This window comes from Streptomyces sp. NPDC051561, assembly GCF_044454195.1.
Taxonomy (GTDB): Bacteria; Actinomycetota; Actinomycetes; order Streptomycetales; family Streptomycetaceae; genus Streptomyces.
Genome location: NZ_JBITDM010000002.1, coordinates 230,687 through 285,597 on the forward strand (window position 1 = coordinate 230,687; position 54,911 = coordinate 285,597).

Genomic DNA, 54,911 nt, shown 5'->3' on the forward strand with positions numbered 1-54,911 from the left:
GCCGCGCCGGGCGCGTTCCCTCCGTACCGCACGAAGGACTTCCTCGGGTCCTTCTGGATCGACCCGCGCAAGCACCCGGACTTCGCCCGGTACTTCAGCAGCCGCGTCATGATCTTCGTGGCGGACTCCTGTGTGACCAGCTATCAGGTGTACTTCCTGATGGACCGGCTCGGCTTCGGCCGCGGCGAGGTCGCGGCGAAGATGTTCACCGGGACGCTGATCATGGTCGGCGCGACGGTGGCGGGGTCACTGCTCGGCGGGGCGCTCTCCGACCGCAGTGGGAAGCGCAAGCCGTTCGTGCTGGCTTCGGCGGTACTGGTGGCCGTGGCGCTCGGGACCATGGCGTTCACCGCGTCGTACGGGACGTTCCTGCTGGCCATGGCGGTGTTCGGGTTCGGCGAGGGGCTGTATCTGTCGGTGGACATGGCGCTGGCCGCCAAGGTGCTGCCCGATCCGGAGAGTTCGGCCCAGGGGATGGGCGTGCTCAATATCGCGATCGCCTTCCCGCAGTCGCTGGTGCCGATGGTGGCGCCGTTCATCCTCGCGATCGGCGCGGGCTCGGCCGACGGCGGCCAGAACTACGGGGCGCTGTTCCTGTTCGGCGGGCTCTGCGCGGCGGGCGGCGCGATCGCCTCCCGGTTCATCAGGTCCACGGCGTAACCGGTCCCGCAGCCCTCAACTTCCCTCCCCCTCACCCCTCTTCACCTCCCAGGAGCGTCGACCATGCACCCCTACCAGGACCCCAGCCTCACCGCCGACCAGCGCGTCGACGACCTGCTCCCCCGCATGACGCTGGAGGAGAAGGCCGGCCAGATGTTCCACGACATGCTGATGATGAACGCGGACGGCACGCTGGTCACCGAGACCGACGGCTCGATGCTGCCGTACACCACCCCGGAGATGATCGAGGGCAAGCACCTCACCCACTTCAACCTCCTGGGCACCTACGGAGCGCGCGAGATGGCGAGGTGGGCCAACGCGGTCCAGGAGATGGCCGCCAGCACCCGCCTCGGCATCCCGGTCTCCCTCTCCACCGACCCGCGCCACTCCTTCACCGACAACGTCGGCGCCTCCTTCAACGCCGGCGCCTTCTCCGCCTGGCCGGAGCCGCTCGGTCTCGCCGCGATCAACGACCCGGCACTGGTCGAGGAGTTCGCGGACATCGCCCGCCGCGAGTACCTCTCGGTCGGCTTCCGGGTCGCCCTGCACCCCCAGATCGACCTGGCCACCGAGCCCCGCTGGTCCCGCCAGAACGGCACCTTCGGCTCGGACGCCAAGGTGACGGCCGAGCTGGTCCAGGCGTACGTGCGCGGCCTCCAGGGCGAGCGGCTCGGCCCGGACTCGGTCGCCACCATGGTCAAGCACTTCCCCGGCGGCGGCCCGCAGAAGGACGGCGAGGACCCGCACTTCGCGCACGGCAAGGAGCAGGTGTACCCGGGCGGGATGCGCGAGCACCACCTGGAGCCGTTCAAGGCGGCCATCGCGGCCGGTGCGTCGCAGATGATGCCGTACTACGGGCAGCCGGTCGGCACCGACTGGGAAGAGGTCGGTTTCGGCTTCAACAAGGGTGTCGTGCAGGGGCTGTTGAGGGATCAGCTGGGCTTCGAGGGCATCGTCTGCACCGACTGGGGCCTGCTCAGCGAGTCGCAGATCTTCGGTGAGCCGCACCCGGCCCGCGCCTGGGGCGTCGAGCACCTGTCCCGCCCGGAGCTGGCGGCCAGATCGATCGAGGCGGGCTGCGACCAGTTCGGCGGCGAGGCCTGCCCCGAGGTGATCGTGGAGCTGGTGCGCGAAGGGAAGATCTCCGAGGAGCGGATCGACCTCTCGGTGCGCCGCATCCTTACGGAGAAGTTCGTGCTCGGTCTCTTCGAGCGGCGTTACGTCGATGTGGACCTGGCCGCCGAGACGGTCGGCCGCGCCGACTTCAAGGCCGCCGGAGCGGCCGCCCAGCGCCGCTCGCTGACCGTCCTGTCCAACCGTGCGTCGGCACTCCCCCTCTCCGGGCGGCCGAAGCTCTACGTCGAGAACGTGGACGCCGCCGTCGCCGCCGAGTACGGCGAGGTCGTCGCCACCCCGGCCGGGGCGGACTTCGCGGTGATCCGGCTGCGGACGCCCTACGAGGAGCGCGCCAACAGGTTCGAGTCGTTCTTCCACTCCGGCACGCTGGCCTTCGAGGGTGACGAACTGGCACGCATCGTAGCCCTGTTGGAGTCGGTGCCCACCCTGGTCGGCATCAACCTGGAGCGGGCCGCGGTGATCCCCGAGATCGCCGAGCACGCCGCCGCCGTGATCGCCGACTTCGGCGCGAGCGACGCGGCCCTCCTGGACGTGGCCTTCGGACGGGCCAGGGCCGAGGGGCGGCTGCCCTTCGAGCTGCCGCGCTCGATGGCCGCCGTCGAGGCCGCCCGCCCGGACGTGCCGAACGACACCGAGAACCCGGTCTTCGCCTACGGCCACGGCCTGGAGATCTGACCGGACGCTTCTCCCACCAGACCGCGCGGGGTTCCTGAACAGTCCCGCGCCGGGCCCGTCGCCACAGGCGGGCCCAGGTCCGGGGCCCGCCTGTGGGGGGCCGGGTCCCGGGCCCTTTCTTGTGCGCGTACGCCCTCCACGCCGCCGCTCGCGCGCTGTCCCCTTTCCGCGCGGGCCGGACCTCCACCCCGTACCCCTGCCTGGAAGGGACCGCCATCCCATGCGTTCCGCACGTCGCACTCTCCTCGCACTGACCACCGCGGGCCTCGTCGTCACCGGCCTCGGCGCCACCGGCGCACCGAAGGAAGCGGCGCCCGCCGCGACCTCCTCCGCCAAGCACCCCGGGAAGCCCGGGAAGCCCGGCAGCCCCACCGGGCCCGCCAAGCCGCTCGCCGGAATGCGCGTCCTGATCTCCAACGACGACGGCATGCAGGCCGCCAAGCCCTCGAACTCCGACGGCCTCGGCCTCTACGAGCTGCGCCGCGCCATGTGTGACGCGGGCGCGGACGTCGTCGTGATGGCCCCCTGGCAGGTCCAGTCCGGGAAGGGCACCGCCGTCACCAACGGCGGCGTACTGACCGCGCAGCAGCGCACCACGCTGCCCGCGGGTTACGAGAAGGACTGCGCCGGGACCCCGTCCGGCTCCCCCGTCTTCGGGGTGTGCCTGGCCGAAGGACCGTGCGGCAAGGACACCCCGTCGGCCACCCCGGCCGACACCGTGAAGCTGGCGCTGCGCGGTGGGCTGAAGGCCAAGGCGGGCTGGACCGAGGACCCGGACGTGGTGCTGACCGGCATCAACTCCGGGCCCAACGTCGCCGCCAGCGTGAACGACTCCGGCACGGTGGGTGCCGCCGTGGCCGCCATCGACCAGGAGGTCCCGGCGGTGGCGTTCAGCGCGGAGGGGGACGCCGGCAACACCGCCTTCCCGGTGGCGACGTACCGCAAGGAGGCGGAGTTCGGGGCGAGGTTCCTCGCCGGGATGCGCCACCACCGGCTGCTCACCGGCAAGTTCGCGGTCAAGGTCGACTACCCGGACACCACCAACGGCGAGCCGACCAGGGCCCCGGTCTGGACCCGCGTCGGCAACGGTGCGGCCGTCTTCCACGACTACGCGCAGAAGAACAACGGCGACTCCTTCGACATCACCCTCGGCCTCTGCGTGGGCAAGCCGCAGACCGGCGGCGAGTGCGACGAGTCCCGCGCGGACGCCGACCAGACCTGGCTGCTCGACCGGAACCACATCACCGTCGCGCCGATCACCTGGGACCGGACGTACGGCACCTCCGTCGACGGCCGGCGTGAGCTGCGCGAGCTGGAGAACTACGTGAAGCACGGCGCCCCGCGCGCCTGACGACCCCCTCGGTGCGGGGCCGGCGGCCCCGGTCCCGTACCCAGGACCCCGCACAGGAGAGAACATTCACAGGTTCCCCACGGATGGATGTACAACCATGCCTCGGGTGAACTACGCGTCACTGTGGCAACACAGCGGGACACCTTGCCTACGCAACGTCTACTTCCTTGTGCTCAGGGCGAGTTGCAGCGCCCGGACTTACGAAGAGTCATTGCGGAATGTCGGATTCAGCAAGATTCGGCGAAGAAGCCCGACTTGCCCGGTGAGTACCGGTTGCGTACCCGGTCCGTTGTTCGCAGCGCGTAGCCGTGGGCTGGTCAGTGCGCTTACGCTGCTCATCTGACCGCGAGATCTTACGAACGCACTCCAGGGGCGGGGCGATGGAGCAGACACACACCAGCCACAACGGACTCGCGGCCACGCCCGGTGCACAGCGCCGGGTACTGGTCGTCGAGGACGACTCAACGATCGTGGACAACATCGCGGCCCGGCTTCGGGCCGAGGGTTTCCAGGTGCAGACGGCCGGTGACGGCCCTGCGGCCGTCGACACGGCCGAGGCCTGGCAGCCGGACCTCATGGTCCTCGACATCATGCTCCCGGGCTTCGACGGCCTCGAAGTCTGCCGCCGGGTGCAGGCACAGCGGCCGGTCCCGGTCCTGATGCTCACCGCACGTGACGACGAGACCGACATGCTGGTCGGGCTCGGGGTCGGCGCGGACGACTACATGACCAAGCCGTTCTCCATGCGTGAGCTGGCGGCCCGGGTGCACGTGCTGCTGCGCCGGGTCGAGCGGGCCACCATCGCCGCCGCCACTCCGCGCAGCGGCATCCTGAGGCTCGGCGAGCTGGAGATCGACCACGCGCAGCGCCGGGTGCGGGTGCACGGCGAGGACGTACACCTCACTCCCACCGAGTTCGACCTGCTCGTCTGTCTGGCGAACACGCCGCGGGCGGTGCTCTCCCGGGAGCAGCTGCTGGCGGAGGTCTGGGACTGGGCGGACGCCTCGGGCACCCGGACCGTCGACAGCCACATCAAGGCACTGCGCCGGAAGATCGGTGCGGAGCGGATCCGTACCGTGCACGGTGTGGGTTACGCGCTGGAGACCCCGGCGCCGTGAGCAGTGCGGCCGGTACGAAGCGGGCCGCTGTGCGGCGCTCGGCGGCGGGGCGGCGGGAGTCGTCGCGCCCGGCCCGTCGGTGCCCGGACTGCGGGCAGCGGGTAAGCCGGCCGTTGGGTGAGCGGATCCGCACGCACCCGCTGCTGAGCCGGGGAATCCTCGGCAAGGGGCTCTTCGCGCTGCGTCCCCTCATCGCGCTGCGGCCCTTCACCATCCGGGCCAAGCTGGTCGCGCTCGTGGTGGTGTCCGTGGCGCTGACCACGGGGCTGGTGATGGTGGCGCTGGCCACCAAGACCGAGCTGCGCTTCATCACGGTCTTCTCGATCATCGCGTCGATGCTGATCACCCAGTTCGTGGCGCACAACCTCACCAAACCACTGGACGAGATGCGTGACGTCGCGGCCGGGATGGCGCAGGGCGACTACACCGGGCGGGTCGGCGGCGAGGGCCGCAGGGACGAGCTCGGGGGGCTGGCCACCACGCTCAACCGCATGGCGGAGGAGCTCCAGGCCGTCGACCAGAACCGCAAGGAACTGGTCGCCAACGTCTCGCACGAACTGCGTACGCCGATCGCGGCGCTGCGTGCCGTACTGGAGAACGTGGTGGACGGCGTCGTCGCCGCCGACCCGGAGACCATGCGGACCGCACTCAAGCAGACCGAGCGGCTCGGCGGTCTGGTGGAGACCCTGTTGGATCTGGCCAGACTGGACAACGGCGTCGTCCCGCTGCGGGCGCACCGTTTCGAGGTGTGGCCGTATCTGTCGGGCGTGCTGAAGGAGGCCAATCTGGCCGCCGCGCAGCGCGGGCTGGTCTCCGGGTCCGGACACCACACGCGCAAGGACGTACATCTGCACCTGGATGTCTCCCCGCCCGAGCTGACCGCGCACGCGGACCAGGCACGGCTGCACCAGGTGGTCGCCAACCTGATCGACAACGCGGTGAAGCACAGTCCTCCGCACGGGCGGGTGACGGTGCGGGCCCGGCGCGGTGAGCTGCCGGAAGGCCTGGAGCTTGAAGTCCTGGACGAGGGGCCCGGCATACCCAAGTCGGAGTGGCACCGGGTTTTTGAACGCTTCAATCAGGGGAAGGCGCCCGCCAAGCCCTCGTCGGGAAGTGACGGCGGTACGGGCCTGGGCCTGGCCATCGCGCGCTGGGCGGTCGATCTCCACGGTGGCCACATCGGTGTGGCCGAATCAGAACGTGGTTGCCGAATCCAGGTCAGCCTTCCGGGGAACGTCCGCCCGCGCGGTTGACGTAGGGTTCGAACCAGAAACGGACGTTCTGCGTCCGTCCTGCCAGGATGCGGGAGCAAAGGTCGCATCCTCGGCCGGATGCACCCGGCTCGGCACCCCGTTCACACCCGGCTGACGCCCGGTCACAACGGAACCACGCTTGTTTCCCGCCAAAACGCGCGCCGAAACCAGCTCTCCGATGTGACTTACGCGACGGATGGCCCGCCCGGTCTGCATCTCGCGGCCGGGGAGGCGTAGCCTTTATTTCCGCTGTCCACCACCTTGCGAAGCGGAAGAGGGCGGTTAACGCCGTGTCGTCTCAGTCCCCCAGTAGCTCAAGCCTCTCGTCCACCGATCCGGACGGGCAGGGGAAGAACCCTGCCGCGGCCTTCGGTCCCAATGAGTGGCTCGTCGACGAGATCTACCAGCAGTACCTCCAGGACCCCAGTTCCGTCGACCGCGCCTGGTGGGACTTCTTCGCCGACTACAAGCCGGGAGCCACCGGCGGTACGGCCGAGAAGCCCGCACCCGCCGCACAGGCCCCGGCGGCGCAGGCAGCCCCCGCGCAGGCCGCCCCCGCGGCTCCGGCCGCACCGGCTCAGGCAGCTCCGGCCGCCCCCGCGGCCCCGGCCGCTCCGGCCCCGGCGCAGCCCGCCGCGCAGGCTCCGGCCGCTCCGGCCGCTCCGGCCGCCAAGCCCGCAGCCGCCGCACCCGCGCCGAAGGCCGCCGCCCCGGCTGCCAAGCCGGCCGCCGCGAAGCAGCCCGAGCCCGCGACCGAGGCCCCCGCAGGCCCCGAGTTCGTGACGCTCCGCGGCCCCTCCGCCGCCGTCGCGAAGAACATGAACGCCTCCCTCGAAGTGCCCACGGCCACCTCCGTGCGCGCCGTCCCGGTGAAGCTGCTCTTCGACAACCGCATCGTCATCAACAACCACCTGAAGCGCGCCCGGGGCGGGAAGATCTCCTTCACCCACCTCATCGGCTTCGCCATGGTGCAGGCCATCAAGGCCATGCCGTCGATGAACTACTCCTTCGCGGTGAAGGACGGCAAGCCGACCCTGGTCAAGCCGGAGCACATCAACTTCGGTCTCGCGATCGACCTGGTGAAGCCCAACGGCGACCGCCAGCTCGTGGTGGCCGGCATCAAGAAGGCCGAGACGCTCGACTTCTTCGAGTTCTGGCAGGCGTACGAGGACATCGTCCGCCGGGCCCGCGACGGCAAGCTCGGCATGGACGACTTCACCGGCGTCACGGTCTCGCTGACCAACCCCGGTGGCCTCGGCACCGTCCACTCGGTCCCGCGTCTGATGCCCGGCCAGGCCGTCATCATGGGCGTCGGCTCCATGGACTACCCCGCCGAGTTCCAGGGCACCTCGCAGGACACCCTCAACAAGCTCGGTATCTCGAAGGTGATGACCCTCACCTCGACGTACGACCACCGGGTCATCCAGGGCGCCGCGTCCGGCGAGTTCCTCCGTAACGTCGCGAACCTGCTGCTCGGTGAGAGCGACTTCTACGACGAGATCTTCAAGGCGCTGCGCATCCCCTACGAGCCGGTCCGCTGGCTCAAGGACATCGACGCCTCGCACGACGACGACGTCACCAAGGCCGCCCGCGTCTTCGAGCTGATCCACTCCTACCGGGTGCGCGGCCACGTCATGGCCGACACCGACCCGCTGGAGTACAAGCAGCGCAAGCACCCCGACCTCGACATCAACGAGCACGGGCTGACGCTGTGGGACCTGGAGCGCGAGTTCGCCGTCGGCGGTTTCGCGGGCAAGACCCTGATGAAGCTGCGCGATGTGCTCGGCGTGCTGCGCGACTCGTACTGCCGCACCACCGGCGTCGAGTTCATGCACATCCAGGACCCCAAGCAGCGCAGGTGGCTCCAGGACCGCATCGAGCGCCAGCACTCCAAGCCGGAGCGCGAGGAGCAGCTGCGCATCCTGCGCCGGCTGAACTCGGCCGAGGCGTTCGAGACGTTCCTGCAGACCAAGTACGTCGGCCAGAAGCGCTTCTCGCTGGAGGGCGGCGAGTCGGTCATCCCGCTGCTCGACGCCGTCATCGACAGCGCCGCCGAGTCGCGTCTGGACGAGGTCGTCATCGGCATGGCCCACCGCGGCCGCCTGAACGTCCTCGCCAACATCGTGGGCAAGTCGTACGCCCAGATCTTCCGCGAGTTCGAGGGCAACCTCGACCCGAAGTCGATGCACGGCTCCGGCGACGTCAAGTACCACCTGGGCGCCGAGGGCACCTTCACCGGTCTCGACGGCGAGCAGATCAAGGTCTCGCTGGCCGCGAACCCCTCGCACCTCGAAGCGGTCGACCCGGTCCTCGAAGGCATCGCCCGCGCCCGCCAGGACATCATCAACAAGGGCGGCACGGACTTCACCGTCCTGCCGGTCGCCCTGCACGGTGACGCGGCCTTCGCCGGCCAGGGTGTCGTCGCCGAGACGTTCAACATGTCCCAGCTGCGCGGCTACCGCACCGGCGGCACCGTCCACGTGGTCATCAACAACCAGGTCGGCTTCACCGCCGCCCCGGAGGCCTCGCGTTCCTCGATGTACGCCACCGACGTGGCCCGCATGATCGAGGCGCCGATCTTCCACGTGAACGGCGACGACCCGGAGGCCGTGGTCCGCGTCGCGCGGCTCGCCTTCGAGTTCCGCCAGACGTTCAACAAGGACGTCGTGATCGACCTCATCTGCTACCGCCGCCGCGGTCACAACGAGGGCGACAACCCGCAGTTCACCAACCCGCAGATGGTGACCCTGATCGACAAGAAGCGCTCGGTGCGCAAGCTCTACACCGAGTCCCTGATCGGTCGCGGCGACATCACCCTGGAAGAGGCGGAGCAGGCGCTCCAGGACTTCCAGGGCCAGCTGGAGAAGGTGTTCGCGGAGGTCCGCGAGGCCACCTCGGCCCCCGCCGCCGCCCCGTACAGCGACCCCCAGGCCGAGTTCCCGGTGGCAGTGACCACCGCGATCTCGCAGGAGGCCGTGAAGCGGATCGCCGAGTCGCAGGTCAACATCCCGGACCACATCCACGTCCACCCCCGTCTGATGCCGCAGATGCAGCGCCGTGCGGCCTCCGTCTCCGACGGCACCATCGACTGGGGCATGGGCGAGACGCTCGCCATCGGCTCCCTGCTGATGGAGGGCACCCCGGTCCGCCTGGCGGGCCAGGACTCGCGCCGCGGCACCTTCGGTCAGCGTCACGCGGTCCTCGTCGACCAGGAGACGGGCGAGGACTACACCCCGCTCCAGTACCTCTCGGACGACCAGGCCCGCTACAACGTCTACGACTCGCTGCTCTCCGAGTACGCGGCGATGGGCTTCGAGTACGGCTACTCGCTGGCCCGCCCGGAGTCGCTGGTCATCTGGGAAGCCCAGTTCGGTGACTTCGTCAACGGCGCGCAGACCGTCATGGACGAGTTCATCTCCTCCGCCGAGCAGAAGTGGGGTCAGACGTCCGGCGTCACCCTGCTCCTCCCGCACGGTTACGAGGGCCAGGGCCCGGACCACTCGTCCGCCCGCCCGGAGCGCTTCCTCCAGATGTGCGCCCAGAACAACATGACGGTCGCCATGCCGACCCTCCCGTCGAACTACTTCCACCTGCTGCGCTGGCAGGTCCACAACCCGCACCACAAGCCGCTCATCGTCTTCACCCCGAAGTCGATGCTGCGTCTGAAGGCGGCGGCGTCCAAGGCGGAGGAGTTCACCACCGGCGGCTTCCGACCGGTCATCGGCGACGCCAAGGTGGACGCTGCGGCCGTCCGCAAGGTCGTCTTCTGCGCCGGCAAGGTCTACTACGACCTGGAGGCCGAGCGCGAGAAGCGCGGCGCCACGGACACCGCGATCATCCGCCTGGAACGCCTGTACCCCCTCCCGGGTGCCGAGCTCCAGGCCGAGATCGCCAAGTACCCCAACGCCGAGAAGTACCTGTGGGCCCAGGAGGAGCCGGCGAACCAGGGCGCCTGGCCCTTCATCGCCCTCAACCTGATCGACCACCTCGACCTGGCCGTCGGCGCGGACATCCCGCACGGCGAGCGGCTGCGGCGCATCTCGCGTCCGCACTCGTCCTCCCCGGCGGTGGGTTCGGCCAAGCGCCACCAGGCCGAGCAGCAGGCACTGTGCAACGAGGTCTTCGACGCCTGAGTCGTGCGTCGCAGGCCGCGTGCGCCGAGGTGTGCGCGTACGTAGCTGAAGGGCCCGGCCCCGCGAGGTGGAACCTCGCGGGGCCGGGCCCTTCCGGTACGGCGTCAGAACCCGAGCACCACCACGACGACCAGCGCGAGGAGCAGCGAGTCGATCCGGTCGAGCAGGCCGCCCGCGCCGGCCAGCCAGTTGCCGGAGTCCTTCACCTCGGCGCCTCGCTTGACCATGGACTCCACCAGGTCACCGGCCGGGCCGCCGACCGCCACCGCGAGGGCCGTCGGCCAGGTCAGGGCGGACAGGGCGGCGAGGACGGCGACGCCCGCCGCGGCTCCCGCCAGGGTTCCGCTCCAGCGTTTGGCCGGGGACAGCGGCGACAGCCGTGGTCCGCCCAGGTGCCGGCCCGCGAAGAAGGCGGCGATGTCCGCCACGGAGACCGCCACGAACAGGGCGAGGGCGGTTGCCCCGAGGGGGATCAGTACGGCCAGCGAGCTCAGCCAGAGCAGGCCGAGCAGACCGGTCGCGAGCCGGCGCAGGCCGTCCTTGGTGTCGGCGGCCAGGAGCGGGACGGCCGCCACGGCGAGCGCTCCGACAATGCCGGCCCGGAGCTCCTGACCGGGCGCCAGCCAGGCGGTCAGTACGGTGCCCGCCACGGCCGCGGCCAGCACCGCGGTGTCCGTACGCGGCAGCTTCGTCAGGGCGCCGAACTCGATGGCGGCGACCACACCCACCACGAGGGCCAGCAAGGCGATTCCCGGCGGGCCCCACCAGAACGCCGCGGTGACCAGCGGCACGGCGACCGCCCAGACGCACCACCGGAGGAGCAGTTCGCGGCGCCGGGACGCGGCAACGGCCACTCCCCCGACGGCCAGCGCCCCACCGAGAACGGGGGCGAGGGCAGCGACGGTGGTGGTCATCGGGCGGATTCGAGGGACGGGCTCGGGGACAGGTGCGCGGCGTCCGACGGGTGCGCGGCGTCGAGCGGTGAGGCCGGGTGCAGCGCCCGCAGTGCCGCTGCGAAGGCGGTGACGATCCGTTGCTGTTCCGGTTCGTCCCGGACGGCGATGCGTACGGTGCGCCCTTCGTACTGGGGCGAGAGCGGCGAGAGGTCGCGCAGATACACGTCGTGGCGCCGGCATTCCCGTACCAGCCGGGCGGCGCTCGGTCCGTCGTGCGGCAGCGTCACATTGAGGAAGTTGGCCACTCCTTCCTCGACCACGAGGCCCTCGTTCGCCCCGGTCAGGGCGGCGGCCAGCCGGCGGCGGAGGTCGTGGGTCCGTGACCACTGTTCGCGGTAGTGGTCCGGGTCGCGGAGGGCGGCGACGGCGGCCAGTTGGGCGGGGAGGCTGACGTTCCACGGGGGTGTCCAGTGGCGCAGGCGCTGCGCGAGGGCGGGTTCGGCGACCAGGTAGGCGGCGCGCATCCCGGAGAGCGCGTACATCTTGGACAGTGAGGTGCAGACCAGGACCCGCGGGTTCACGGCGGCCAGTGGGGCGAGCGACTCGTTCTGCTCGACATAGCCGAGGTAGGCCTCGTCGATCCACCAGCGGGTCCGGGCGGGGGCCGCGGCGATGAGCGTGCGCAGGGCGGCGGCGGGGAGGTGGCGCCCGGTGGGGTTGTTCGGGTTGACCACCACCACCAGGTCGTAGTGCCCCGGTGCGACGGCCTCGGCGAGCCGTTCCTGGTCGATGCGCCAGCCGTCCTTGGCGTACAGCCGGAACCGGTCGACCGTGCAGCCGATCACCTTCTCGGTGAGGTGGGCGTACTCGCCGTACCCCGGGTCCATCAGCAGCACCCTGCTTTCCGGGGTGAGGAGCTGACCGAAGGCCCGGAAGATCAGGTCCGAGGAGCCGGCGCCGGTGACGACCGCGTCCTCGGGCAGGGCCCGCGCCGCCGCGATCTCCGCCCGCAGCCCCTGGGCGTCGGCGGGCGGGGAGGTGCGGGCGGCCCAGTCCGGGTCTTGCGTCAGTGCCGCACGGACACCGGGGGCCGGTGGGAACCAGGCGTCCAGGACGTCGGCCGAGACGACTTCGTGGCGGCGGTGCAGGGTGCGGAAGTCCGGGCCGATGGCGGAGAAGGAGGCGCCGCCGTGCTCGCAGCCGTCGGCCCGGGGGGCGAACTCCATGTCCAGTTGCCAGTCCACGGCGGCGCCCATCCGCCGCACGGCTGTGGGGTACCGGCCCGTCGCGACCCGGGTGAGGTCGGCGACCTCACCCGCCAGCACCTCGAAGGTGAGCGCCCCGCTGCGGACGGTGCGGCCCAGGGGGCGCAGCCCGACGGCCCGGTACATGCCGAGCAGTTCGGTGCGGCCCATCGCCACCACGTGGCGGCCGCCCCGGGAGGCCACCCAGCGCAGCGCCGCGTACATCAGCAGCGGAGCGGCCGAGGTGGTCCGCCAGCGTGGCTCAACGGTGAGGATGCGCACCTCGAACACCCCGCCCTCGGACAGCAGCGGCAGTTCGTCGCGGGTGAGGTACTTGTCCAGTCCGTACCGCCCCGCCCAGGGCGGTGTCAGGCTGACGAAGCCGATGCGCACCGGGCCCCGGGCCGCGACCAGGTAGACGTTCTCGCCGTCCAGGGCGTCGTGCAGGCGCTGGGTGGGGTGGGGCGCGTGCTGCCCGAGTTCGGTCGCGTACACCCGGTGTCTCAACTCGTGGATCCAGTCCAGGTCTTCGGGAGTGGCGGCACGCAGTTGCAGGGCCCGGCTCATGAATGGGTGCTTCTTTCTGGCTGGGATTCTCGTCCTGTGCACATCTTTGGGGCACGCCTGGCGCGGCACATGAGTGTGCGTACTCAGATCACCTGCGGCTCGAAGTCCCAGTAGGGGCGGCGGCCCGCCAGCATGTGCTGGACCTGTTGGTGTTCCTCGGAGAAGCCGGCCGTGAGGTGGGTGACCGCGTCCGCGAGGATGTGGTCCGCCTCGGCGGTGCGGCCCAGGGAGCGGAGGTCCTGGGAGAGGCCGGAGGCCATGTTGAGGGTGAGGACGTGGTGCGGGCCGACGGCCGCGCGGGCCCGCTGGAGGGCGTCGCGGCCGAGGGTGGCCGCGCCTTCGGTGTCGCCCACTGCCGCCCGTGCGGACGCGGTGTTCATGGCGATGCCGACGGACCAGACGTGGTCGGCGCCGAGGGCGGTCTCCATGGTGGTGCGGGCCCGTTCGGAGCGGGTGAGGGCGGCGGCGTGCTCCTGCTGGTCGCGTTGGACCAGGGCGCAGTTGTCCTCGGCGCCGGCCGTGTAGGGGTGTGCGGGGCCCAGTTGGGCGGCGTACCGCTGGAGGGTGTCCTCGGCGATCGCCCGGGCGCCGGGGAGGTCGCCGGTGTCGCGCAGCAGCATCGCGTAGTCGGCGCTGACCAGCAGCGCTTCGGGGTGGGCGGGGCCGCGGCGGTGGATGATGCGGTCGCGGACCTTGCGCATCAGGGCGCAGGCGTAGTTGAGGTTGCCGTCGCGGCGCATGCACAGGGCGAGGTTGTGTTCGGCGATGAGGGTTTCGCCGTGGTTCTTGTCGAGGACCTGGGCGTGCAGGCGGCAGTGCGAGCGCGTCGTTGTGGACCACCCGGGCGCAGCCGAACACCCGTGCCAGCAACCGCTCCTGGAACGGGGTCGGTTCGAGCTGGAAGGCATACCGTATCTGCATGACACCGGAGCCTGGACACCCGCACCCCACTCGAAGGTATATCCCTGACCGATCACCCGATCCGGTGAACTCACGTAACCTTGCGCACCCTTCCACCTCGCACCACCGGTGCGGCTCCGCCGGATGCCGAAACGGATGCCGCGACGCTTCGCATCGCTGCCCTGGCCCCGCACGTATCCGGTGCGCTCCGCGCCCCGGTCATCTGATTCGCTTCACCACCGGCGTGAAGGACTCGGCTGAGGAAGGCGTGATTCGGGCTGGCAGGCCGCGAGCGTGAGGGCTTCGAGGCGGGAGGTGCGGGTGCCGCCGAGCGGGGTGCCGGTCAGCCACCGGTCGATGCGGATGAGGTTGAGTGCGGTGGTGGCGAAGACGCGACCGAGGCGGGTGGCGGGCAAGTAGCGGTAGCGGGTACGGCACAGGCCGGTGACACGGAAGGTCGGGGAAATCGTGCCTCCGGCCCCGGCGAGCTCGGCCGGCCACTGTCCGGCCTCAGGCATCGCGGACTCCGCCGCCCATGATGACCCCCCGTGTTCGCCCCAACTGCCGTGCGCGCTCGTTCTCTTGGGTTGCGACGAGGTTACCGGCCGTCACGGTTGCCGGGCAGCCCGTGGAAGTCACCGGGTCAGGGCCGGATCCGGAACCTTCCGCTCGGCAATCCCGCGCGAAACACGACACCCAGGTCCGCTTTATCCTTTCCCCATGTACTTCACCGACCGTGGCATCGAAGAGCTGGAGAAGCGGCGCGGCACCGAGGAGGTCACCTTCGAGTGGCTTGCCGAGCAGCTGCGTACGTTCGTGGACCTGAACCCGGACTTCGAGGTCCCCATCGAGCGGCTGGCGACGTGGCTGGCGCGGCTGGACGACGAGGACGAGGACGAGTAGGGAGCCGGAGGACGACGACGGCGAGCAGCGGGGCCCCTGCGACAGGGAGACCCCGGGGCAGCCGTGCGGGAGGTCCTACCCCCGCGCCCTGATCCTGTCGTACGTCAGTCCCGCCGCCCCCTGCGCCATCAGCAGCCCGCCCGCGACCGCCCAGCCCGCGCCGCCGCGCCGCATCCCCCAGAGCAACAGCGGTGCGCCGCAGGCCAGTTGGGCCGCTCCGACCAGGCGTGCGCGAGGTCCCCGCACCCACTCGCCCAGCGGGCTGTGATCGACCCGGTCGAGCTCCGCGCGCAGGGCGTCCCGCCAGCCGGCCCACTCCACGCTCTCCGCCCCCGGGCCCACCCTGGCCGCCTCCCGCAGCCGGTCGGCGCTCTCGCCGGGGGTCAGGCCCGGCGGCAGGGCGAGGCCGGCCCGGTGCAGTACGGCGACCAGGCCGAGCAGCCTGGCCCTGGCGTCGGCGTCGCTGTCGGGCCTGGCCAGTGCCTCCAGGGATTCCATGTCGTGCACGGGGTCCAGGCCGAGCCGCACCGCGAAGCTGCGCATCGCCTCGTCCTCGCCGAGGGGCGTGCCGTCCGACAGCCACTCGTACCCCACGCTCCGCCGGAATCCGGCGGCCAGTGAGTAGCCGGCCCGGTCCGGGTCCCACCACAGGGCGAGCACCGGCCAGTTGGTGCTGACGGCGAGCGCGGTGGCCCAGCCCGCGAGGACCCGGTCGACCGGTTCGGGCGCGCTGTCGGTCGCCAGCCACGGCTTGCCCTCCGGGACCAGCACGCTCCAGCCGTGCCCCGCCGGGGCGAGCAGCATCCGCTCGCGCAGCAGATGGGCCGCTGGGCGTACGTCGGCGACGGGAGCCCGGCAGAGGAGCAGGGCCCCGGTGGCCCCGACGGCGGGTACGGAGGGAGAGACCGGCTGTGACATAACGACCACGCTAGGCCAAATCCCCCACCCCCACCTCTCGCGCTCCTCCGTTCCTTACCTTGACTTCACCTAACCGCGATATATCGTGTTGAGCAGAAGACGCGATATGTTGCGTCCACGGGGAAGACTGACTGGGGAAGGAATCACCATGTCCGAGTGGTCCGTCACCGAACCGCAGAAACTCAACTTCGACGCGCCCGTGACCTCGCTGAGCGTGCGCGTCGTCAATGGCACCGTCAATGTCGTCGGCACGGACGGACCGCTGGACGGGCCGTCCGCCCGCCTCGAAGTGACCGAGCTGGACGGACCGCCGCTGGTCGTCACGCACGAGGACGGCAAGCTCACGGTCACCTACGAGGACCTGCCCTGGAAGGGCTTCCTCAAGCAGTTCGACAAGCTCTTCGACCAGCGCAGCTGGCAGCGCAGGGCCACCGTCACGGTGGCCGTCCCGGCCGGCGCGCGGGTCGATGTGGGAGTGGTCGGCGCGAGCGCGGTGGTCTCCGGCGTCCGTGCGGCGACCAAGGTGCGGAGCGTCACCGGCGAGGTCGCCCTGACCGGACTGACCGGCGCGGTGAGCGCGGACACGGCCTCCGGCAACGTCGAGGCCCAGTCCCTCACCGGCGATCTGCGCTTCAAGTCGGTGACGGGAGATCTGACGGTGGTCGACTGCGCCGGTTCGTCCGTGCGGGCGGAGTCGGTCGGCGGCGCGATGGTCATCGACGTGGACACCAAGAACGGCCCCACCGACATCGCCCTGACCACCGTCTCCGGCGAGATCGCGATCCGGCTGCCGCACCCGGCGGACGCCAAGGTCGAGGCGAACACCACCAGCGGCACGGTCTCCAACGCCTTCGAGGACCTCCGGGTGTCCGGCGGAGGCGGCTCCTCCTCGCACGGCGGTCCGAGCGCCTGGGGCTGGGCCCAGAAGAAGATCACCGGCACGCTCGGCACGGGTGCGGGCAAGCTGCGCGCGACGACGGTCTCCGGATCCATCGCCCTGCTGCGCCGCCCGCCCCACGACGACGTACCGGCGGACGCGCCGGCCGCTCCCCCGTCCGACACGCCTCCCTCGGGCGCCCCCTCGGACACCCCGCCCTCCGACGACGCTCCTTCGACCGGAAAGGTCCTCTGACATGGCTCCCGTCTTCGCCCACGGCCGTCTCCGCCTCTACCTGCTCAAGCTGCTGGACGAGGCGCCGAGGCACGGCTACGAAGTGATCCGGCTCCTGGAGGAGCGTTTCCAGGGCCTGTACGCCCCGTCGGCCGGCACGGTCTACCCGCGCCTGGCCAAGCTGGAGGCCGAGGGCCTGGTCACCCACACCACCGAGGGCGGCCGCAAGGTCTACTCGATCACCGAGGCGGGCCGCGAGGAACTGGCAGGCCGCGGCGGCGAGCTGGCCGACCTGGAACTGGAGATCCGCGAGTCGGTGTCCGAGCTGGCCGCCGAGATCCGTGCCGATGTACGGGGTGCCGCCGGCGACCTGCGCCGTGAGATGCGCGAGCAGGCGGCGGCTTCGGGCGGGGCGGCCGGTGCGGGCGCCAAGGAGTCGGGTGGCGGCCCGGGTGACTGGGGCGGCCCCTGGGGCGACAAGGAGGCGTGGCGGCTGGCCAAGGAGGAGATGCGCAAGGCCCGCCAGGAGTGGAAGGAGCAGGCCCGCCGCGCGAAGGACGAGTCCCGCCGGGCCCGCGAGGACGCCCAGCAGGCCCGCCGTCAGGCCAAGGAGGCCTCGGAGCGCGCCCGCGAGCACATGCAGCAGGCGGCCCGCAAGGTCGAGGAGCAGGTACGCGCGCATGTCGCCAAGGGCGACTGGCCGTCCGCGGTGCGCGACGTGCTGGGCGAGATCGGCCGCGACCTGGGCAAGGACTTCGGCAAGGACTTCGGCCGCTGGGGCAGCAAGCCGTCGGAGGCCCCTTCGGAGGCGCCGGACATCACGGTGGAGCGCGCGGACCTGACCAAGCCGTCGGGCCCCTCCGGTACCCCGCAGGACTCCGTCCCCGCCGACGCCCTCCCGGACTGGGCCCACGAGGACGCGAAGCCCGGCTCGGACCCGGCCCGCGAACTGGACCGCCTCCTGGACCGCTTCCGCGACGACATCCGCGACGCGGCCCGCGACCACGGCGTCACGGACGCCCAACTGGCCGAATCCCGTGCCCGGTTGGCGACCGCGGCGGCCCACGTCGGCCGACTGCTGCGAGGTCCGCAGGACTGACCGGCGCGAGAACGCGAGGAGTGGGGGGAGGGTGCGGCACGAGTGGGCCGCACCCTCCCCGTTCAGGCCCCTTCGATGAGGATCAGGCTGTTGCCGTCCGGGTCGCGCACCGCGAACATCGGCGGCACCCCCGGCCCCATCCGCAGGACCTCCTCGTCCGTGTCGACGCCGCGTGCGCGCAGCTGCGTGTGCGCGGCCCCGGCGTCCGCGGTGGTCAGCCGCACACCGGCCGGAACCCCCGTGGGGACGAGAGCGATGGTCGTGGCCGCCCCCGGTGGTGCCACCTCGATCCAGCGCCCCGGCCCGAAGGGGGCGTCCCGCCGTACCTCGAAGCCGAGCTCGCCGACGTAGAACTCCAGGGCCTTCTGCTGGTCGGAGACGGCGATCCCGACCGTGGCAACCTGGGTGACGCGGGTGCTTTCACTCATTGCGATCCTCCGGCGCTTCCCGATGTGGTGGTGTCATCAGGTAGGACCGGGCCCGGGGGAAGAACTCATCGGTGGGCGCCGTGCGAAGTGCCCATCAGGGGCACCGGCCCGCGAGGACGCAGAACTCGTTCCCCTCCGGGTCGGTGAGAGTGACCCAGCTCGCCGTCCCGCCCTGGCCCACGTCGGCGGGCCGGGCGCCCAGCGCGAGCAGTCGGGCGACCTCATCGGCCTGCTCCCTGTCGGTGGGGCTGACGTCGATGTGCAGCCGGTTCTTGACGGTCTTGCCCTCGGGTACGCGCGCGAAGGTGAGCGTCGGCGGCACCGGACCGGGGCGGTCCTTGCCCTCGGGCACCGCAGGGGAGCCGATGGTGACCACCCCGTCCTCGTCCTTGTCCTGCACCTCGTAGTCCAGGACCGCGCACCAGAAGCGGGCGAGGCCGTCGGGGTCGGCGCAGTCGATGGCGAGCTCGGTGAACTTGCTGGTCATCTCAAAAGCTCCTTGTCACGCGTCAGGGCGCGCCTTGACGCACGGTCGCTCGGTGGCGTGCGGCTATGTGCACTGCCAGAGGAAGCGCCCCTCCTTGCCGTCCGGCGACAGGAAGGCGTAGCCGATGCCGGCGTCCCCGAAGTTGACGTGGAAGGGCAGGGCGGTCGAGTCCAGCTGTACCAGCAACTCCCAGCCCTCGCCCGGCACTTCCTCGCCCTGGAGCCAGAACGGCTCCACCCCGGGCCCGCCCAGGAACTGCCAGCACTCCGCCTCCGGGTCGGCCTCCCCGATCACCGGAAGGTGGTCCTGGGCGACGGTCGGGCCGGACCGTTCCTCCCGTACGTCTGCCAGGAAGTCCGGGATCCGGCCGCCCGGCTGAATGATCAGTGCGTTCTCGCCGCCCTCGGGCTCGAAGGTGCCGTCGCCGTCCCCGGCGGTCATGAAGAGATAGCCGAGCCCGCCGCCGCGCAGCGCGAACTGCCCGAGGAACTCCATCGGTGCGCCGCTCCCGCGCGACAGGGGCCACTGCGCCACCTCCAGCCAGGCCGGCCGGCCACCCATCTTGGTGACCGGACCGTCCACCGGGGATCCGGCAGGCGCGAACTCGACGGGTGCGGGTACGGACGACATGGCGGACCTCCGGAACGGACGGCGTACGGCAGGCGGCGAACGTTGCCGAAGACCCTAGCCCCCGGGTCCGACAACGCCCGCCCGCTCCACGCCCGGCGCCCTACTCGACCGTCCCGAACACCGCCCGCTCCACCTCCCCGTACTCTGCGCCGAACTCCGTCAGGACCTCGGCCACCGCTCCGGGCGCGGCCACCAGCGCCAGCAGCAGATGCTCCCCGCCGATGTACTTGTCGCCATGCCCCAGCGCCACCCGCAGCGAGCGCTCAAGAACCTTCTTCGCACCGGGCGTGAACGGCCGGTGCCCCGACGAAAGCCAGCGCCTGCCCTTGCCTCCCCGGCCCAGCGCACCCTCCCCGTGCGTCTCCTCCACCTTCGCGACGATGGCGTCGACGTCGATGCCCATCCCGGCGAGCGCGTCCGCCTCCGCCTGCGACACCCCGCCGCGCCGCCGCGTCGCGGCGAGCGAGCCTTCGATCTCCTCGCGGCGGCCGGTCAGCCCCAGGGCGGTGAGGGCGGTGGCGGCGGACCCCGCCGCGCCTGCCTCACCCGCCTGCGCCAGCAGGGCGATCAGCAGGTGTTCCTCGGTGATCGTGTCGGAGCCCAGCCGCGCCGCGTGAACCTGCGACTCGACCACCACGCTCCGCGCCTCCGTCGTGAACCGTTCGAACATCATCGCCCTCCATGCTTCTTGTGCACGGCCTGCTTACTGACACCCAGCTCCGCCGCGATCTCCTGCCACGACCAGCCCTGACTACGGGCCCCCCGCACCTGCACGGCCTCCAACTGCTCCAGCAGCCGCCGCAGAGCGGCCACCGCACGCAGCCCGACCCGTGGATCCCTGTCGCCCGCCTTGCCGGCGAGGTCGGTTGCTTCACTCATGCGTCAATGATGGTTGACGAGAGCGAGCGTGTCAACCTTGATTGACGGGGTCGGTGGAAAGGCGGGAGTGGCGTTCGACGTCGTAGCGCTCGTCGCCGTAGCGGAGCTTGCCCCGTTCGATGCCCTCGGACGCGAAACCGGCCCGGAGGGCGACCCGGCAGGAGGCAGGATTGTTCGTACGGTGCCCCAACTCCAGCCGGTGCAGACCGAGTTCACCGAAGCAGAAGTCGGTGAGACGGCGTACGCCCGCCGCCGCCACGCCCCTCCCCCGGGCCGGCTCCACCGTCCAGTACGACACCCAGCCGCTGTCGTGCGCGCGGTCCACCGAGCCGACGGCGACGTTCCCGAGGAGCGCGCCGCCGGCCCCGTCCGTCACGGCGAAGAAGTACGCCGCGTCCTCGGCCCGCAGAGCGGCCCTGCGCCGTACCCACTCCCTGGCGTCGTCGGGTCCCGACACCTGCCGTCCCGCCTGCCGGGCCAGCTCGGGCGAGGAGCCGAAGGCGGCCAGCAGGACGGGGGCGTCGGCCTCCGTCCAGGCCCGCAGCACGAGCCCTTCCGGAGTGGTCAGATCTCTGGTCACACGTACCCCATTCGTCACCTGCGCCGCACGGTCACCGTGACCCTCGCACCCGGCACCGCGTACACGCGCATCTTTTCCGCGCGGTCGGGGCCGACCTGGCTGGTCCCGCTCCATGCCCGGCCGTGCACGCTCACCCGCCACCCCTTCTCGCTCGCGGGCAGCGAGATCTCGCTGGTTCCGCTGCTCCAACCCGCGCGGTAGGCAAGGGAGTACACGCCCTTCGCCGGGTCGTACGCCGACGTGGACACCTCTCCCGCCACCGCCGCCGCGTACGGCTCGACGGTCTTCGCCTTGTGACCGCGCAGCTTTCCCGCCCGGTCCACGGCGCAGTAGCCCCCGCCGTAGCACCAGACGTAACCCGCGTAGCCGGAGCTGTAGCGGGCGAAGGAGGCGAGGGCGTCGTCGTAGAAGCGGCCCATGTTCGGGCCGTCGTTGTTGAGCGGACCCCACTCGCCGACCACGACCGGCAGCTTGTGCTGCTTGGGGTAGGCGGTCACCGCCGCCTCGTAGGCCTCGATCCAGCCCGCCTTCGGGTCGTAGTCGGCGCCGGCCTCCATCGCGGTGTTGTAGAAGTGCGGGGCGTACACCACCTTCGGGTCCTTGATCCTGCCGAGGCCGGTGGGCACCCCCTCCCCGACGATCGGCGTCGGCTCGACGAACAGCCACTTCCGCCGGTCCTGTGAACGGACGGCTGCGGCAAGGCGGTTGTACATCGGGGTGACCTGGTCCCGCTCGATCCGGCGGGCCGCCGTCGGCAGGTCCTCGCCCTCCTTCAGCTCGCCCATCGGCTCATTGAGGAAGTCGTAGCCGATGACGGCCGGGTGGTCGCCGAAGCGGTCGGCGAGCAGCTTCCAGACGGCGGCCTGGGCGCGCTGGAGGTCGGCGTCCTCGTAGAGGTGGGTGAAGGCGCGCTGCACGGCGGGCTGGAAGTACTCGGAGAACCAGTCGTCGGGGTTGCGCTCGAAGGGGAGCCCGTCGGTGCGGGTCGCCCACTCGGGGATGCCACGGTGTCCGAAGGCGGGGCCGAAGACGTCCTGGTGGCCGTCGATCAGGACGCGCACTCCGTACGTGTGCGCCCAGTCGAGTATCCGCTCGATTCTGCGGAGGTACGGCTTGCTGTAGACGCCCCGCCTGGCCTCCAGGTCGTCCCAGAAGACCAGCAGGCGGGCGAAGTTGAAGCCCTGGCGGCTCATGTCGCGGAAGTGCTTCTCGGTGATCAGGCTGAGGGCGTCCTCGCCGCGATGTGTCTTGTCCTCGACGTTCCAGCCGCGCAGGGTGAGGACCCGCCCGCGCTCGTCGGTCAGCCTGGGGATGTCCGAAATGGCGGCGGCGGATGCGGTGGCGGCAGCGGGCGAGGGAGCGGCGGATGCGGCAGGCGCGGGGGCGGGTGCGGCGTGTGCGGCAGGGGCAGCGAGTCCCCCTGCCGCCAACAGCACTCCGCCCATCAGGGCGGCGACTGCGGTTCTTGCGTACGTGTTGCGCATGGGGGCGACTCCTCCGGCGAACAGGCAGGCAGTTCAGGTGCCGGTGATCAAACAGTGCCCCCACCCGACTCTCAAGACCCGGTGAGCACAATCTTTCCGAAGAGGTCCCCGCCCGCCATCCGCTCGAAGCCCTCGCGGGCCCGGTCCAGCGGCAGCACCTGGTCGATCACCGGACGTACGCCCGTCGCCGCACAGAAGCTGAGCAGATCCTCCAGCTCGTCCTTCGACCCCATGGTCGAGCCGACGACCTTCAGTTCCAGGAAGAAGATCCGGTTGAGCTCGACTGCGGAGGGGTTCTGGCCGCTGGTGGCACCGGAGATGACCAGCGTCCCGCCCGGCCGCAGCGACTTCACCGAGTGCGACCAGGTCGCCGCGCCGACGGTCTCGATCACCGCGTCCACCCGCTGCGGCAGCCGCGTGCCCGGCTCGAAGGCGTCCACCGCGCCCAGTTCCACGGCCCGCTTCCGCTTGGCCTCGTCCCGGCTGGTGGCGTACATCCGCAGGCCCGCCGCCCTGCCGAGCACGATCGCGGCGGTCGCGACACCGCCGCCCGCGCCCTGGACGAGGACCGCGTCACCGGGACGTACCCCCGCGTTGCTGAAGAGCATCCGGTACGCCGTCAGCCAGGCGGTCGGCAGACAGGCGGCCTCCTCGAAGCTCAGCTCCTTGGGCTTGCGCAGCACGTTCCACGCCGGCACGGTGACCCGCTCGGCGAAGGTGCCCTGGTACTTCTCGGTGAGGATGGAGCGCTTCTCGTACGGTCCGACGCCGTGACCGGTGTCGCCGATGACGGAGTGCACGACCACCTCGTTGCCGTCCTCGTCGATCCCGGCGGCGTCACAGCCCAGGATCATCGGCAGGGTGTCCTCGGTGATGCCCACCCCGCGCAGCGACCACAGGTCGTGGTGGTTGAGGCTGGCGGCCCGCACGGTCACGGTGGTCCACCCGGGCCGGGACTCCGGCTCCGGGCGCTCCCCCAACTCAAGTCCGTTGAGCGGCTGGTCACGGTCGATGCGGGCTGCGTATGCGGCGAACATGGCCCCGACCCTAGGCGGCACCGGGGTCACGGCGGAACCGCCAACGGGTGTGAGCCACGTCCCTCGGACCGTGCCCGCGCCCTCTCGGGCCGCTCGCCTCAGACCACCATGGTCTGCCAGCCCCGGGTGATCTCCGCCCGTACGTCCGAGGTGGAACCCCCGAGCAGCTCCACCAGCGCGGCCCCGTCCTTCGGCCGGCCGGCCGGGTCGGTGGTCAGCGCCCGCTCCACGGCCGCCGCGAGTGCCGGATCCAGCGCCCGTACGGCGGCCAGCGCCGCTGCCTCGGGCCCGGTGTCCACGATCCGCCGGATCACCGCACCCGTGCTGGTCGCCTGGAACGGGCTCGCCCCGTGCGCCGCACACACCACACAGCACGCCCACGCCCAGATGTCGGCGGCCGTCCCCACCGGCTCATCCCCGAACTGCTCGGGCGCCATGTACGTCAGGGTTCCCGGGCCGCCGCCGGTACGGGTCAGCCGGGTCCCGTCCACCAGTGCCGCGATCCCGAAGTCCAGCAATCGGGGCCCCGCCGTGGTCAGCATGATGTTGGCGGGCTTGAGGTCCCGGTGCACCAGCCCCAGCTTGTGCACCCCGGAGAGCGCCATCGCCAGCGCGAGCGCGAGCGCCCGCAGCGCCTCGGGCGAAGTGATCGGCCCCTGCTCCCGCAGATGTACGTCCAGGGGCCGCCCGTCCAGCAGTTCCATCGCCAGATACGGCCGACCGGAGTCCACCCCCGCGTCCAGCACCCGCGCGGTGTACGCCCCCGGCACCATCGCCAGCACCTCCGCCTCCCGCTCGAACCGCTTCAACAGTTCGGCGTGGTCCAGGAGTTCCGGATGGATGGTCTTGAGCGCGACCTGGGTCGCTGAGCCCTCACGGCGGGCGAGATAGACCGTTCCCATGCCACCGGCCCCGATCCGGCCGAGCAACTGGTATCCGGCGAGCGAACGCGGCTCGTTGGGATGCAACTGCTGGTACGCCACCGGGGAGGCGACGGCGGCCTGCGTGGGCACGTACGGTGCGGGGCCGCCGGGCGCGAAGGCGGGCGCGGGCGGGGTGCCGGGCTGCCCGGCGGGAGCGGTGGGCGCGTACGGGTTCGGCGCGACGGGCGCGAAGGGCCGCGCGGCACCGAAAGACCCGGCGGCGGGAGCACCCGGTACGGCGACCGGCGTCGACCGTACCCGCGAACTCACCAGCGCCGCCACGATCTGGCACGCCAGCGCCGCCACCACCAGGCCGAACGGCGCGAACACCCCGAGCAGCAGGCGCAGTACGAGCGCGGCGGCCAGCCGGGGCCCGGGCGCGCGGACCCCGCCCACCGGGCCGTCCGGAGTCGGTACCCCGACCATCCGTACGTTGCGCTGGGTCAGGAACCAGAGCAGCAGCCACAGCAGCAGCACCGGGACGGCGAAGCTGTAGAAGGCGATGCGGGCGGGCACCAACCCCAGGCCGAACATCCGCTGGAGCTGGTCGACGTTCGGCATCTCGACCGGGCTCACCATCACCTCGAAGCCGACTACCGACCGGGTGCCCAGCCACACCGTCAGACCGACGGCGCAGACCAGGCCCAGCACCAGATCCGCCAGAGCGGCGCCGGGCAGCCCCCAGGGCGACACCCGGCCCGACCGGATCTCCGGCTCCCGGACGCGGGTGGCCTGTTGGGCCCGGGTCAGCAGCGGCAGCGAGGCCGTCCGCACCACCAGCGCGGGCACGGCCATGCCGGCGATCCCCCAGGCCAGTACCAGCCCGGACGCTTCCTGCAACTCCGCCATGCTTCCCCCGCGTGTCAGTGCGCACCCCGCCCCTGCCGGGCGAACAGGGAGTATAGGCGCGCGCGGGCCTCCCGCACCGACCCAAGTGCCCTACCCCACAAGCGAATACGGGCCGGGCCCGTGCCCCGGTGGAAACCAGGGGCACGGGCCCGGCCCGTACACGTACGACCTCGGCCGGCGGCGACTACCGCCGCGCCACGCCCTCGGCCCGGGCGGCCGTCGCGACCGCGGCGGTGACCGCCGGGGCGACGCGCTCGTCGAACGGGGAGGGGATGACGTAGTCGGGGGCCAGCTCGTTGCCGACCACGTCCGCCAGCGCGTTGGCCGCGGCGATCTTCATGCCCTCGGTGATGCGGGTGGCCCGCACCTGGAGGGCGCCCGCGAAGATGCCGGGGAACGCGAGGACGTTGTTGATCTGGTTCGGGTAGTCCGAGCGGCCCGTGGCGACGACCGCCGCGTACTTGTGGGCGACGTCCGGGTGCACCTCGGGGTTCGGGTTGGCCATGGCGAACACGAACGCGTTGGGCGCCATCGAGGCGACCGCGGGCTCCGGGACCGTACCGCCGGAGACACCGATGAAGACGTCGGCGCCCGCGAGGGCGGACTCCAGGGAGCCGGACAGGCCCGCCTTGTTCGTCAGCTCGGCCAGCTCGCGCTTGACCGGGGTGAGGTCGTCGCGGTCGGTGCTCACGATGCCCTTGCGGTCGGCGACGGCGACGTCACCGAGACCGGCTTCGAGCAGGAACTTGGCGATGGCGACACCGGCCGCGCCCGCACCGGAGATGACCGCGCGCAGCTCGCCCAGCTCGCGCTTGGTCAGGCGGGCGGCGTTGCGCAGGGCGGCCAGGGTGACCACGGCGGTGCCGTGCTGGTCGTCGTGGAAGACCGGGATGTCCAGGGCTTCCTGGAGGCGGCGCTCGATCTCGAAGCAGCGCGGCGCCGAGATGTCCTCCAGGTTGACCCCGCCGAAGGAGGGGGCCAGCCGGATCACGGTCTCGACGATCTCGTCGGTGCTGGTGGTCGCGAGCGCGATCGGGACGGCGTCGACGCCACCGAACTGCTTGAAGAGGATGGCCTTCCCCTCCATGACCGGGAGGGAGGCCTCCGGGCCGATGTCACCGAGGCCCAGAACCGCCGTACCGTCCGTCACGACGGCGACGACGTTCGACTTCCAGGTGTAGTCGTTGACCAGGTCCGGCTGCTCGGCGATGGCGGTGCACACTTTGGCGACACCGGGTGTGTAAGCGAGGGACAGGTCGTCCTTGTCGCGCACCGGGACGGTGGCCTGGATGGCCATCTTGCCGCCGCGGTGGAGCGCGAAGGCCGGGTCGAAGGGCTCATCCGGCCCCGTGCCCGTACCGGTTTCGGGATTGACGATCTCCGCTGCCATTTCATTTACCCCTTAAGTCTTCATCAGTTGAGGGTGGCCACTCCTGGTTGAGGAGGGGTGGGCGGGTCCGCGTTCGCGCCCTGCGCCGGTCGGTTGGCCCGACCCGGCAGGGGGAGGTGCGAACGCGCGGGCGCGCCGCACACGCGCCCTGGGCCCCGGATGAGGGGTGTAAGGGTCCTTCTTACCGGACGGGGCACATCGACGACGAGTCCGTATCGGGGTGGTGACCGAATACGGGCAGGTCATGGAGACGTTGTGGGATGACTCATGCCGGGATGTCGGACAAGTTCCGCACAAGTCAAGACCTTGTCCCGTTACGCGGCTTGTGATGTGCCCATATCGCGAGACGCACCGCAGATCGTCCCGCCGGATGCCCAACTTCCCGCACAAAGTCCCGCCTTGAGAAGAGGGCCGTCGGCTTGCGGGGATCACCCGTTATCTGATTTTGACATGACCGGCGCCCTTATTGAGCGGGTCCGAATGGCAAGATGCGCTCATCACACCTGGTCGCACCCCGGTCGTACCACCCAGAGCCGCGTGCTCGATCGCCGCGATCCGCCCGGACATGCCGGGCAAATAGCCCAGACATGAAGTTTCGGGCAACCCGGAACGAAATACCCTCATCTGCCGGAGGACCTCCATGACCGCACGCACCATCCGCCGCACGGCCGCTCGTTCCCGAATAGCCGCGGTGGGCGCGCTCGCGGTCGCCGGAGCCCTGGTCCTGACCGGCTGCGGCGACCAGACCGGCGGCGGCGACGGCAACAAGGACTCCGGCGGCGGCGACAAGGCCGGCGGCAACAGCAGCCCGCTGTTCTCCAAGCTCCCCGAGACCGTCCAGAAGAAGGGCGTCCTGGAGATCGGCACCAACGCCGAGTACGCCCCGATGGAGTCCAAGGAGGGCGACAAGATCATCGGTGTGGACCCGGACCTCGCCGAGGAGCTGGGCAAGAAGCTGGGCGTCAAGGTCAAGCTGACCGACGCGGACTTCGACACCCTGATCACCGGTGTCAACACCGGCCGGTACGACCTGGCGATGTCGTCCATCACGGACAACAAGTCCCGCCAGGAGGGCCTGGACGAGAACGGCAAGAAGCTCGGCAAGGGCGTCGACTTCGTCGACTACTTCATGGCCGGCACCGCCGTGTACGTCAAGAAGGGCAACCCGACGGGCGTCAAGTCCTTCGAGGACCTGTGCGGCCGGGTCGTCGCGGTGCAGATCGGCACCACGTACGAGACCGCCGTGAAGGACCAGTCCAAGAAGTGCACCGACGGCGGCAAGAAGGCCGTCGACGTCAAGTCCTTCAAGAACGACACCGAGGCGCAGACCCGGGTGCGGTCCGGCGGTGCGGCGGCCGGTGTCAACGACTCCCCGGTGGCGGCCGACCTGGTCAAGAAGGCCGGTGGCGGCCAGTACTTCGAGCTCGTGGGCGAGCCCTTCGAGGCGGGCCCGTTCGGCCTGGCCGTCGACAAGAAGAACACCAAGCTGCGCGACGCCCTCAAGGAGGCCGTCGACGCGCTCATCAAGGACGGCACCTACAAGAAGGTCCTGGAGAAGTGGGGCGCCGAGTCCGGCGCGATCGACGCTGCGGCCATCAACAGCGGCAAGTAGTCCGGACGAGCGGTCCGGCCGGTGCGCGCCCCGGGCACTTCCCGGTGCGCGCGCCCGGCACTCCCCGGCGCCCGCCCCCTGCACTCCCCCGTGCGCGCGCCGGCCGGACCGTACCTCTGAGCACCACTTTCCTGCGCACCACTGAAGGGCAGTCGTCATGACTGAGAAGTTCAGCAAGGAGCCCGCCGACGCACCCCCCGGTGGGTCCTCCACCCCGGCGACGGCGTCGACGACGGTCACCCCGTCCTCCTCCCCGGCCGAGGTCATCAAGGCCATCCCCGTACGCCACTACGGGCGCTGGGTCAGCGGCGTGATCGTGATCGCGCTGCTGCTCCTGCTCGGGTTCTCGTTCTCCCAGGGCGACATCCAGTGGCACGCCGTCCCCGACAAGCTCTTCGACGAGACCGTGGTCGCGGGCGCCGGACGCACCCTGCTGATCAGCATCCTCGCCATGATCATGGGCGTGGTCCTCGGCGTCGTGCTGGCCGTGATGCGGCTCTCCAAGAACCCGGTGACCAACAGTGTCGCCTGGGCCTACATCTGGTTCTTCCGCGGGACGCCGGTCTACCTCCAGCTGCTGCTGTGGTTCAACCTGGCGCTGATCTTCCCCGTCCTCAACCTCGGTCCGCTCTACAAGGACGAGATGACGGACGTGATGACCCCGTTCCTGTGCGCCCTGCTGGGCCTGGGCCTCAACGAGGCCGCGTACATGGCGGAGATCTGCCGGGCCGGCCTGCTGGCCGTCGACGAGGGCCAGACCGAGGCCTCGCAGGCGCTCGGCATGAGCCACGCCAAGACGCTGCGCCGGATCGTGATCCCGCAGGCGATGCGGGTGATCGTGCCGCCGACCGGCAACGAGTTCATCAACATGCTCAAGACCTCGGCGCTGGTGTTCGCGGTGACGTACAACGAGCTGCTGCGCTCGACGTCCACGATCGGCTCGTCGTCGTACGCCGTGATGGAGATGCTCTTCGTCGCCGCCATCTGGTACCTGGTGATGACCAGCGTCTTCAGCGTCTTCCAGTACTACCTGGAGCGCCGCTACGCCCGGGGCTCACTGCGGTCGCTGCCCGCCACGCCCTTCCAGAAGATCAAGGCCAACCTGTTTGGCAACCGCGGCAGTGGGAGCGTCCGATGAGCACCATGGTGAAGGCCGAGAACGTCCACAAGTCGTACGGCAGCCTCGAAGTCCTCAAGGGCATCGACCTGGAGGTCTCCACCGGCGAGGTGTTCTGTCTGGTCGGCCCCTCCGGCTCCGGCAAGTCCACCTTCCTGCGGTGCATCAACCACCTGGAGAAGGTCAACGCGGGCCGGCTGTCGGTCGACGGACAGCTGGTCGGCTACCGGCAGCGGGGCAACAAGCTGTACGAGCTCAAGGACAGCGAGGTCGCCCTCCAGCGCCGGGACATCGGCATGGTCTTCCAGCGCTTCAACCTCTTCCCGCACATGACGGCGCTGGAGAACGTCACCGAGGCCCCCGTCCAGGTCAAGGGCGAGTCCAAGGCGACCGCCAGGGCCCGCGCCGTCCAGCTCCTGGACCGGGTCGGCCTCGGCGACAAGGCGGGCAACTACCCCGCCCAGCTCTCCGGCGGCCAGCAGCAGCGCGTCGCCATCGCGCGCGCGTTGGCGATGGAACCGAAGCTGATGCTCTTCGACGAGCCGACCTCGGCCCTCGACCCCGAGCTGGTGGGTGACGTCCTGGACGTCATGCGCGGGCTCGCCGAGGACGGCATGACGATGATCGTCGTCACCCACGAGATGGGCTTCGCCAGGGAGGTCGGCGATTCGCTGGTCTTCATGGACGAGGGCGTGGTCGTCGAATCCGGCAACCCGCGCGACGTACTGACCAATCCGCAGCACGACCGCACGAAGTCGTTCCTTTCGAAGGTGCTTTAGGTCGTTCCAGTAAAGGGCGCCACCTCTTGACGGAATTCCCCCTTGATCTCCACGGATCCGGGCTGCTCGCGCAACTATGCTCACCGCGCCCGCAGTCCACGGATCACTCCACAGATCAAGGGGGATATTTCTTTGAGGTTCAGGCGAAGCATTCTGGCCGGTGTCGTTTCGGTACTGGCTTTCAGCAGCGTTCCGGTGCTCACGGCGACCGCCCAGGCGGACCCCAGTTGCACGGTCAGCACCTCCGGCTCGACGAGCGGAAGGTCGTACACGGCCAAGGTCACCAAAAACCCCTGCGGCCGCAAGGTGCGCGCCTATCTCGGGTGCATCTACACCGAGACCTCGTACCGCACACGCAAGTACGGCGCGACGGTGACGTCGGGGTCGAGCAAGGCCACCTGCAACTCGAAGGACAAGATCGAGAAGCGCGGCCACCAGGTGTACGTGCCGGGCCAGGGCTGGACGACGTACCTGCGCTGACCCACCGGGACAGCACACGGAACACGCCGGAGGCGGTGAGGGATGGTGGAGCATCCTTCACCGCCTCCGTCACGCGCATGCGGTCACGCGGGTGCGCGCGAGGTCTACCTGGGGGTGATGTACCCGGTGTACTGCCACGAAATGTTGTGCGCCTTGCCACGGGGGCCGTTCTGGGTGATCCCGTGGAAGAAGACCACCTTCTGGTTACCTTCGTTGAAGTTGTGGTCGCACACCTTCGGGCTGTTCAGCGCACCGTTGTCGTCGACGCACTGCCCCTTCTTGCCCGAACCGTCACGTGCGGCCCAGACGACAACGGCTCGTTCGCCGTCCGCGACCAGGTCGTTGACGATGAAACTGTCGTTGGACCCGTCGAAACAGATGTCGTAGATATAGCCGAAGTCGGCATTGCAGGTCTTGGTTCCACCGGCACTCGCCGGCGAACCGGTAACCAGGGTGGCGGCGACTGCGGCGATCAGCGCAGCGCCTATTTTCAGCGACCGGAATTTCATGTCCGTGCCTTTCCCCGAAGGACTCCCGAAGGAGCATGGAAAGCCACTGTCCCCAAGTTTCCGGCCAAGACCGCCGCCCTCACACAACCGGCACCGCACCGTTTCCGCGCACCTGCCGCAAGGCCACCACCACCCCACTACTTGACCGCGAGCACCATGGAATCCGACGGCGACGCCCACACTCCCCGCGCCTCCCCGAACCCGGCCGCGCGCAGTGTCGAGGCGTGCCAGTCCAGCGAAGGGGTCTCGCCGTCCGCGTGCTCCCCGAAGAGGGCGAACCGCTCGGCCGTCGCAGCCGCCAACTCCGGCGCGGAGGCGGCCACTTGCCACCACTGCCCCCAGTCCAGCACGCCCTCCGCCTTCGCCCGCTCCATGCCCGTGTGCCGCAGCGCCCGCTCGGCGGCGTTGATCCGGGGCGTGGTGGTGTCCTTCATCCGGTCCGCGTTGATGAACACCCCGCCCTCCCGCACCAGTTCGCCCAGTTGCGAGTAGAGCGTCGCCAGCGGCCCCAGCCGCAGCCAGTGCAGAGCGGTCGCGGTGAGCACCGCGTCGTAACTCTCGTACGGCAGCTTGCCGCGCCACTCGGGGTCCATCAGGTCCGCCGTCACGAACTCCACCCGCGCGTCCCCCTCGAACGTGCCGCGCGCGATCGTCAGCAGCGCCGGGTCGAGGTCGACACCCGTACTGGTCGCCCTCGGGAACCGCCGGAGCAGCCTGCTCGTAATACTTCCCGTACCGCACGCGAGGTCCAGCACCCGCGCCTCGGGCCCGACGAACGCCTCGACCATGTCGAGCATCACCCCGAAGCGCTGCTCGCGGTCGGGCATGTACCACTCCTGCTGCCGGTCCCAGCCGGCCTGCCAGGCATTCCAGTCCGTCACGTCAGCCATGGAAACCACTCACCTCGTAATACCCTCGAACCAGAAACACCCATTACTCCGAGCTCACACCGAGACTAGACCGCCCCGGTAAGGACTACAAGTGGAACTGGCCTATTACGCGGACTACGCCGTGCGCCTGGTGAACACCGAGGAACCGGTCCGCAACAAGGACGTCCTGACCTCGGTGGAGGCCGTCCGCGACCTCTTCGGCAACAACAAGCAGGCGGCCCGCCGGGCAACCGACGCGGATGTGACCCGTTTCCGTTCGGTACGGGCACGGCTGCGCTCCGTCTTCGAGGCGGCCGACACCGACGACGACACCCTCGCCGTCGACCTCCTCAACTCCCTCCTCCTCGAATTCCCGGTGAGCCCGCAGATCTCCGGCCACGAGACCCGCAAGGACGACGGCCGGCCCGACTGGCACATGCACCTCGCCGACCACCCCTCGAACGCGACCGCGGGCTATGCCGCGATCGCCTGCATGGGGCTGGCCTTCCACCTCACCGAGCACGGCGCGGAGCGCCTGGGCCTGTGCCAGGCGGCCCCCTGCCGCAACGCCTACCTGGACACCTCCACCAACCGCTCGCGCCGCTACTGCTCCGACCGCTGCGCCACCCGCGCCAACGTCGCCGCCTACCGCGCCCGCAAGCGCCTGGAGACCGAACGGTCCGCCAGCACCGGCCGCACCGCCGACACCAGCCACGAGACCACCGTCCCCACCGACCGCTGACGCCCCGCCTGCACCGGCCGGTACCTGGCCCGCACCCGCCCCAGGATCAGCGAGGGCGGCACCGTCCCGAACGCCCGCGAGTCCACCACCTCGGCGTCCGGGTTGTCCCCGAGCACCCACCAGCCCCCTTCCCGCCGCTCGACCACCCGCTTCACCACCAGCAGATCCTGCTGCAACGGATGCCGCATGATCACCACGTCACCCGGTCGGACCTGAGCGCCGTAATGCACCAGCACCTGGTCCCGGTGCAGCAGCGTGGGCACCATCGAGCGCCCCATCACCTCGGCGATCCCCAGCGGCGCCCCGGACTCCTGCCCGGGCGCGGCCTCCCGCTCACGCCCGCCCGGCACCTGCCCACTCTCCGTCATCTGCGGCACCTCCCGGTCGCCATCCTCACCAGCCCCCGGTCCCATAGTGACCCCGGACTTTTGACGTAGGCCCATGGGGGCACTCGCAAAAACGCGTCGCTCACGGAGTAATCTCCCCTCTTGAGAAGACGATCACGAGGAAGGATGCGATTTATGCTCTCCCGCCTGTTCGCCCCCAAGGTCAAGGTCAGCGCCCACTGCGACCTCCCCTGCGGCGTGTACGACCCGGCCCAGGCACGTATCGAGGCCGAGTCGGTCAAGGCCGTCCAGGAGAAGATGGCCGCCAACGACGACGCGCACTTCCAGGCGCGCGCCGTGGTCATCAAGGAGCAGCGCGCGGAGCTTGCCAAGCACCACGTCTCGGTGCTCTGGAGCGACTACTTCAAGCCCCCGCACTTCGAGAAGTACCCGCAGCTCCACCAGCTGGTCAACGACACCCTGAAGGCCCTCTCGGCCGCCAAGGGCTCGACCGACCCGAAGACCGGCGAGAAGGCCCTTGAGCTCATCGCCGAGATCGACCGCATCTTCTGGGAGACCAAGAAGGCCTGACCTTCACCCGGGTCCCCCCGGGCCGTCCCCCGGGACACCCCACTGACCGCACCCGGTCCGCAGGACGCCGCACCCGGCGTTCACGGCGGACCGGGTGCGGTCTTTTCGTGCGGGAGTCCGCATGGAAGTTGGAAACCCTTCGGCGGGCCCCGTACGTTGGCGACCTGGCAGGGTACGGCGGAGCGGGAGCGGGGCACAGAGGTGGCGGCGACGGTTCGGGAAAGCGGGGCGCGGGCCGCGCGCATACCGGCGTGGGCGGTGGGCGGGCGAATACCGGAGGGCCGGATACCGGCGCTGCGGAGGCGACTTCCCGGACCGGACAGGATGGCGTGGTCGCTGACCGTGCTGTTCTTCGTTCTCTATTCGGTGGTGGCGATTCTTCGCAATGACCGGATGCTCAACGGTGGGTTCGACCTCGGGATATTCGAGCAGGCCGTTGCGGGTTATGCGCAGGGGCGGGCGCCGATCGTCGAGCTGAAGGGGCCCGGGTTCAATCTGCTCGGGGATCACTTTCATCCGATTCTGGTGCTGCTGGCGCCGTTCTATCGCATTTTTCCGAGTGGGATCACTCTTCTTGTCGCACAGTCGGCGCTGCTCGCGCTGGCGTGTTTTCCGCTGACGCGGTGGGCGCACCGGGCGGTCGGGCCGGTGGCCGCGCTGGTGGTGGGGAGCGGGGTCGGGGCGTCCTGGGGGATCGTCTCGGCGGCGGCCAAGGACTTCCACGAGATCGCCTTCGCGGTGCCGTTGCTGGCGTTCAGCGCGGTGGCGCTGGGGCAGCGGCGGTGGTGGGCGGGGGCGCTGTGGGCGGCTCCGCTGCTGCTGGTGAAGGAGGATCTCGGGCTGACGTGGTCGGCGGTGGGGGCGTACATCGCCTTGCAGGCGGTGCGGGAGCGGCGGGCCGCGAAGACGGTGCCGGCGGACTTCAATTCCCGCCTGGGGCTGGGCATTTCCGTGGTGGTACTGGGGGCGGCGGGCAGTGCCGTCGAAATGCTGGTGCTGCTTCCGGCGATGAATCCCAGTGGGGCTTTCGCCTATTGGGGGCAGATTCCCGGGGACGGGGCGTCACCCTCGGGGAATGTGCTGAGTCTCGCGCTCGGGGCTTTCTGGCCGCCGATGAAGTGGCTTCTGCTGTTGATGCTGGCGGCGCCGGTGGCGTTCTACGGCGTACGGTCTCCGTTGTTGTTGCTGTGTGCGCCGACGCTGGGGTGGCGGTTCGTCGCGGGCAATGAGCACTACTGGACGCCGGGTTTTCATTACAGCGCGATTCTGATGCCGGTGCTCTTCGCGGGGTTCGTGGATGTGCTGAGCCGGCGGAAGGATCTGCTGTCGGGGGTACGGCGCCGGCGGGCGCTCGCCTTCTCCGCGGCGTTCACCGCCGTCACGGCGGCCGTGTATCCGCTGCACGATCTGGTGCTGCCGTCGGCCTGGCGGACGCCCGAACACGTCACCGTCGCCCGTGAGATCCTCGACCGCATCCCGGACGGCAGCCTGGTGGCCTCCTCCAACCGGCTTGCGCCGATGCTCACTTCACGTACCACCGTGGGACTGGTCTGTTACGGCACCGGCCCCGACCCCGCGCACCCGACCGGCCTCCCGGCCGACCCGCCGCAGTGGGTGGTCGTGGACCGCACCGATCCGACCGTCAAGGTGCCGTGCCCGGTCGCCCGCACCGAGCGGATGATGCGCCTGTACCGCGAGCACGGGTATGTGCAGGTGGTGGAGAAGGACGGGATCACGCTGCTCCGCAAGCCGTAGGGGCGGGGCGGGGCCCGTCCGTCACAGGTCCGCCACAGGGGTGTCGCGGCTGGTCGATGAGGGTGTACGCCCGTCCGTGCCGGGAGAGACCCTGGACCATGCGCACCACACGTACCGCGGTTTCGGCCCTCCTGCTCGCCGCGTTCGCCACCCTCACCACCGCCTGCTCCTCCGCGCCGTACGACGGCCCCTCGCCGCCCCGCCCCACCGACGCCGCCACCGCGTCCGCCACCTCGTCCCCCACCGCCGGGCTCAAGGACAGGAGTCCGGCCGCCCGGGCGTGCGCGGACGCGTTGAACGACGCGCTGGGCAACCGGCTCGACCCGGACCAGGAGATCGTCAGGCCGAGCTCCTGCGACCGGCTGTCGAAGGACGAGTACGGCCAGGAGTACGCGGACGCACTGCGCGACCAGTCGGAACTGCGCGACATCATGGGCGACGACCCCGAGCCCGAGGACGGCGAGGAGCAGTAGACCCGGGCGGTCGGACACCGGCTGCGAGGACCGGCCGGGAAGGTGCCGGGCAAGTGCCGGGAAAGTTCCGTCGTCCCGTGCATACCCTCTCGCCTCCGGGGCACGCGAGCTCAGGAGGGTCCCGCCACGTTCCCCCGTCGTGGCGGGGCCCCTTCATGTGCCGGTTCATGTGCCGGTCCGGGGCATCCGGCCGGCTCGCTCAGACAGTGGCCGCCAGCAGTGGACTCCCCGTCCGCCGCAGCCACTCCCGGTACCCCGCCGCCCGGAGCGCCGCATCGCGGTAGGCCGCCTCCAAGTCGGCGTACAGCAGCGGGAATTCACTCAGACCGGGCCGGGCGGCCAGCAGCAGCCGTACACCCAGCGGGTCGTCCCGCAGTGGCCGGATGGCCATGTCGTCGCGGGGGCCCGAGGTGGGCTGGCAGGGGGCGACCGCCTCGCCGATGACGATCAGGGACGAGGCGGTGAGGTAATCACCGTGCAGCAGCGGGGGGTTGAGGCCCGCCGCGGCCAGCACCCGGCGCAGGCCGTCGCGTTCGCCGTCGACGCTGGGGTCGACCATCCAGCGGTCGGCGGCCAGATCGGTCAGGTCGACGACCGGGGCGGTGGCGGCCGGGTGGTCGAGGGCGAGGGAGACGAACTGGGGCTCCCGGTCGAGGAGCACCCGTATCTCCAGGTCCTCGGGGAGCCGGAGCGGGTAGCCCTCCACCTCGTGGACGAACGCCACGTCCAGGGTGCCGGCCGCGACCATCCGCAGCAGGGCGTTGGCGGAGACGTCGACGTGGAGGGTGGTGCCGGTGTCCGGGAGGCGGAGTCTGAGTCTTCGCAGCCAGCCGGCGACGACCCGGCTGGCGGTGGAGCCGATGCGCAGGGTGGGGCCGCCGGGGAGGGAGAGGGCGGCTTCGGCGCGGGTGTCGGCGATGAGGGCGGACATGCCCTCGACGAGGGGGCGGGCGCGGCTGAGCAGGGACTGGCCGAGGGGGGTGGGGCGGCAGCCGGTGCGGCGGCGGGAGAAGAGTTCGGCGCCGAGCGAGTTCTCGATGCGGCGCAGTTGCGTGGTCAGGGAGGGCTGGCTCATACCGAGCGCGCGGGCCGCCTTGTGCAGGCTGCCCGCGTCGGCGATCGCGCACAGTGCACGAAGGTGTCTGACTTCGAGCTCCATGGGGCAGAGGGTAGAGCCGGGCCTGCGGGGGCACCAGATGCCGCCCGACCGGGGGGTGGGTCGAGTGGCTTGATTTGGAAGGGCGTTACGTCGTGTACGCCTCCGAGTCGCCCCAGTGACGTGCCCACGTCACCGGGGTGATGCCTTCGCACTATCACCGGTTGACATCATCCGCCGCCTCCCACCGCGCCCCCACACTCTCCCCAGTCCCACTCGCACAGTCCCATCCCCGGGCCCGGACCCACCGGACCAACGGACCAGCAGGGAGACCCCCCACATGAGACACCCCCGCACCCTTCTCGCCACCGCCCTCGGCCTCGGTCTGGCCGCCGTCGGCGCCGCACCCGTGGCGAGCGCGACGCCGACCGACTCCGCCCCGTTGAAGGCGAGTTCGTACTCCTCCTACCAGCAGTCCAAGGAGAACGCCGCCGCGACCAAGGCGTTCCAGCAGGCCGTCTGGACGGAGGTCGCCAAGCAGCGTGCGGCGAACCCGGGAATCCTGGCGGTCACCGTGCGCTACAACGCGTCCAGCGCGCCGAGCTTCCGCACCCAGATAGCCCGTTCCACCCAGATCTGGAACAGCTCGGTGACCAACGTCAAGCTCCAGGAGACCACCAGCGGCGCCAACTTCACCTACCGCGAGGGAAATGACTCGCGCGGTTCCTACGCCAGCACCGACGGCCACGGACGCGGCTACATCTTCCTGGACTACCGGCAGAACCAGCAGTACAACTCCACCCGCGTCACCGCCCACGAGACCGGCCACGTCCTCGGCCTCCCGGACCACTACTCCGGCCCGTGCAGCGAGCTGATGTCGGGCGGTGGCCCCGGCACCTCCTGCCAGAACGCCAACCCCAACTCCCAGGAGCGCGCCCGGGTCAACCAGCTGTGGGCCAACGGGCTCACCGGGCTGATGGCCGCCACGCGCTGATCACCCCTCCCCGCGCACGCGAGGGCGCCCCTCCACCGCATCGGTGGAGGGGCGCCCTCGCGTGTACGGCCGCGGTACGGCGGTCAGCCCGCCGACGTCACCGCCGGAGGTGGCCTGAAGTCGCCCTGTACGTGGATGAGTTCGGCACGCGGCGGCGGGAACGGGCCGCGATGTCCGGTACCCCGGCTGCCGTCGGGCCGGCGCGAGAAGTCCGGGCAGCGGTGGGTCTCCTGGACGGGGCCGGAGTTCTGGTCCCACACCTGGAGCAGTCCCCTCGCGCCCTCGGTGGTGCGGTAGGCGTCCTTGGCGTCCCGGAAGCAGCCGAGTCCGCCGAACAGCGGGGCGCCGGGGGCCGGGTGGTAGTCGGAATAGGCGCACGAGAGACAGGACTTGAGATAGGCGCCCTCGGGGAGCTGCCGCTGGATCTCGGCGAGGGCACCCGCGAAGTCGCTCTCGGCGTGCCCGGAGGCGTACAGGGCGCCGTCGAAGTGCAGGGCGAGGCCGAGGTGGAGCCGGTCGGGCCCGGCCTCTTCCCCGGTGGGGCGGCCGAGGGTGAGCAGGCAGCGCAGGGCGGCCCGGTGGACCGTTCCGTCGTCGTACACCGGCATCGGTATGTCCCACTCCAGGACGCAGCCGCACAGCGCGCCCTGCCCGGTGAGGGTGAACTCGGCTTCGGGCGGGGGCGGTTGCTCGGCCGGGAGCAGTGTGTCGAAGCTGGTTCCGGTGAATTCGACGCCTCTGATGCGGGCGCTCAGGTGCCGCCCGTCGGTGCTGATGGCGAGGGCTTGTGTACCGGCGCGATCGCGGTACCAGCCGACCCATGACTCTCCTGTCATGGGCGGGACTTTAGTGGGTCGGCGAGGGGTGCCGATCAAGGACGGCTGCCGGGGAGTGCGCCCGCGGGCAGCCGTCCGTCCCGGGGGTCACCGGGCCTTGGTGCGGTAGGTGGTGACGACGGCGCCGTTGTCGAAGGTGCGGCAGGACGTCAGCTCGTAGAACCGCAGGGCGAATCCGGCGGTTGCCATCGGAACGCCGGAGCCGAGCAGCAGCGGGTAGGTCTTGATGACCAGCTCGTCGATCTCTTCGATGAGGGTGCCCGCGAGGTCGCCGCCGCCACAGAGATAGATCCCGAGGTCACCGTCCTCGGCCTTCAGCTCCCGCACCTTTTCGACCAGTCCGTCGGAGATGATCTCGACGTCGGGGTCCGGGGAGGTGGTGAGGCTGCGCGAGGCGACATACTGCCGCAGATGCGCGTACGGGCTGGTGATGCCCATGTCGAGGGCCACCTGGTAGCTCTTGCGGCCCTGGATGATGGTGTCGAAGCGGGTCAGCGGGGCGCCCTCGATGCCGACCGCCTTGCGGGATGCGGTGGGGATGGTGTCGCCGTACTCGCCGATCATGAAGACCGGGAAGTCCCCGGTCAGGAACTCCTCGGCGAAGAAGGCGCCGTCGCCGGTCTCCGGGTGGCCGATGAAGCCGTCGAGGGAGGCGGCGATGTAGTAGGTGAGCTTGCGCAAAACGGTCAGCCCTTCAGTCGGGAGTAGGTGAGTACGACCGTGCCGTTGCCGAAGGTCCGGGTGGAGTCCAGCGCGAAGGAGTGCACGTCGAACCCGGCGGTGAAGAGCCGGATTCCGTCGCCCAGGACGACCGGGTAGAGCTTCAGGACGATCTCGTCGATCTCGTCGAGGAGCTGGCCGGCGAGACGGCCGCCGCCGGCGAGGTAGATACCGAGGTCACCGTCCTCGGCCTTCAGTTCCCGCACCTTCGCGGCCACGTCGCCGGAGACGATTCTGACGTCCGGGGACGGCGAACCGGCCTCGGCGAGGCTGCTGGAGACCACGTACTGGCGCAGATGCGCGTACGGGCTGGTGATGTCGATGTCCAGGGCGGCCTGATAGGTGGTGCGGCCCTGGAGCATGGTGTCGAAGTGCCTGTTGGGCATCTCGTCGGCCCCGAGGGCCTGGCGGACGTGCGTGGGCAGGCACTCCGGGTAGGCGCCGATCAGGAATTCCTTCAGGAACTCCTCACTGACCGGGTAGGCGTCGACGGCGTGGTCCGGGGCGGCGATGAAGCCGTCGATGGACATACCGACGTAGTACGTGAGCTTTCGCAAGCGAGGTCCTTTTCAAGGGAGAGCGGGAGGCGTGTGGCGAGGCTCGGCGCCGCAACCACGACAGCTATAGTGCTTCAGGTGTAGTGGTTGCGCAAGCCTTTTCCGCGACTGCCGAGAACCTGCCGAGAAAGAGGATGAGTTCGCCATGGCACGTAACCCCGAACGCCGAACTGCTCTGCTGGACGCGGCGATTGAGACGCTGGCCGCCGAGGGCGCCCGCGGGCTCACCTTCCGGGCCGTGGACGGCCGCGCGGGTGTGCCCGCGGGCACCGCGTCCAACTACTTCACCGACAGGGACGCCCTGTTCGGGCAGATCGCGGGCCGGGTGCACGAGCGGATGACCCCCGACCCGGCGGCGTTCGGCGAGCTGCTGGCCCGGGAGCCGTCGCGGGAACTGGTCAAGGACTTCATGCACGATCTGGTGCGCCGGATCACCGCCGAGCGCTCGGGCTATCTCGCCGTACTGGAACTGCGTCTGGAGGCGACCCGGCGGCCGGCCCTGCGCGAGGCGCTGAACCGGACGCTGGGCGGCGACTTCCGGGCGAACGTGGACTTTCACCGGGAGCTGGGTCTGCCGGGCGACGGCCAGGACATGCAGGTGCTCTTCCTGGCCATGACCGGGCTGCTGCTCGAACACTTCACACTGCCCGATGTCATGACCTCGACCCCCGAGGCGCTGGACGCGCTGGTGGAGAGGGTGGTGGAGCGCACCATCCCGAAGGAGTGACCGGGCCGGGGGCCGGGCCAGGGGCGGACCATGCCTGCGTCGTGATCAGCCCTGCGGACCATGCCTGCGTCGTGATCAGCCTTGCGGAGCGCGCCACATGGGGTACATCAGCGGCCCGCCGTACGGGAGTCGCAGCGGCGTGCCGTGGTCGGCGAAGCCCAGGCGCCGGTAGAGCTCGCGGCTGCGGGTGCTGCTGGCCTCCAGGTAGGCGGCCTTGCCCTCGCGGTCGCAGCGCTCCAGGACCGGGGTCATCAGCGCGGAGCCCAGACCCTCGCCCTGCCAGTCCGGGTGCACGCCGATCATCCACAGATAGAGGTGCGCCTCGTGGTGCGGGTGGGTTTGCGTGGTGAGCGAGGCGATGAGTTCGATGCGCTCGTTGTACGGGTCGAGGGCGGCGCGCAGCTGCGCGGGGCCGTCGTCCGGCTCGGGCGCCCCGGCCGGGGTGTCCAGCCAGAGCGCGGCGGCGGCACCCTCGTCCGCCAGGTCCACCCGGCCCGCCGCGAGCACCAGATCCGTGAAGGCCCCCATCATGTGCGGATGCACCTGGTCGCGATGGCCCGGGTCCGGGAAGACCCACTGGCTGACCGGGTCGGTCCGGAACGCCTTGTGCAGCACGCCGACCACCACATCCCGGTCCGCTCCGGTCGCCTGCCGTATGTGTACGCCCATGCCCGTCTCCGTCTCCGTATCCCGCAACTGTCTTACGTGATCTTAGAGTTGTCACTGAGGAAGACCCCGGGCACGGCACGCAGGGTTGCCTCATCGACAGAGGAGACGGCTTGGGCGGTACGGGAGACGGCTTGGGCGGCACGCAGACGGGTCCGCCGGAAGTGTCCCGGCGGACCCGTACCCGTACCCCTGCCCCTTCCTCCCCCTCAGTCCCCGGCACCCCGCCCGGGCCTCACCGCGTGCGGCGCGTCACGAACTCCGCGAGCGCCAGCAGCTCATCCGCCGACGCCAGGTCCGGCACCGCCCGTGAGAGGTGGTGCACGGCTCTGGCCATCCGGTCGGCGGCCTGGGTCTGCGCCCAGTCCCGCCCGCCGGCCCGCTCCACGGCGTCGGCGGCGCGACGTACCGCGGAGGCGTCCATGGCGGGAGCCCGGTAGAGCTCAGCCAGTTCGCCGGCGGCGGGCGAACCCGACGCCATCGCCGCCACCACGGGCAGCGACTTCTTGTGGGCGGCCAGGTCGGCACCGGCCGGTTTGCCGGTGTGGGCGGGGTCGCCCCAGATGCCGATCAGGTCGTCGATCAGCTGGAAGGCCAGGCCCGCCTCGCGGCCGAAGGCGTCCATCGCCTCGACCTCCTCGTCCCCGGCCCCCGCGTACAGCGCGCCGAGAGCGCAGGCGCAGCCGAGGAGCGCGCCGGTCTTGGCCTCGGCCATGGTGAGGCACTCGTCGATGGTGACGTCCTGCGGTGCCCGGTTCTCGAACGCGCAGTCCGCCTGCTGGCCCGCGCACAGTTCGATCACGCAGTCGGCGAGCCGGGCGGCGGCCCGTGCGGACGCCGGATGCGGGTCCTCGGCGAGCAGCCGCAGCGACAGGGCGCACAGCGCGTCACCCGCGATGATCGCGTCCGGTATACCGAACACCGTCCAGGCCGTGGGCCGGTTCCTGCGAGTCGGATCCTCGTCGATCACGTCGTCGTGCAGCAGCGTGAAGTTGTGCGCCAACTCCACCGCTGCCGCGGCCCGTACGGCCTCCTTCGGGTCACCGCCGAAGGCCTGGGTGGCGGCCAGTACGAGGGCGGGGCGGATCGCCTTGCCCGCGTTGGCCTCGGTCGGTGTGCCGTCCGCGTGCTCCCAGCCGAAGTGGTACCTGGCGATCCGGCGGATCTGTCCGGGCAACGACTCGACCGTCGCCCTCAGCCGGGGGTTGACGGTCGTCCTGGTGCGCGAGAGGAGACCGGCCGCGCCCTCCGCACCGCCTCCCGGGCTGCCCGTCGCATGGGTCGTGGTCATGGTCAATGCCAACTCCCTCCGTACCAGGGGGTGTTGATTTTCGGCCAACACCCCCTCACACCCCATCCCCCCTCGGGCCGTCCCCTCCTCCCGGTCCGCGCCCCCACGCCCCCGGCCTGCCCCGATTACCTCCAGCGACCGATCTCGACGTTCTCCAGCACGCCGAGCGCGTCCGGCACCAGTACCGCTGCCGAGTAGTAGGCGGTCACCAGGTACGAGATCAGGGCCTGCTCGTCGATGCCCATGAAGCGCACCGAGAGGCTGGGCTCGATCTCGTCCGGGAGGCCGGTCTGGTGCAGGCCGATGACGCCCTGCTCCTCAAGTCCGGTACGCATGCAGATGATCGAGGTCGTACGGGCGTCACTGATCGGGATCTTGCTGCACGGGAAGATCGGGACGCCGCGCCAGGACGGGATGCGGTTGCCCTGGACGTCGATGCTGTCCGGATTGAGGCCCCGCTTGTTGAACTCGCGGCCGATCGCGGCGATCGCCTTCGGGTGCGCCAGGAAGAACTTGTTTCCCCGCCGCCGCGACAGCAGCTCGTCCAGGTCGTCCGGGCTGGGCACGCCGTCGTGCGGCTGGAGGCGCTGATCGAAGTCGCAGTTGGCGAGGAGGCCGAAGTCCTTGTTGTTGACCAGCTCGTCCTCCTGGCGCTCGCGCAGCGCCTCGACGGTGAGCCGCAACTGCTGCTCGGTCTGGTTCATGGGGGTGTTGTAGAGGTCCGCGACCCGGGTGTGGACCTTCAAGACGGTCTGCGCGACAGAGAGTTCGTACTCGCGCGGCGCCGCGTCGTAGTCGACGAAGGTGTGCGGGACCAGGGCTTCGCCGACATGGCCGGCGGAGAGGTCGATGGGCGCCTCGCCGTACTCGTTGGTGCGCTGGCGCGGCAGCTGGCCGACATGGGCGAGATGGTCCCGCAGCGACTCCGCGCGGTCGGCGAGGGTGAGCACGTCGTTCCTGCTCAGGGTCAGTACGGTGCAGGCGGTGGCGGCCTTGGCGGTGTACCGCCAGTGGGCGTCCCCGTCGATCAGGGCCTGGTCGCCGAAGTACGAGCCGTCCGCGAGGACGCCGAGCACCTGATCCTCGCCGTAGGGACCTGAGTTGACCTTCTCCACCCGGCCGTGCGCCAGCAGGTAGACCGTGTCGGCGCTCTCCCCCTGCGTCGCGATCACCTCGCCCGCCGCGAACTCCCGCTGCTCGCAGCGCTGTGCCAGTTCCTGGAGCACGTCGTTGTCGCCGAACGTCCGCAGCGCGGGCAGCTCGCCCAGCTCGGCCGGGATGACGCGCACCTCGCTGCCGGTCTGGACAAAGGTGACCCGCCCGTCACCGACCGAGAAGCTGAGCCTGCGGTTGACCCGGTACGCGCCGCCCTGCACCTGAACCCAGGGCAGCATCCGCAGCAGCCAGCGGGAGGTGATCTCCTGCATCTGCGGGGCGGACTTGGTGGTGGTCGCCAAGTTCCGCGCGGCGGCCGTGCCGAGACTCTGCTGCGGCGCCTGTTGCTCTTCGCGGACTTCGGACCCTGCCTCGACCGACATCTGTCTCCCTTTCACGCCTGCTCTGGATCATGCACTGACCTGCACAAGCAGCCTTTCAGCACGGGGAGTTGCGGCGCCATTACACAAAAGAGTGTGACTAGATCACCGGAGAAGGGGGAACAGCGCGCGACGGGGTTGACCCGGCCACCCCGGAGCCGGCTCCGAACCGCCCCGGGATTCCGCTTCACCGCGTGAGCGGCCTGTGACCGGATTCGGCCAAGGAGCCCCCGATTCCGGACCGCGGCACCAGGTCGCCGGGGGAGACCGCCGCCTGGGACGAGGCGTACTGACCGAGGGCGTCCTGAGCGCCCGCGACCCTGTCCGGATCGGCTCGCACAGTGTGCGAACGGGGTGTAGCGGAGCCGGTTACTCCGGTAGAAGCAGTACACACAGTCACCGGCCCCAGGCCGTGACCGGCTTCCGGACGAGGAGACAGCAGCCATGGCCAACCCGCTCTCCGCCAACGCCTTCCTGACCGCCCTGCGCGCCGAGGGGGTGAGCGTCGTGGAGGTCGGCGACTGGCCCCACCACAACCGCGAGGGCCACGGCCCGTGGGGCCCGGTGCACGGCGTGATGATCCACCACTCGGTCACCCAGGGCACCGACGCCACCGTCCGGATCTGCCGCGACGGGCACGCGAGCCTGCCGGGCCCGCTCTGCCACGGCGTGATCGCCAAGGACGGCCGGGTCCATCTGGTCGGGTACGGGCGGGCCAACCACGCCGGACTCGGCGACGACGACGTACTGCGCGCGATCATCGCCGAGAAGCGCCTCCCGCCGGACAACGAGGCGAACACCGACGGCAACCGGCACTTCTACGGCTTCGAGTGCGAGAACCTCGGCGACGGCCAGGACCCCTGGCCCGAAGCCCAGCTCCTGGCCATCGAACGCGTCTCGGCCGCCCTGTGCCGCGCCCACTCCTGGGGCGCCCGCTCCGTCCTCGGCCACCTCGAATGGCAACCCGGCAAGGTCGACCCCCGAGGCTTCACCATGAACTCCATGCGCGACCGCATCCACAACCGCCTGAAGTAGCCCCTCCCCACCCCCGCCAGCCCCCTTGGGCGCCGGGGCCACCCGCCCCTCCCCACCCCCCCCAGCCCGCTTGGGCGGCGGGGCCGCCCCCCGGGGGCGGAACGGGCGGGCAAGGGGGCGGCCCCCACGGAGTCGCACCCCACCCGCCCCGGCCCACCCCGACCCCGTACCCCCCGCATCCCCACCCCGCACAATGTCCCCGTGCCCCCCACCCCCCACCTCCCCCTCAACCCCACCCTCCCCTCCCCCCTCACCGAGGTGACCGACCCCCACTTCACCCCGCACAAAATCCGCCTCCTCCTCAAACGCGACGACCTGATCCACCCCGACCTCCCCGGCAACAAATGGCGCAAGCTCGCCCCCAACCTCCAAGCCGCCGCCGGCCGCCCCCTCCTCACCTTCGGCGGCGCCTACTCCAACCACCTGCGCGCCACCGCCGCCGCCGGCCGCCTCCTCGGATTCCCCACCCTCGGCCTCGTCCGCGGCGACGAACTCGCCGGCCGCCCGCTCAACGACTCCCTCGCCCGCTGCGCGGCCGACGGAATGCGGCTGCGCTTCCTCTCCCGCTCGGACTACCGCCGCCGCGCCGACCCCGCCTTCCTCGCGGAACTCCTCCCCACCACCCCCTTCCCCGAGGCGTACGTCGTCCCTGAGGGCGGCAGCAACGCCCTCGCCGCCCAGGGCTGCACCGCACTCGGCCACGAACTGCACGGGGTCGCAGACGTGGCCGCCGTGGCCTGCGGCACCGGCGGCACCCTCGCCGGGCTGGCGGCGGGCCTGGCCCCCGGACAGCGCGCGCTCGGCGTTCCGGTTCTCAAGGGCGGCTTCCTGGAGAAGGACGTACGGGCCCTCCAGGACCAGGCCTTCGGCGGCCCGGCCGGCTCCTGGTCCCTCGCCGACGGATTCCACTTCGGCGGCTACGCCCGCACCCCGCCCGAGCTCCTGGACTTCGCGGCCGCCTTCGAGGCCCGCCACGGACTCCCCGTCGAGCGGCTCTACGTGGCGAAGCTGCTGTACGCCCTGTCGGAGCTGACCGCCCGGGGCGCGTTCCCACCCGGCACCCGACTGGTGGCAGTGATCACCGGCCACCCCTGATCACTCTCCGCAACCATCGCGGAAAATCACCACCCGGGCCCGCCGGACCCCCGGCCTCGCACCCCCTAGTCCGCCTCCCGCCACCCCACCGCCTCCTCCAGGTCCAGCCGCCGCAGCAGCACCCGCATCATCTCGTCGTCGATCCGGCGCGCGTCCCGCAGCTCCACGAAGACCGCCCGCTCCGCGTCGATCATTTCGCGCGACAGCCGCCGGTAGGTGGCGTCCGCCGACTCCCCCGTCACCTCGTTGACCGTCCCGAGCCGCTCCCACACCGCGTTGCGCCGCCGCTCCAGGACGGTCCGCAGCCGGTCGGCGAGCGGCCCCGGCAACGCGTTGCGCTCGTCCGCGAGGAGTTCGTCCAGCCGTGCCTGGGCGGCCGTCGAGGCCTCGCTCTGCGCCTGCGCCTCGGCGAGTGTCAGCTCGTACTCATTGCGCTTCGGCAGCTTGAGCGCCCTGATCAGCGGCGCCAGCGTCAGCCCCTGCACGCCGAGCGTGCCGATCACGGTCGTGAACGTCAGGAACAGGATCAGGTTCCGCCCGGGGAACGGCTCCCCGCCCGCCATCAGCGGGATGGAGAAGGCGATGGCCAGCGACACCACCCCACGCATCCCCGCCCAGCCCACGATCACCGGGCCCTTCCAGTTGGTGTCCGGCTCCCGCCGTCTGATCCGCTCGGACAGCCATCGCGGCAGATACGTCGCCGGGAAGACCCACACGAACCGCACCGCCACCACCAGCACGAACACCACGACCGCGTACCCCGCGACGTCCCAGCCCCCGTACGACCCGAGCCCGGCCAGCACCACCGGCAACTGGAGTCCGATCAGCGCGAACACCGTCGATTCCAGGATGAAGGACACCATCTTCCAGACGGCCTCCTCCTGAAGTCTGGTCGCGAAGTCGACCTTCCAGGACTTGTGCCCGAGGTGCAGCGCGACCACCACCACCGCGAGCACCCCGGACGCGCCCACGCGCTCAGCCGTCGCATACGCAACGAAGGGAATCAGCAGGGAGAGGGTGTTCTGCAGGATCGGCTCGCTCAGCCGCATCCGCAGCCAGTGCAGCGGCACCATCAGCAGCAGCCCGACCGCCACCCCGCCCACCGAGGCGACCAGGAACTCCCGTACCCCCTCGCCCCAGCTCGCCCCGGCCCCGACGGCCGCCGCCAGCGCCACCTTGTACGCGGTGATGGCGGTGGCGTCGTTGACCAGCGACTCTCCCTGGAGGATCGCGGTGATCCTCGGCGGCAGCCCGAGCCGCCGGGCGATCGCGGTCGCCGCCACCGCGTCCGGCGGCGCGATCACCGCCCCGAGCACCAGTGCCGAGGTCAGCGGCAGCCCCGGCACCAGCAGGCTCACCAGCCACCCCACCAGGACGGTCGCGAACAGCACGTACCCCACCGACAGAAAGGCGACGGGCCGCAGATTGGCCCGCAGGTCCAGGTACGAGCTCTCCAGCGCCGCGGTGTGCAGCAGGGGCGGCAGCAGCAGCGGCAGCACGATGTGCGGGTCGAGCGTGAAGTCCGGCATTCCCGGCACGAAGGAGGCGGCGATGCCGACCGCGACGAGCAGCAGCGGCGCCGGAATCGGGGTCCGCCTGGCCATTCCGGCGACGGCCGCGCTGCCGGCGACCATGGCCAGCAGGGGAGTTGCATCCATCGGTGGGGGCCCCGTCCCTGTTCTCGGTGGGCGGAGCGGCGCCGTACGCCCGCCACGGCCTCGGACGGCCGGGGCGGCGCGGGGCCGCATCATGAACAATGGACAGCATGAGCGACTGCCCGCACGTCGAGAAGCTGCCGCACCCGGAGCCGGACCCGCAGAGCGACACCTGCCTCGAATGTCTGGCCATCGGCGCACACCCTGTCCAGCTGCGGATCTGTTTGGAGTGCGGTCACGTCGGCTGCTGCGACTCCTCGCCGGGCCGGCACGCGACGGACCACTTCACCGCCACCGGCCACCCGGTGATGCGCAGCTTCGAACCCGGTGAGAGCTGGCGCTGGTGCTTCGTCGACGGTGTGATCGTCTGAGCAGGGCGGCGGAGCGGTTTTCGAAGGGGCCGCAGTGATTCGGAACGACGGACCCTGGGTACGTCAACACCTCACCGGTACCGTCCAATTGAGCTCCGCACGACCCTAGCCACTTTCCGTACTCGCATGCCTACCATGAGTGACCGTGCGTCGGGCAGGGGGCCTGGCGACACGGACCAGCGGATCGCGATAGCGTCACCGGCGATAGACGTATCAGACGTACCGCTTGTGCCACTTGGAGGTGAGGGTGTCCCCTATCGCAGGCGAGCCCGGGAACCAGGACTTCGTGGAGGTCCGGCTGCCCGCTGCGGGTGCCTACCTGTCGGTGCTGCGTACGGCCACGGCCGGTCTCGCAGCGCGTTTGGACTTCACCCTCGACGAGATCGAGGACTTGCGCATCGCGGTCGACGAGGCCTGCGCGATCCTGCTCCAGCAGGCCGTGCCGGGTTCCGTCCTCAGCTGTGTGTTCCGGCTCGTGGACGACTCACTCGAAGTGACGGTCACGGCCCCCACCACCGACGGACGCGCCCCCGAGCGCGACACCTTCGCGTGGACGGTGCTCTCCGCACTCGCCGGCAAGGTCGACGCGACCGTGGCCGACGACCGTACGGTCAGCATCAGCCTGTACAAACAGCGCGGCGCGGGACCCGGTCCGGCGTGAACGGGAGTGGGCCGGTGCGGGACGACGAGCGCAGTCAGCGGGCGCTTAACAAGATTCCTGAGCAGCAGGCCCGCCCGCATCCGGTGGACGGCGGCGGCGCGGCGTACGAGGCTGCACAGAAAACCGGCGAAGCCCCCGCGAACAAGGCGGGCGACGCCGGTACGGCGGCAGAGGCTCAGGCGCGGCAGGCAGCGGAGCGGGCGGCGGACCAGATGAGCGACGAGCACACAGTTCCCGATGACCACAAGGTTCCCGACGAGCATGCGGCTCCCGGGGAAGCACGGCCCGAGGCGGTGCGGCCCCAGGAGGCGCGGCCTCGGACGGTGCAGCCCCAGGAGGTGCACAAGGAGCGCGAGGACCGCGATCTCCCGCACAATCCGCGGGACCGCAGCGGCGCCCGGGCTCTCTTCATCGAGCTGCGCGAACTGCCCGACGGCTCCACCGAGAAGGCGGCGCTGCGCAACCGGCTGGTGCAGATGCACCTGCCGCTGGTCGAGCACCTGGCGCGGCGCTTCCGCAACCGCGGCGAGCCGCTGGACGACCTGACCCAGGTGGCCACCATCGGGCTGATCAAGTCGGTCGACCGGTTCGACCCGGAGCGCGGCGTCGAGTTCTCGACGTACGCCACTCCGACGGTCGTCGGCGAGATCAAGCGCCACTTCCGCGACAAGGGCTGGGCGGTACGGGTCCCCCGCCGCCTCCAGGAGCTGCGGCTCTCGCTCACCTCGGCGACCGCCGAGCTCTCCCAGCAGCACGGCCGCTCACCGACCGTGCACGAGCTGGCCGAGCGCCTGGCGATCTCCGAGGAAGAGGTACTGGAGGGCCTGGAGTCGGCCAACGCGTACTCCACGCTGTCCCTGGACGTCCCCGACACGGACGACGAGTCCCCGGCGGTCGCGGACACCCTGGGCGCGGAGGACGTGGCCCTTGAGGGCGTCGAGTACCGCGAGTCCCTCAAGCCGCTCCTGGAGGACCTGCCCCCGCGAGAGAAGCGAATTCTTCTCCTCCGCTTCTTCGGGAACATGACCCAGTCCCAGATCGCCCAGGAGGTCGGCATCTCCCAGATGCACGTCTCCCGGCTCCTGGCCCGCACGCTGGCGCAGCTGCGAGAGCGCCTGCTGGTCGAGGAGTAGCAGCCGGCCGGGGCGCAGCGCCCCTTTGCCGTACGGGGTCCGAGCCGCGCCACTCAGGCGCCGCGCGGGCCCCTTTTGATGCCCAGGGCGTCCACGACGGCGGGGTTCAGCAGGAGGACCAGCGAGGCGATCGCGAGGGCGGCGAGGGCGATTCCGGACGGGATCGCCCAGGAGGCGTCGGTGGTGAGCAGCGTGTAGGCGACCGGCAGCGCCATCAGCTGGGTGATCACGGCGGGGCCGCGGCTCCAGCTCCTGCGCAGCCGCAGACCGTTCGCGGCGAGCAGCGGCAGCGCGGCCAGCGCGATCAGGGTGAGTCCGCCCATCTCGGCCTGCTCCGGGCGGTCGGGGCTGCCGAAGAGCCCCATCACGAGCATGTATCCCCCGACGGCGACCAGCGCCAGCCCTTCCACCGCCACCAGCGCGGCAGCGGCCCCCAGGCGTGCGGGGCGGGGCTCCTTGGGGTGCGGCACGGACGTCTGCATCGACTCATCACTCACCCTTGCAGGGTAACGGCCGTCTGTTCGCCCGGTTCGGCCCCCTTGCCGCCGTCGCGCCGCCCGCCCCCACACCGCCCGCCCCGCTCCCCGGCGACGTGCCCTCGCACGGACGGCCGGTAATCTGCACCTCATGCGCGCACTCCTCGTGGTCAATCCAGCCGCCACCACCACCAGTGCCCGCACCCGGGACGTCCTGATCCACGCTCTCGCCAGCGAGATGAAGCTGGAGACGGTCACCACGGAGTACCGCGGACACGCCCGGGACCTCGGCCGCCGGGCAGCCGACAGCGAGGACATCGAACTGGTTGTCGCCCTGGGCGGCGACGGCACCGTCAACGAAGTCGTGAACGGGCTGCTGCACAACGGACCCGACCCCGACCGCCTTCCCGGATTCGCCGTCGTTCCCGGTGGTTCCACCAATGTGTTCGCGCGCGCACTCGGCCTTCCCAATGACGCCGTAGAAGCGACCGGCGCCCTTTTGGACGCGCTGCGTACCGGAAGCGAACGCACAGTGAGCCTCGGCCTCACAAAGGGCGTACCGGGAACGGAGGACGAAGCAGTTCCGGAACGCTGGTTCACTTTCTGCGCCGGACTGGGATTCGACGCCGGAGTCATCGGCCGGGTGGAGCAGCAACGCGAACGCGGAAAACGCTCAACCCACGCCCTTTATCTGCGCCAGGTGGTACGGCAGTTCCTCGACGAGCCGCACCGCCGGCAGGGCGTGATCACTCTGGAGCGCCCCGGCCACGACCCGGTGACGGACCTGGTCCTGTCGATAGTCTGCAACACCTCCCCCTGGACCTACCTGGGAAATCGTCCGTTGTACGCCTCCCCCGAGGCGTCCTTCGAAACCGCCCTGGACGTGCTCGGTCTGAGCAGACTTTCCACCCCCGCGGTCACCCGCTACGCCACCCAGTTGCTGACCTCGACCCCCGAGCGCGGTCCACACGGTAAGCACGCGGTAACGCTTCATGACCTCACGGACTTCACCTTGCATTCGAAGGTCCCACTGCCCCTTCAAATGGACGGTGACCACCTTGGGTTGCGTACGAGCGTCGCGTTCACAGGCGTTCGCCGTGCACTGCGTGTGATTGTGTGAGTGGAAGGGCCTAAAGTCCTTTATCTCGAACGTACGGACTGCCATCCACCCCATGGAAGTACGGCTGTGACCTACCCGACACCGAGGAATCAAAAAAAACTTCTCGGAAGGGGTTGTATCCGCCGTCGAGGTTTGCGAGTCTCTTCATGGCGATCGGGACGGCCCGCAACACCGGCCTCCCTGAGAACCAGAATCCCTCCTCACGCACAGGACCACAACCGGTGTCGTATGTCACTGGAAGTCGGCCCTTCCCTCGTGAAGGGATTCGTGAAAGCGTTCACATTCACAAGCAACGTGCATGTCACAAGGAGAGGTAGCAGCCATGGACTGGCGTCACAACGCCGTTTGTCGTGAGGAAGACCCGGAGCTGTTCTTCCCCATCGGCAACACCGGTCCTGCGCTGCTGCAGATCGAGGAAGCCAAGGCCGTCTGCCGCCGCTGCCCCGTCATGGAGCAGTGCCTGCAGTGGGCGCTCGAGTCCGGCCAGGACTCGGGTGTCTGGGGTGGCCTCAGCGAGGACGAGCGCCGCGCAATGAAGCGCCGTGCCGCTCGCAACCGGGCGCGCAACGCGACCGCCTGACCCACCCTGCTTCGAGCCTGAGCTCGGCGGCGCATACAGCGCGTATGCAGTCACCGCCCCCGAATCGCAGCGCGCAGTACCCCCCAATGCGCAGTAACGCGTGAGCAGTTGAGCCCCGGACCGTCACCTCGGTCCGGGGCTCTTCGCTGTGCTGGATGAATACTTTTGCGTCCCCTCGGTTAACTGTGCGGGTAACTGGCCTGCCAGGAAGGCCAGTTACCCGGGTACGTCGCCCACTTCTGCGGGTACGTCGCCTACTTCTGCGGCCGTACCGGTATGTCCAGCACCACCCGGGTGCCGCGCTCGGGGCCCGGGACCATGTCGAAGGTGCCGCCCAACTCGCCCTCCACCAGGGTCCGGACGATCTGGAGTCCGAGGTTTCCGGTCCGCTGCGGGTCGAAGCCGTCGGGGAGTCCGCGCCCGTCGTCGAGCACGGTGATCAGCAGTCGCGCCTCCGCCGACGTACCGCCGCGCAGCGCCGAGACCTCCACGGTCCCCTCGTCGCCCTGGCCGAACGCGTGCTCCAGGGCGTTCTGCAGAATCTCCGTCAGCACCATGGAGAGCGGAGTGGCGACCTCCGCGTCCAGGATTCCGAAGCGTCCGGTGCGCCGGCAGACCACCTTGCCCGGTGAGATCTCCGCCACCATCGCCAGCACCCGGTCCGCGATCTCGTCGAACTCGACCCGCTCGTCCAGGTTCTGGGACAGCGTCTCGTGCACGATCGCGATCGAACCGACGCGCCGCACCGCCTCGTTGAGGGCCTCACGGCCCTGCTCGGAGTCCATCCTTCGGGACTGGAGTCTCAGCAGGGCGGCCACCGTCTGGAGGTTGTTCTTCACCCGGTGGTGGATCTCCCGGATGGTGGCGTCCTTGGTGATCAACTCCCGCTCGCGGCGGCGGAGTTCGGTGACGTCGCGGCAGAGGACCAGGGAGCCGATCCGGGTCCCCTTGGGCTTGAGCGGGATGGCGCGCAGCTGGATCACTCCCCCGCTGCCCTCGACCTCGGTCTCGCGCGGGGCGTAGCCGCTGGCCAGCTTGACCAGGGCTTCGTCGACCGGGCCGCGGGACGGGGCGAGTTCGGCGGTGGCCCGGCCGAGGTGGTGGCCGACCAGGTCGGAGGCGAGGCCCAGGCGGTGGTACGCGGAGAGGGCGTTGGGGCTGGCGTACTGCACGATCCCCTCGGCGTCGAGCCGGATCAGGCCGTCGCCGACGCGCGGGGAGGCGTCCATGTCGACCTGCTGGCCGGGGAACGGGAAGGAACCCGCGGCGATCATCTGGGCGAGGTCGGAGGCGCTCTGGAGGTACGTCAGTTCCAGGCGGCTGGGGGTGCGGACGGTGAGCAGGTTGGTGTTGCGGCCGATGACGCCCAGGACGCGGCCCTCGCGGCGTACCGGAATGGACTCGACCCGTACCGGCACCTCCTCGCGCCACTCGGGGTCGCCCTCGCGCACGATCCGGCCCTCGTCCAGGGCGGCGTCGAGCAGCGGACGCCGTCCGCGCGGGACCAGATGTCCCACCATGTCGTCGTGGTACGAGGTCGGTCCGGTGTTGGGGCGCATCTGCGCGACGGACACATAGCGGGTGCCGTCGAGGGTAGGGACCCACAGCACCAGGTCGGCGAAGGACAGGTCGGAGAGCAGCTGCCACTCCGAGACCAGCAGGTGGAGCCACTCAAGGTCGGACTCACTGAGGGCGGTGTGCTGGCGGACGAGATCGTTCATGGAGGGCACGCTCATGAACATACCCGTAACCTCATGGACAACCGGTGGTGCGCATCCCATAGACAGGGGTTAGTGGTCTAGTCCACAATGGCCGGGCAAAAGAACTTCATCCTCCCCGCACAGGAGGATGAATCCGGAGGATCGCGCGCTCTCTGCCCTGACTGCGCCCGCTCCTCCACACGGCCGGAGGCACCGCACACCGTCGGCCGATGCAACTCCGGGCTGCGGTGCCGGGTGGGCTGAGGGTCCCGCCGGGCGCCGTGGCCCGCGGGTCTGTGTCCGCCCGGGCGGCAACCCCGGACCCCCGGCCGTGAGTCCTCCGGCCGCGACCTCTCCGGCCGTGAGAGCCTGTGTCTAAACCCTCCGGCCCGCTCGGCCTCCACGGCCCCCTCGGCCTTCTACGGCCAGGCGCGCATCGCCAGGGCCGCCACCGCCTCCAGCTCCTCCTTGGTCGCCCCGTCACGGGCCTGCTGGGACATGCCCTGGAGTACGGCGCCGGAGAAGCGGGCCAGTGAGGTCGCATCGGTATCGGCGGGCAGTACGCCGGCGGCGATGTCGGCGCGGATGCGGGACTCGAAGGCGGCCAGGGCGGCGTTGCGGCGCTCGCGCAGGGACTGCTCCACCTCGGCCGTCGCGCAGTTGGTGGCGGCGGAGATCATCAGGCAGCCGCGCGGGTGGGCCGGGTCGGTGTACTCGGTGGCGGCCTCGTGCAGCAGGCGGCCCAGTGCGGCGCGGGC

General features: G+C 70.5%; 55 protein-coding genes and 1 pseudogene (2 of these 56 running past the window's edge). 26 read left to right on the forward strand and 30 right to left on the reverse strand.

Going from position 1 to position 54,911, the window contains the following annotated elements:
• The 6 genes from ACIA73_RS05340 to ACIA73_RS05365 all read left to right on the forward strand — a co-directional run.
• Positions 1 to 660: the 3' portion of an MFS transporter gene (locus tag ACIA73_RS05340; protein ID WP_399436950.1), read on the forward strand. It extends 588 nt beyond the left edge of the window; 660 of the gene's 1,248 nt are visible here — the last part of the coding sequence; its start codon lies beyond the left edge, outside the window; the stop codon is at positions 658 to 660.
• Positions 661 to 723: 63 nt separating this feature from the next.
• Positions 724 to 2,472 carry a glycoside hydrolase family 3 protein gene (locus ACIA73_RS05345; protein ID WP_399436951.1) on the forward strand — a complete coding sequence of 583 codons (1,749 nt, stop codon included), beginning with the start codon at positions 724 to 726 and terminating at the stop codon, positions 2,470 to 2,472.
• A 220-nt stretch (positions 2,473 to 2,692) separates the two neighbouring features.
• On the forward strand, positions 2,693 to 3,823 hold the full coding sequence (surE, locus tag ACIA73_RS05350; protein WP_399436952.1) for a 5'/3'-nucleotidase SurE: 1,131 nt from the start codon (positions 2,693 to 2,695) through the stop codon (positions 3,821 to 3,823).
• Between the two features lie 380 nt (positions 3,824 to 4,203).
• Complete coding sequence (locus tag ACIA73_RS05355; RefSeq protein WP_362418308.1) at positions 4,204 to 4,941, forward strand: response regulator transcription factor; 738 nt, start codon at positions 4,204 to 4,206, stop codon at positions 4,939 to 4,941.
• A gap of 197 nt (positions 4,942 to 5,138) precedes the next feature.
• Positions 5,139 to 6,194, forward strand: coding sequence for an ATP-binding protein (locus tag ACIA73_RS05360; RefSeq protein ID WP_399437455.1), 1,056 nt, complete (start codon positions 5,139 to 5,141; stop codon positions 6,192 to 6,194).
• Positions 6,195 to 6,484: 290 nt separating this feature from the next.
• Positions 6,485 to 10,327 carry a multifunctional oxoglutarate decarboxylase/oxoglutarate dehydrogenase thiamine pyrophosphate-binding subunit/dihydrolipoyllysine-residue succinyltransferase subunit gene (locus ACIA73_RS05365; protein ID WP_399436953.1) on the forward strand — a complete coding sequence of 1,281 codons (3,843 nt, stop codon included), beginning with the start codon at positions 6,485 to 6,487 and terminating at the stop codon, positions 10,325 to 10,327.
• Positions 10,328 to 10,431: 104 nt separating this feature from the next.
• On the opposite strand, the gene ACIA73_RS05370 is transcribed toward ACIA73_RS05365, so the two are convergent.
• The 5 genes and pseudogenes from ACIA73_RS05370 to ACIA73_RS05390 all read right to left on the reverse strand — a co-directional run bounded on the left by ACIA73_RS05370 (position 10,432) and on the right by ACIA73_RS05390 (position 14,452).
• Positions 10,432 to 11,241, reverse strand: coding sequence for a phosphatidate cytidylyltransferase (locus tag ACIA73_RS05370; protein WP_399436954.1), 810 nt, complete (start codon positions 11,239 to 11,241; stop codon positions 10,432 to 10,434).
• The gene (locus ACIA73_RS05375) at positions 11,238 to 13,034 is read right to left on the reverse strand and encodes an aminotransferase class I/II-fold pyridoxal phosphate-dependent enzyme (RefSeq protein ID WP_399437456.1); all 1,797 of its coding nucleotides are present in this window, start codon (positions 13,032 to 13,034) and stop codon (positions 11,238 to 11,240) included. The genes ACIA73_RS05370 and ACIA73_RS05375 overlap by 4 nt, the downstream gene beginning before the upstream one ends.
• An 83-nt stretch (positions 13,035 to 13,117) precedes the next feature.
• The gene (locus tag ACIA73_RS05380) at positions 13,118 to 13,843 is read right to left on the reverse strand and encodes a tetratricopeptide repeat protein (RefSeq protein WP_399437457.1); all 726 of its coding nucleotides are present in this window, start codon (positions 13,841 to 13,843) and stop codon (positions 13,118 to 13,120) included.
• Between the two features lie 55 nt (positions 13,844 to 13,898).
• Positions 13,899 to 13,955, reverse strand: a pseudogene (locus ACIA73_RS05385) (hypothetical protein); the annotation flags it as partial.
• A 212-nt stretch (positions 13,956 to 14,167) separates the two neighbouring features.
• Positions 14,168 to 14,452 (reverse strand): hypothetical protein, encoded by a 285-nt coding sequence (locus tag ACIA73_RS05390; protein ID WP_399436955.1) that lies wholly within the window; start codon positions 14,450 to 14,452, stop codon positions 14,168 to 14,170.
• A 202-nt stretch (positions 14,453 to 14,654) separates the two neighbouring features.
• Here ACIA73_RS05390 and ACIA73_RS05395 point away from each other — a divergent pair, with 202 nt between their 5' ends.
• The gene (locus ACIA73_RS05395) at positions 14,655 to 14,837 is read left to right on the forward strand and encodes a DUF6104 family protein (protein ID WP_399436956.1); all 183 of its coding nucleotides are present in this window, start codon (positions 14,655 to 14,657) and stop codon (positions 14,835 to 14,837) included.
• Between the two features lie 75 nt (positions 14,838 to 14,912).
• Here the strand turns inward: ACIA73_RS05395 and ACIA73_RS05400 are convergent, their stop codons facing one another.
• Positions 14,913 to 15,755, reverse strand: a complete 843-nt coding sequence (locus tag ACIA73_RS05400) for a hypothetical protein (protein ID WP_399436957.1) — start codon at positions 15,753 to 15,755, stop codon at positions 14,913 to 14,915.
• A 148-nt stretch (positions 15,756 to 15,903) separates the two neighbouring features.
• Here ACIA73_RS05400 and ACIA73_RS05405 point away from each other — a divergent pair, with 148 nt between their 5' ends.
• Together ACIA73_RS05405 and ACIA73_RS05410 are read left to right on the forward strand one after the other, a co-directional pair.
• Positions 15,904 to 16,887, forward strand: coding sequence for a DUF4097 family beta strand repeat-containing protein (locus ACIA73_RS05405; RefSeq protein WP_399436958.1), 984 nt, complete (start codon positions 15,904 to 15,906; stop codon positions 16,885 to 16,887).
• Position 16,888: 1 nt separating this feature from the next.
• Positions 16,889 to 17,965, forward strand: a complete 1,077-nt coding sequence (locus ACIA73_RS05410; protein WP_399436959.1) for a helix-turn-helix transcriptional regulator — start codon at positions 16,889 to 16,891, stop codon at positions 17,963 to 17,965.
• Positions 17,966 to 18,027: 62 nt separating this feature from the next.
• Here the strand turns inward: ACIA73_RS05410 and ACIA73_RS05415 are convergent, their stop codons facing one another.
• From ACIA73_RS05415 to ACIA73_RS05460, 10 genes are all read right to left on the reverse strand, one after another.
• Positions 18,028 to 18,393, reverse strand: a complete 366-nt coding sequence (locus tag ACIA73_RS05415; RefSeq protein WP_399436960.1) for a VOC family protein — start codon at positions 18,391 to 18,393, stop codon at positions 18,028 to 18,030.
• Positions 18,394 to 18,487: 94 nt separating this feature from the next.
• The gene (locus tag ACIA73_RS05420) at positions 18,488 to 18,880 is read right to left on the reverse strand and encodes a VOC family protein (RefSeq protein ID WP_399436961.1); all 393 of its coding nucleotides are present in this window, start codon (positions 18,878 to 18,880) and stop codon (positions 18,488 to 18,490) included.
• A gap of 63 nt (positions 18,881 to 18,943) precedes the next feature.
• Positions 18,944 to 19,510, reverse strand: a complete 567-nt coding sequence (locus ACIA73_RS05425; RefSeq protein ID WP_399436962.1) for a hypothetical protein — start codon at positions 19,508 to 19,510, stop codon at positions 18,944 to 18,946.
• Positions 19,511 to 19,610: 100 nt separating this feature from the next.
• A complete protein-coding gene (locus tag ACIA73_RS05430) occupies positions 19,611 to 20,180 on the reverse strand; it encodes a Clp protease N-terminal domain-containing protein (RefSeq protein ID WP_399437458.1) in 570 nt (189 codons plus the stop codon).
• Positions 20,180 to 20,389 (reverse strand): helix-turn-helix domain-containing protein, encoded by a 210-nt coding sequence (locus ACIA73_RS05435; RefSeq protein ID WP_399436963.1) that lies wholly within the window; start codon positions 20,387 to 20,389, stop codon positions 20,180 to 20,182. Before ACIA73_RS05435 ends, ACIA73_RS05430 begins: the two co-directional genes overlap by 1 nt.
• Before the next feature lie 31 nt (positions 20,390 to 20,420).
• Positions 20,421 to 20,969 (reverse strand): GNAT family N-acetyltransferase, encoded by a 549-nt coding sequence (locus tag ACIA73_RS05440; protein WP_399436964.1) that lies wholly within the window; start codon positions 20,967 to 20,969, stop codon positions 20,421 to 20,423.
• A gap of 14 nt (positions 20,970 to 20,983) precedes the next feature.
• Positions 20,984 to 22,453 carry a cellulase family glycosylhydrolase gene (locus ACIA73_RS05445; protein WP_399436965.1) on the reverse strand — a complete coding sequence of 490 codons (1,470 nt, stop codon included), beginning with the start codon at positions 22,451 to 22,453 and terminating at the stop codon, positions 20,984 to 20,986.
• A 71-nt stretch (positions 22,454 to 22,524) separates the two neighbouring features.
• Positions 22,525 to 23,490: a zinc-binding dehydrogenase gene (locus tag ACIA73_RS05450; RefSeq protein WP_399436966.1), complete on the reverse strand. Its 966-nt coding sequence runs from the start codon at positions 23,488 to 23,490 to the stop codon at positions 22,525 to 22,527.
• Positions 23,491 to 23,588: 98 nt separating this feature from the next.
• Complete coding sequence (locus ACIA73_RS05455) at positions 23,589 to 25,262, reverse strand: protein kinase (protein WP_399436967.1); 1,674 nt, start codon at positions 25,260 to 25,262, stop codon at positions 23,589 to 23,591.
• Between the two features lie 184 nt (positions 25,263 to 25,446).
• Positions 25,447 to 26,652, reverse strand: coding sequence for an NADP-dependent malic enzyme (locus tag ACIA73_RS05460; RefSeq protein ID WP_399436968.1), 1,206 nt, complete (start codon positions 26,650 to 26,652; stop codon positions 25,447 to 25,449).
• A 640-nt stretch (positions 26,653 to 27,292) separates the two neighbouring features.
• Here ACIA73_RS05460 and ACIA73_RS05465 point away from each other — a divergent pair.
• The 4 genes from ACIA73_RS05465 (at position 27,293) to ACIA73_RS05480 (ending at position 30,640) form a co-directional block, all read left to right on the forward strand.
• Positions 27,293 to 28,264 (forward strand): ABC transporter substrate-binding protein, encoded by a 972-nt coding sequence (locus ACIA73_RS05465; protein WP_399436969.1) that lies wholly within the window; start codon positions 27,293 to 27,295, stop codon positions 28,262 to 28,264.
• Between the two features lie 157 nt (positions 28,265 to 28,421).
• A complete protein-coding gene (locus tag ACIA73_RS05470) occupies positions 28,422 to 29,402 on the forward strand; it encodes an amino acid ABC transporter permease (protein WP_399436970.1) in 981 nt (326 codons plus the stop codon).
• Entirely contained in the window at positions 29,399 to 30,160 is a 762-nt protein-coding gene (locus tag ACIA73_RS05475) for an amino acid ABC transporter ATP-binding protein (protein WP_399436971.1), read from the forward strand. Before ACIA73_RS05470 ends, ACIA73_RS05475 begins: the two co-directional genes overlap by 4 nt.
• A 195-nt stretch (positions 30,161 to 30,355) precedes the next feature.
• Positions 30,356 to 30,640: a hypothetical protein gene (locus ACIA73_RS05480; RefSeq protein ID WP_399436972.1), complete on the forward strand. Its 285-nt coding sequence runs from the start codon at positions 30,356 to 30,358 to the stop codon at positions 30,638 to 30,640.
• A 104-nt stretch (positions 30,641 to 30,744) separates the two neighbouring features.
• Here the strand turns inward: ACIA73_RS05480 and ACIA73_RS05485 are convergent, their stop codons facing one another.
• Positions 30,745 to 31,149, reverse strand: coding sequence for a hypothetical protein (locus ACIA73_RS05485; RefSeq protein WP_399436973.1), 405 nt, complete (start codon positions 31,147 to 31,149; stop codon positions 30,745 to 30,747).
• A 137-nt stretch (positions 31,150 to 31,286) separates the two neighbouring features.
• Positions 31,287 to 32,039: a class I SAM-dependent methyltransferase gene (locus ACIA73_RS05490; protein WP_399436974.1), complete on the reverse strand. Its 753-nt coding sequence runs from the start codon at positions 32,037 to 32,039 to the stop codon at positions 31,287 to 31,289.
• A gap of 91 nt (positions 32,040 to 32,130) precedes the next feature.
• Between ACIA73_RS05490 and ACIA73_RS05495 the strand changes: the two genes are divergently transcribed.
• Positions 32,131 to 32,760: a CGNR zinc finger domain-containing protein gene (locus tag ACIA73_RS05495; RefSeq protein ID WP_399436975.1), complete on the forward strand. Its 630-nt coding sequence runs from the start codon at positions 32,131 to 32,133 to the stop codon at positions 32,758 to 32,760.
• Here the strand turns inward: ACIA73_RS05495 and sodX are convergent.
• Positions 32,664 to 33,128, reverse strand: a complete 465-nt coding sequence (sodX, locus tag ACIA73_RS05500; protein ID WP_399436976.1) for a nickel-type superoxide dismutase maturation protease — start codon at positions 33,126 to 33,128, stop codon at positions 32,664 to 32,666. The genes ACIA73_RS05495 and sodX overlap by 97 nt on opposite strands.
• A gap of 153 nt (positions 33,129 to 33,281) precedes the next feature.
• On the opposite strand from sodX, the gene sodN reads away from it, so the two are divergent.
• From sodN to ACIA73_RS05515, 3 genes are all read left to right on the forward strand, one after another.
• On the forward strand, positions 33,282 to 33,677 hold the full coding sequence (gene sodN / locus ACIA73_RS05505) for a superoxide dismutase, Ni (RefSeq protein WP_389249210.1): 396 nt from the start codon (positions 33,282 to 33,284) through the stop codon (positions 33,675 to 33,677).
• Positions 33,678 to 34,001: 324 nt separating this feature from the next.
• Entirely contained in the window at positions 34,002 to 35,432 is a 1,431-nt protein-coding gene (locus ACIA73_RS05510; RefSeq protein WP_399436977.1) for a DUF2079 domain-containing protein, read from the forward strand.
• Positions 35,433 to 35,530: 98 nt separating this feature from the next.
• Positions 35,531 to 35,905 (forward strand): hypothetical protein, encoded by a 375-nt coding sequence (locus ACIA73_RS05515; RefSeq protein ID WP_399436978.1) that lies wholly within the window; start codon positions 35,531 to 35,533, stop codon positions 35,903 to 35,905.
• Between the two features lie 199 nt (positions 35,906 to 36,104).
• Here the strand turns inward: ACIA73_RS05515 and ACIA73_RS05520 are convergent, their stop codons facing one another.
• Positions 36,105 to 37,064: a LysR family transcriptional regulator gene (locus tag ACIA73_RS05520; RefSeq protein WP_399436979.1), complete on the reverse strand. Its 960-nt coding sequence runs from the start codon at positions 37,062 to 37,064 to the stop codon at positions 36,105 to 36,107.
• 277 nt (positions 37,065 to 37,341) lie between these two features.
• On the opposite strand from ACIA73_RS05520, the gene snpA reads away from it, so the two are divergent.
• Positions 37,342 to 37,995 (forward strand): snapalysin, encoded by a 654-nt coding sequence (gene snpA, locus ACIA73_RS05525; RefSeq protein WP_399436980.1) that lies wholly within the window; start codon positions 37,342 to 37,344, stop codon positions 37,993 to 37,995.
• A gap of 83 nt (positions 37,996 to 38,078) precedes the next feature.
• On the opposite strand, the gene ACIA73_RS05530 is transcribed toward snpA, so the two are convergent.
• The 3 genes from ACIA73_RS05530 to ACIA73_RS05540 all read right to left on the reverse strand — a co-directional run bounded on the left by ACIA73_RS05530 (position 38,079) and on the right by ACIA73_RS05540 (position 40,108).
• Positions 38,079 to 38,831 carry a DUF6304 family protein gene (locus ACIA73_RS05530; protein ID WP_399436981.1) on the reverse strand — a complete coding sequence of 251 codons (753 nt, stop codon included), beginning with the start codon at positions 38,829 to 38,831 and terminating at the stop codon, positions 38,079 to 38,081.
• Positions 38,832 to 38,918: 87 nt separating this feature from the next.
• Positions 38,919 to 39,512: a dihydrofolate reductase family protein gene (locus ACIA73_RS05535; protein ID WP_399436982.1), complete on the reverse strand. Its 594-nt coding sequence runs from the start codon at positions 39,510 to 39,512 to the stop codon at positions 38,919 to 38,921.
• A gap of 5 nt (positions 39,513 to 39,517) precedes the next feature.
• A complete protein-coding gene (locus ACIA73_RS05540; protein ID WP_399436983.1) occupies positions 39,518 to 40,108 on the reverse strand; it encodes a dihydrofolate reductase family protein in 591 nt (196 codons plus the stop codon).
• A 145-nt stretch (positions 40,109 to 40,253) separates the two neighbouring features.
• On the opposite strand from ACIA73_RS05540, the gene ACIA73_RS05545 reads away from it, so the two are divergent.
• Positions 40,254 to 40,835, forward strand: a complete 582-nt coding sequence (locus ACIA73_RS05545) for a TetR/AcrR family transcriptional regulator (RefSeq protein ID WP_399436984.1) — start codon at positions 40,254 to 40,256, stop codon at positions 40,833 to 40,835.
• Between the two features lie 75 nt (positions 40,836 to 40,910).
• Here ACIA73_RS05545 and ACIA73_RS05550 read toward each other — a convergent pair whose 3' ends face one another.
• From ACIA73_RS05550 to ACIA73_RS05560, 3 genes are all read right to left on the reverse strand, one after another.
• Positions 40,911 to 41,504, reverse strand: coding sequence for a GNAT family N-acetyltransferase (locus ACIA73_RS05550; protein WP_399436985.1), 594 nt, complete (start codon positions 41,502 to 41,504; stop codon positions 40,911 to 40,913).
• Between the two features lie 232 nt (positions 41,505 to 41,736).
• Positions 41,737 to 42,792 carry a family 2 encapsulin nanocompartment cargo protein polyprenyl transferase gene (locus tag ACIA73_RS05555; RefSeq protein ID WP_399436986.1) on the reverse strand — a complete coding sequence of 352 codons (1,056 nt, stop codon included), beginning with the start codon at positions 42,790 to 42,792 and terminating at the stop codon, positions 41,737 to 41,739.
• Between the two features lie 125 nt (positions 42,793 to 42,917).
• Positions 42,918 to 44,330, reverse strand: coding sequence for a family 2B encapsulin nanocompartment shell protein (locus ACIA73_RS05560; RefSeq protein WP_399436987.1), 1,413 nt, complete (start codon positions 44,328 to 44,330; stop codon positions 42,918 to 42,920).
• Positions 44,331 to 44,771: 441 nt separating this feature from the next.
• Here ACIA73_RS05560 and ACIA73_RS05565 point away from each other — a divergent pair, with 441 nt between their 5' ends.
• Entirely contained in the window at positions 44,772 to 45,362 is a 591-nt protein-coding gene (locus tag ACIA73_RS05565) for an N-acetylmuramoyl-L-alanine amidase (protein ID WP_399436988.1), read from the forward strand.
• 201 nt (positions 45,363 to 45,563) lie between these two features.
• A complete protein-coding gene (locus ACIA73_RS05570) occupies positions 45,564 to 46,457 on the forward strand; it encodes a 1-aminocyclopropane-1-carboxylate deaminase/D-cysteine desulfhydrase (RefSeq protein WP_399436989.1) in 894 nt (297 codons plus the stop codon).
• A 65-nt stretch (positions 46,458 to 46,522) separates the two neighbouring features.
• Here the strand turns inward: ACIA73_RS05570 and ACIA73_RS05575 are convergent, their stop codons facing one another.
• A complete protein-coding gene (locus ACIA73_RS05575; protein WP_399436990.1) occupies positions 46,523 to 48,115 on the reverse strand; it encodes a Na+/H+ antiporter in 1,593 nt (530 codons plus the stop codon).
• Positions 48,116 to 48,222: 107 nt separating this feature from the next.
• On the opposite strand from ACIA73_RS05575, the gene ACIA73_RS05580 reads away from it, so the two are divergent.
• The 3 genes from ACIA73_RS05580 (at position 48,223) to ACIA73_RS05590 (ending at position 50,277) form a co-directional block, all read left to right on the forward strand.
• Positions 48,223 to 48,483 carry a UBP-type zinc finger domain-containing protein gene (locus ACIA73_RS05580; RefSeq protein ID WP_399436991.1) on the forward strand — a complete coding sequence of 87 codons (261 nt, stop codon included), beginning with the start codon at positions 48,223 to 48,225 and terminating at the stop codon, positions 48,481 to 48,483.
• A 247-nt stretch (positions 48,484 to 48,730) separates the two neighbouring features.
• On the forward strand, positions 48,731 to 49,144 hold the full coding sequence (locus ACIA73_RS05585; RefSeq protein WP_185032869.1) for an anti-sigma regulatory factor: 414 nt from the start codon (positions 48,731 to 48,733) through the stop codon (positions 49,142 to 49,144).
• 14 nt (positions 49,145 to 49,158) lie between these two features.
• Entirely contained in the window at positions 49,159 to 50,277 is a 1,119-nt protein-coding gene (locus tag ACIA73_RS05590) for an RNA polymerase sigma factor SigF (RefSeq protein WP_399436992.1), read from the forward strand.
• 53 nt (positions 50,278 to 50,330) lie between these two features.
• Here ACIA73_RS05590 and ACIA73_RS05595 read toward each other — a convergent pair whose 3' ends face one another.
• The gene (locus ACIA73_RS05595) at positions 50,331 to 50,759 is read right to left on the reverse strand and encodes a hypothetical protein (protein ID WP_399437459.1); all 429 of its coding nucleotides are present in this window, start codon (positions 50,757 to 50,759) and stop codon (positions 50,331 to 50,333) included.
• 145 nt (positions 50,760 to 50,904) lie between these two features.
• Here ACIA73_RS05595 and ACIA73_RS05600 point away from each other — a divergent pair, with 145 nt between their 5' ends.
• Both ACIA73_RS05600 and ACIA73_RS05605 read left to right on the forward strand, forming a co-directional pair.
• Complete coding sequence (locus ACIA73_RS05600) at positions 50,905 to 51,873, forward strand: diacylglycerol/lipid kinase family protein (protein WP_399436993.1); 969 nt, start codon at positions 50,905 to 50,907, stop codon at positions 51,871 to 51,873.
• 322 nt (positions 51,874 to 52,195) lie between these two features.
• Positions 52,196 to 52,453, forward strand: coding sequence for a WhiB family transcriptional regulator (locus ACIA73_RS05605; protein WP_004937597.1), 258 nt, complete (start codon positions 52,196 to 52,198; stop codon positions 52,451 to 52,453).
• Positions 52,454 to 52,707: 254 nt separating this feature from the next.
• Here ACIA73_RS05605 and ACIA73_RS05610 read toward each other — a convergent pair whose 3' ends face one another.
• Positions 52,708 to 54,174, reverse strand: coding sequence for a sensor histidine kinase (locus tag ACIA73_RS05610; protein WP_399436994.1), 1,467 nt, complete (start codon positions 54,172 to 54,174; stop codon positions 52,708 to 52,710).
• Positions 54,175 to 54,572: 398 nt separating this feature from the next.
• On the reverse strand, positions 54,573 to 54,911 hold the 3' portion of the coding sequence (locus ACIA73_RS05615; RefSeq protein ID WP_399436995.1) for a TetR/AcrR family transcriptional regulator. The gene runs 252 nt beyond the window's last position; only the last 339 of its 591 coding nucleotides appear in the window; the start codon falls outside the window, past its right edge — the gene reads right to left on this strand; it ends in the stop codon at positions 54,573 to 54,575.

Excerpts from the sequence above, each read along its gene's own strand:
- ACIA73_RS05345 (WP_399436951.1), top strand. The coding sequence starts at position 724 with ATGCACCCCTACCAGGACCCCAGCCTCACCGCCGACCAGCGCGTCGAC.
- surE (WP_399436952.1), top strand. The coding sequence starts at position 2,693 with ATGCGTTCCGCACGTCGCACTCTCCTCGCACTGACCACCGCGGGCCTC.
- ACIA73_RS05355 (WP_362418308.1), top strand. The coding sequence starts at position 4,204 with ATGGAGCAGACACACACCAGCCACAACGGACTCGCGGCCACGCCCGGT.
- ACIA73_RS05370 (WP_399436954.1), bottom strand. The coding sequence starts at position 11,241 with ATGACCACCACCGTCGCTGCCCTCGCCCCCGTTCTCGGTGGGGCGCTG.
- ACIA73_RS05375 (WP_399437456.1), bottom strand. The coding sequence starts at position 13,034 with ATGAGCCGGGCCCTGCAACTGCGTGCCGCCACTCCCGAAGACCTGGAC.
- ACIA73_RS05390 (WP_399436955.1), bottom strand. The coding sequence starts at position 14,452 with ATGCCTGAGGCCGGACAGTGGCCGGCCGAGCTCGCCGGGGCCGGAGGC.
- ACIA73_RS05395 (WP_399436956.1), top strand. The coding sequence starts at position 14,655 with ATGTACTTCACCGACCGTGGCATCGAAGAGCTGGAGAAGCGGCGCGGC.
- ACIA73_RS05400 (WP_399436957.1), bottom strand. The coding sequence starts at position 15,755 with ATGTCACAGCCGGTCTCTCCCTCCGTACCCGCCGTCGGGGCCACCGGG.
- ACIA73_RS05405 (WP_399436958.1), top strand. The coding sequence starts at position 15,904 with ATGTCCGAGTGGTCCGTCACCGAACCGCAGAAACTCAACTTCGACGCG.
- ACIA73_RS05410 (WP_399436959.1), top strand. The coding sequence starts at position 16,889 with ATGGCTCCCGTCTTCGCCCACGGCCGTCTCCGCCTCTACCTGCTCAAG.
- ACIA73_RS05415 (WP_399436960.1), bottom strand. The coding sequence starts at position 18,393 with ATGAGTGAAAGCACCCGCGTCACCCAGGTTGCCACGGTCGGGATCGCC.
- ACIA73_RS05420 (WP_399436961.1), bottom strand. The coding sequence starts at position 18,880 with ATGACCAGCAAGTTCACCGAGCTCGCCATCGACTGCGCCGACCCCGAC.
- ACIA73_RS05425 (WP_399436962.1), bottom strand. The coding sequence starts at position 19,510 with ATGTCGTCCGTACCCGCACCCGTCGAGTTCGCGCCTGCCGGATCCCCG.
- ACIA73_RS05430 (WP_399437458.1), bottom strand. The coding sequence starts at position 20,180 with ATGTTCGAACGGTTCACGACGGAGGCGCGGAGCGTGGTGGTCGAGTCG.
- ACIA73_RS05435 (WP_399436963.1), bottom strand. The coding sequence starts at position 20,389 with ATGAGTGAAGCAACCGACCTCGCCGGCAAGGCGGGCGACAGGGATCCA.
- ACIA73_RS05445 (WP_399436965.1), bottom strand. The coding sequence starts at position 22,453 with ATGCGCAACACGTACGCAAGAACCGCAGTCGCCGCCCTGATGGGCGGA.
- ACIA73_RS05450 (WP_399436966.1), bottom strand. The coding sequence starts at position 23,490 with ATGTTCGCCGCATACGCAGCCCGCATCGACCGTGACCAGCCGCTCAAC.
- ACIA73_RS05455 (WP_399436967.1), bottom strand. The coding sequence starts at position 25,262 with ATGGCGGAGTTGCAGGAAGCGTCCGGGCTGGTACTGGCCTGGGGGATC.
- ACIA73_RS05460 (WP_399436968.1), bottom strand. The coding sequence starts at position 26,652 with ATGGCAGCGGAGATCGTCAATCCCGAAACCGGTACGGGCACGGGGCCG.
- ACIA73_RS05465 (WP_399436969.1), top strand. The coding sequence starts at position 27,293 with ATGACCGCACGCACCATCCGCCGCACGGCCGCTCGTTCCCGAATAGCC.
- ACIA73_RS05470 (WP_399436970.1), top strand. The coding sequence starts at position 28,422 with ATGACTGAGAAGTTCAGCAAGGAGCCCGCCGACGCACCCCCCGGTGGG.
- ACIA73_RS05475 (WP_399436971.1), top strand. The coding sequence starts at position 29,399 with ATGAGCACCATGGTGAAGGCCGAGAACGTCCACAAGTCGTACGGCAGC.
- ACIA73_RS05485 (WP_399436973.1), bottom strand. The coding sequence starts at position 31,149 with ATGAAATTCCGGTCGCTGAAAATAGGCGCTGCGCTGATCGCCGCAGTC.
- ACIA73_RS05490 (WP_399436974.1), bottom strand. The coding sequence starts at position 32,039 with ATGGCTGACGTGACGGACTGGAATGCCTGGCAGGCCGGCTGGGACCGG.
- sodX (WP_399436976.1), bottom strand. The coding sequence starts at position 33,128 with ATGACGGAGAGTGGGCAGGTGCCGGGCGGGCGTGAGCGGGAGGCCGCG.
- sodN (WP_389249210.1), top strand. The coding sequence starts at position 33,282 with ATGCTCTCCCGCCTGTTCGCCCCCAAGGTCAAGGTCAGCGCCCACTGC.
- ACIA73_RS05510 (WP_399436977.1), top strand. The coding sequence starts at position 34,002 with ATGGCGTGGTCGCTGACCGTGCTGTTCTTCGTTCTCTATTCGGTGGTG.
- ACIA73_RS05515 (WP_399436978.1), top strand. The coding sequence starts at position 35,531 with ATGCGCACCACACGTACCGCGGTTTCGGCCCTCCTGCTCGCCGCGTTC.
- ACIA73_RS05520 (WP_399436979.1), bottom strand. The coding sequence starts at position 37,064 with ATGGAGCTCGAAGTCAGACACCTTCGTGCACTGTGCGCGATCGCCGAC.
- snpA (WP_399436980.1), top strand. The coding sequence starts at position 37,342 with ATGAGACACCCCCGCACCCTTCTCGCCACCGCCCTCGGCCTCGGTCTG.
- ACIA73_RS05530 (WP_399436981.1), bottom strand. The coding sequence starts at position 38,831 with ATGACAGGAGAGTCATGGGTCGGCTGGTACCGCGATCGCGCCGGTACA.
- ACIA73_RS05545 (WP_399436984.1), top strand. The coding sequence starts at position 40,254 with ATGGCACGTAACCCCGAACGCCGAACTGCTCTGCTGGACGCGGCGATT.
- ACIA73_RS05550 (WP_399436985.1), bottom strand. The coding sequence starts at position 41,504 with ATGGGCGTACACATACGGCAGGCGACCGGAGCGGACCGGGATGTGGTG.
- ACIA73_RS05555 (WP_399436986.1), bottom strand. The coding sequence starts at position 42,792 with ATGACCACGACCCATGCGACGGGCAGCCCGGGAGGCGGTGCGGAGGGC.
- ACIA73_RS05560 (WP_399436987.1), bottom strand. The coding sequence starts at position 44,330 with ATGTCGGTCGAGGCAGGGTCCGAAGTCCGCGAAGAGCAACAGGCGCCG.
- ACIA73_RS05565 (WP_399436988.1), top strand. The coding sequence starts at position 44,772 with ATGGCCAACCCGCTCTCCGCCAACGCCTTCCTGACCGCCCTGCGCGCC.
- ACIA73_RS05575 (WP_399436990.1), bottom strand. The coding sequence starts at position 48,115 with ATGGATGCAACTCCCCTGCTGGCCATGGTCGCCGGCAGCGCGGCCGTC.
- ACIA73_RS05580 (WP_399436991.1), top strand. The coding sequence starts at position 48,223 with ATGAGCGACTGCCCGCACGTCGAGAAGCTGCCGCACCCGGAGCCGGAC.
- ACIA73_RS05595 (WP_399437459.1), bottom strand. The coding sequence starts at position 50,759 with ATGCAGACGTCCGTGCCGCACCCCAAGGAGCCCCGCCCCGCACGCCTG.
- ACIA73_RS05600 (WP_399436993.1), top strand. The coding sequence starts at position 50,905 with ATGCGCGCACTCCTCGTGGTCAATCCAGCCGCCACCACCACCAGTGCC.
- ACIA73_RS05605 (WP_004937597.1), top strand. The coding sequence starts at position 52,196 with ATGGACTGGCGTCACAACGCCGTTTGTCGTGAGGAAGACCCGGAGCTG.
- ACIA73_RS05610 (WP_399436994.1), bottom strand. The coding sequence starts at position 54,174 with ATGAACGATCTCGTCCGCCAGCACACCGCCCTCAGTGAGTCCGACCTT.